This is a genomic window from Microbacterium sp. Leaf151, assembly GCF_001424225.1.
In the GTDB taxonomy this organism is placed as follows: domain Bacteria; phylum Actinomycetota; class Actinomycetes; order Actinomycetales; family Microbacteriaceae; genus Microbacterium.
This window is the reverse complement of sequence record NZ_LMOR01000004.1, coordinates 1-53956: the sequence shown is the minus strand read 5'-3', so window position 1 is coordinate 53956 and position 53956 is coordinate 1. Positions and strand designations below refer to the sequence as shown.

At 68.9% G+C, this 53956-nt stretch carries 63 protein-coding genes (1 of these 63 cut by a window edge); 35 read left to right on the top strand and 28 right to left on the bottom strand.

Translation table 11 applies throughout. The features are described 5' to 3' along the window. On the bottom strand, window positions 1–237 hold the beginning of the coding sequence (locus tag ASF76_RS11035) for a DUF3043 domain-containing protein (RefSeq protein ID WP_055957432.1). Its footprint begins 336 nt before the window's first position; only the first 237 of its 573 coding nucleotides appear in the window; its start codon is at window positions 235–237; its stop codon lies beyond the left edge, outside the window. Between the two features lie 46 nt (window positions 238–283). Between ASF76_RS11035 and ASF76_RS11030 the strand changes: the two genes are divergently transcribed. The 6 genes from ASF76_RS11030 to ASF76_RS11005 all read left to right on the top strand — a co-directional run bounded on the left by ASF76_RS11030 (window position 284) and on the right by ASF76_RS11005 (window position 6142). Next, on the top strand, window positions 284–1678 hold the full coding sequence (locus tag ASF76_RS11030; RefSeq protein WP_055957429.1) for a dipeptidase: 1395 nt from the start codon (window positions 284–286) through the stop codon (window positions 1676–1678). Between the two features lie 71 nt (window positions 1679–1749). Then, the gene (locus tag ASF76_RS11025) at window positions 1750–2112 is read left to right on the top strand and encodes a HesB/IscA family protein (RefSeq protein WP_055957426.1); all 363 of its coding nucleotides are present in this window, start codon (window positions 1750–1752) and stop codon (window positions 2110–2112) included. A 165-nt stretch (window positions 2113–2277) separates the two neighbouring features. Beyond that, complete coding sequence (gene ctaC, locus ASF76_RS11020; RefSeq protein ID WP_082485017.1) at window positions 2278–3159, top strand: aa3-type cytochrome oxidase subunit II; 882 nt, start codon at window positions 2278–2280, stop codon at window positions 3157–3159. A gap of 2 nt (window positions 3160–3161) precedes the next feature. Then, window positions 3162–4925 (top strand): aa3-type cytochrome oxidase subunit I, encoded by a 1764-nt coding sequence (ctaD, locus tag ASF76_RS11015; protein WP_055957419.1) that lies wholly within the window; start codon window positions 3162–3164, stop codon window positions 4923–4925. A gap of 4 nt (window positions 4926–4929) precedes the next feature. Further along, window positions 4930–5346 (top strand): cytochrome c oxidase subunit 4, encoded by a 417-nt coding sequence (locus tag ASF76_RS11010; protein ID WP_055957416.1) that lies wholly within the window; start codon window positions 4930–4932, stop codon window positions 5344–5346. Window positions 5347–5350: 4 nt separating this feature from the next. Further along, window positions 5351–6142, top strand: a complete 792-nt coding sequence (locus ASF76_RS11005; protein ID WP_055957413.1) for a PP2C family protein-serine/threonine phosphatase — start codon at window positions 5351–5353, stop codon at window positions 6140–6142. Window positions 6143–6164: 22 nt separating this feature from the next. On the opposite strand, the gene ASF76_RS11000 is transcribed toward ASF76_RS11005, so the two are convergent. The 6 genes from ASF76_RS11000 to ctaE form a co-directional block, all read right to left on the bottom strand. Further along, window positions 6165–7121 carry an alpha/beta fold hydrolase gene (locus ASF76_RS11000; protein WP_055957410.1) on the bottom strand — a complete coding sequence of 319 codons (957 nt, stop codon included), beginning with the start codon at window positions 7119–7121 and terminating at the stop codon, window positions 6165–6167. Window positions 7122–7153: 32 nt separating this feature from the next. Further along, on the bottom strand, window positions 7154–7561 hold the full coding sequence (locus ASF76_RS10995; protein ID WP_055957407.1) for a rhodanese-like domain-containing protein: 408 nt from the start codon (window positions 7559–7561) through the stop codon (window positions 7154–7156). 310 nt (window positions 7562–7871) lie between these two features. Further along, entirely contained in the window at window positions 7872–9716 is a 1845-nt protein-coding gene (gene qcrB, locus ASF76_RS10990) for a cytochrome bc1 complex cytochrome b subunit (protein ID WP_055957404.1), read from the bottom strand. Next, window positions 9713–10771, bottom strand: coding sequence for a cytochrome bc1 complex Rieske iron-sulfur subunit (gene qcrA / locus ASF76_RS10985; RefSeq protein ID WP_055957402.1), 1059 nt, complete (start codon window positions 10769–10771; stop codon window positions 9713–9715). Before qcrA ends, qcrB begins: the two co-directional genes overlap by 4 nt. Window positions 10772–10810: 39 nt before the next feature. Next, a complete protein-coding gene (gene qcrC, locus ASF76_RS10980) occupies window positions 10811–11623 on the bottom strand; it encodes a cytochrome bc1 complex diheme cytochrome c subunit (protein ID WP_055957397.1) in 813 nt (270 codons plus the stop codon). A gap of 16 nt (window positions 11624–11639) precedes the next feature. Next, complete coding sequence (gene ctaE, locus ASF76_RS10975) at window positions 11640–12272, bottom strand: aa3-type cytochrome oxidase subunit III (protein ID WP_183417929.1); 633 nt, start codon at window positions 12270–12272, stop codon at window positions 11640–11642. Window positions 12273–12457: 185 nt separating this feature from the next. On the opposite strand from ctaE, the gene trpD reads away from it, so the two are divergent. Together trpD and ASF76_RS10965 are read left to right on the top strand one after the other, a co-directional pair. Further along, entirely contained in the window at window positions 12458–13519 is a 1062-nt protein-coding gene (gene trpD, locus ASF76_RS10970) for an anthranilate phosphoribosyltransferase (protein WP_055957390.1), read from the top strand. Between the two features lie 3 nt (window positions 13520–13522). Continuing rightward, entirely contained in the window at window positions 13523–14515 is a 993-nt protein-coding gene (locus ASF76_RS10965; protein WP_055957387.1) for a PHP domain-containing protein, read from the top strand. On the opposite strand, the gene ASF76_RS10960 is transcribed toward ASF76_RS10965, so the two are convergent. Beyond that, window positions 14516–15427, bottom strand: coding sequence for a 5'-3' exonuclease (locus ASF76_RS10960; protein ID WP_055957384.1), 912 nt, complete (start codon window positions 15425–15427; stop codon window positions 14516–14518). Between the two features lie 283 nt (window positions 15428–15710). On the opposite strand from ASF76_RS10960, the gene ASF76_RS10955 reads away from it, so the two are divergent. The 3 genes from ASF76_RS10955 to ASF76_RS10945 all read left to right on the top strand — a co-directional run bounded on the left by ASF76_RS10955 (window position 15711) and on the right by ASF76_RS10945 (window position 17734). Next, window positions 15711–16109 (top strand): YchJ family protein, encoded by a 399-nt coding sequence (locus ASF76_RS10955; protein ID WP_055957381.1) that lies wholly within the window; start codon window positions 15711–15713, stop codon window positions 16107–16109. 177 nt (window positions 16110–16286) lie between these two features. After that, window positions 16287–16961 (top strand): SDR family oxidoreductase, encoded by a 675-nt coding sequence (locus tag ASF76_RS10950; RefSeq protein WP_055959967.1) that lies wholly within the window; start codon window positions 16287–16289, stop codon window positions 16959–16961. Next, window positions 16958–17734: an isocitrate lyase/PEP mutase family protein gene (locus ASF76_RS10945; RefSeq protein ID WP_055957376.1), complete on the top strand. Its 777-nt coding sequence runs from the start codon at window positions 16958–16960 to the stop codon at window positions 17732–17734. The genes ASF76_RS10950 and ASF76_RS10945 overlap by 4 nt, the downstream gene beginning before the upstream one ends. Window positions 17735–17889: 155 nt before the next feature. Here ASF76_RS10945 and ASF76_RS10940 read toward each other — a convergent pair whose 3' ends face one another. The 3 genes from ASF76_RS10940 to ASF76_RS10930 form a co-directional block, all read right to left on the bottom strand. After that, entirely contained in the window at window positions 17890–18540 is a 651-nt protein-coding gene (locus ASF76_RS10940; protein WP_055957373.1) for an LON peptidase substrate-binding domain-containing protein, read from the bottom strand. Window positions 18541–18614: 74 nt separating this feature from the next. After that, window positions 18615–19682, bottom strand: a complete 1068-nt coding sequence (locus ASF76_RS10935; protein ID WP_200936121.1) for an FUSC family protein — start codon at window positions 19680–19682, stop codon at window positions 18615–18617. Between the two features lie 3 nt (window positions 19683–19685). Further along, complete coding sequence (locus ASF76_RS10930) at window positions 19686–20054, bottom strand: winged helix-turn-helix transcriptional regulator (protein ID WP_055957370.1); 369 nt, start codon at window positions 20052–20054, stop codon at window positions 19686–19688. Between the two features lie 92 nt (window positions 20055–20146). Between ASF76_RS10930 and ASF76_RS10925 the strand changes: the two genes are divergently transcribed. Then, the gene (locus ASF76_RS10925; RefSeq protein WP_055957367.1) at window positions 20147–21007 is read left to right on the top strand and encodes an SDR family oxidoreductase; all 861 of its coding nucleotides are present in this window, start codon (window positions 20147–20149) and stop codon (window positions 21005–21007) included. Between the two features lie 157 nt (window positions 21008–21164). Here the strand turns inward: ASF76_RS10925 and ASF76_RS10920 are convergent, their stop codons facing one another. Beyond that, window positions 21165–21527 carry a DUF2834 domain-containing protein gene (locus tag ASF76_RS10920; protein ID WP_055957365.1) on the bottom strand — a complete coding sequence of 121 codons (363 nt, stop codon included), beginning with the start codon at window positions 21525–21527 and terminating at the stop codon, window positions 21165–21167. Between the two features lie 52 nt (window positions 21528–21579). Between ASF76_RS10920 and ASF76_RS10915 the strand changes: the two genes are divergently transcribed. The 3 genes from ASF76_RS10915 (at window position 21580) to ASF76_RS10905 (ending at window position 23680) form a co-directional block, all read left to right on the top strand. Further along, on the top strand, window positions 21580–21921 hold the full coding sequence (locus tag ASF76_RS10915; protein WP_055957362.1) for a TraR/DksA family transcriptional regulator: 342 nt from the start codon (window positions 21580–21582) through the stop codon (window positions 21919–21921). A 175-nt stretch (window positions 21922–22096) separates the two neighbouring features. After that, on the top strand, window positions 22097–22312 hold the full coding sequence (locus ASF76_RS10910) for an SCO4848 family membrane protein (RefSeq protein ID WP_055957360.1): 216 nt from the start codon (window positions 22097–22099) through the stop codon (window positions 22310–22312). A 120-nt stretch (window positions 22313–22432) separates the two neighbouring features. Next, window positions 22433–23680 (top strand): MFS transporter, encoded by a 1248-nt coding sequence (locus ASF76_RS10905; RefSeq protein WP_055957356.1) that lies wholly within the window; start codon window positions 22433–22435, stop codon window positions 23678–23680. A 40-nt stretch (window positions 23681–23720) separates the two neighbouring features. Here the strand turns inward: ASF76_RS10905 and ASF76_RS10900 are convergent, their stop codons facing one another. Beyond that, window positions 23721–24452 carry a YidC/Oxa1 family membrane protein insertase gene (locus tag ASF76_RS10900; protein WP_055957353.1) on the bottom strand — a complete coding sequence of 244 codons (732 nt, stop codon included), beginning with the start codon at window positions 24450–24452 and terminating at the stop codon, window positions 23721–23723. Between the two features lie 159 nt (window positions 24453–24611). Further along, window positions 24612–24890 carry a DUF6412 domain-containing protein gene (locus ASF76_RS10895; RefSeq protein WP_055957347.1) on the bottom strand — a complete coding sequence of 93 codons (279 nt, stop codon included), beginning with the start codon at window positions 24888–24890 and terminating at the stop codon, window positions 24612–24614. Window positions 24891–24951: 61 nt separating this feature from the next. Here ASF76_RS10895 and ASF76_RS10890 point away from each other — a divergent pair, with 61 nt between their 5' ends. Further along, window positions 24952–25464, top strand: a complete 513-nt coding sequence (locus ASF76_RS10890; protein WP_055957345.1) for a glycine cleavage system protein R — start codon at window positions 24952–24954, stop codon at window positions 25462–25464. A gap of 48 nt (window positions 25465–25512) precedes the next feature. Here ASF76_RS10890 and ASF76_RS10885 read toward each other — a convergent pair whose 3' ends face one another. After that, window positions 25513–25896 carry a DUF3054 domain-containing protein gene (locus ASF76_RS10885; RefSeq protein ID WP_055959959.1) on the bottom strand — a complete coding sequence of 128 codons (384 nt, stop codon included), beginning with the start codon at window positions 25894–25896 and terminating at the stop codon, window positions 25513–25515. 171 nt (window positions 25897–26067) lie between these two features. Here ASF76_RS10885 and ASF76_RS10880 point away from each other — a divergent pair, with 171 nt between their 5' ends. Then, complete coding sequence (locus tag ASF76_RS10880) at window positions 26068–26571, top strand: metallophosphoesterase family protein (RefSeq protein WP_055957342.1); 504 nt, start codon at window positions 26068–26070, stop codon at window positions 26569–26571. Window positions 26572–26770: 199 nt separating this feature from the next. Here the strand turns inward: ASF76_RS10880 and ASF76_RS10875 are convergent, their stop codons facing one another. From ASF76_RS10875 to ASF76_RS10865, 3 genes are all read right to left on the bottom strand, one after another. Next, window positions 26771–27955 (bottom strand): fatty acid desaturase family protein, encoded by a 1185-nt coding sequence (locus ASF76_RS10875; RefSeq protein WP_082485015.1) that lies wholly within the window; start codon window positions 27953–27955, stop codon window positions 26771–26773. 167 nt (window positions 27956–28122) lie between these two features. Next, window positions 28123–28326: a cold-shock protein gene (locus tag ASF76_RS10870; protein WP_013583139.1), complete on the bottom strand. Its 204-nt coding sequence runs from the start codon at window positions 28324–28326 to the stop codon at window positions 28123–28125. Between the two features lie 16 nt (window positions 28327–28342). Then, window positions 28343–28627, bottom strand: coding sequence for a hypothetical protein (locus ASF76_RS10865; RefSeq protein WP_055957339.1), 285 nt, complete (start codon window positions 28625–28627; stop codon window positions 28343–28345). Window positions 28628–28855: 228 nt separating this feature from the next. On the opposite strand from ASF76_RS10865, the gene ASF76_RS10860 reads away from it, so the two are divergent. Both ASF76_RS10860 and ASF76_RS10855 read left to right on the top strand, forming a co-directional pair. Continuing rightward, window positions 28856–29230 (top strand): hypothetical protein, encoded by a 375-nt coding sequence (locus tag ASF76_RS10860; RefSeq protein ID WP_055957335.1) that lies wholly within the window; start codon window positions 28856–28858, stop codon window positions 29228–29230. A 51-nt stretch (window positions 29231–29281) separates the two neighbouring features. Then, entirely contained in the window at window positions 29282–29773 is a 492-nt protein-coding gene (locus tag ASF76_RS10855) for a pyridoxamine 5'-phosphate oxidase family protein (protein WP_055957331.1), read from the top strand. Between the two features lie 41 nt (window positions 29774–29814). On the opposite strand, the gene ASF76_RS17610 is transcribed toward ASF76_RS10855, so the two are convergent. After that, on the bottom strand, window positions 29815–29943 hold the full coding sequence (locus ASF76_RS17610; protein WP_268774568.1) for a hypothetical protein: 129 nt from the start codon (window positions 29941–29943) through the stop codon (window positions 29815–29817). Here ASF76_RS17610 and ASF76_RS17685 point away from each other — a divergent pair. Both ASF76_RS17685 and ASF76_RS10850 read left to right on the top strand, forming a co-directional pair. Further along, window positions 29936–30211 (top strand): DUF2256 domain-containing protein, encoded by a 276-nt coding sequence (locus tag ASF76_RS17685; RefSeq protein WP_327037574.1) that lies wholly within the window; start codon window positions 29936–29938, stop codon window positions 30209–30211. The genes ASF76_RS17610 and ASF76_RS17685 overlap by 8 nt on opposite strands. Further along, window positions 30208–31647 (top strand): cryptochrome/photolyase family protein, encoded by a 1440-nt coding sequence (locus tag ASF76_RS10850; protein ID WP_162240819.1) that lies wholly within the window; start codon window positions 30208–30210, stop codon window positions 31645–31647. The genes ASF76_RS17685 and ASF76_RS10850 overlap by 4 nt, the downstream gene beginning before the upstream one ends. A 70-nt stretch (window positions 31648–31717) precedes the next feature. On the opposite strand, the gene ASF76_RS10845 is transcribed toward ASF76_RS10850, so the two are convergent. Continuing rightward, complete coding sequence (locus tag ASF76_RS10845) at window positions 31718–31933, bottom strand: DUF2945 domain-containing protein (RefSeq protein ID WP_055957324.1); 216 nt, start codon at window positions 31931–31933, stop codon at window positions 31718–31720. Window positions 31934–32115: 182 nt separating this feature from the next. Here ASF76_RS10845 and ASF76_RS10840 point away from each other — a divergent pair, with 182 nt between their 5' ends. Continuing rightward, the gene (locus ASF76_RS10840; RefSeq protein ID WP_055957320.1) at window positions 32116–33663 is read left to right on the top strand and encodes a catalase; all 1548 of its coding nucleotides are present in this window, start codon (window positions 32116–32118) and stop codon (window positions 33661–33663) included. A 136-nt stretch (window positions 33664–33799) separates the two neighbouring features. Here ASF76_RS10840 and ASF76_RS10835 read toward each other — a convergent pair whose 3' ends face one another. The 3 genes from ASF76_RS10835 to ASF76_RS10825 are packed head-to-tail and all read right to left on the bottom strand — an operon-like array spanning window position 33800 to window position 36052. Continuing rightward, on the bottom strand, window positions 33800–34375 hold the full coding sequence (locus ASF76_RS10835; RefSeq protein WP_055959950.1) for a hypothetical protein: 576 nt from the start codon (window positions 34373–34375) through the stop codon (window positions 33800–33802). A gap of 40 nt (window positions 34376–34415) precedes the next feature. Then, the gene (locus ASF76_RS10830; protein ID WP_055957317.1) at window positions 34416–35249 is read right to left on the bottom strand and encodes an endonuclease/exonuclease/phosphatase family protein; all 834 of its coding nucleotides are present in this window, start codon (window positions 35247–35249) and stop codon (window positions 34416–34418) included. After that, on the bottom strand, window positions 35246–36052 hold the full coding sequence (locus ASF76_RS10825) for a glycosyltransferase family 2 protein (protein WP_055957313.1): 807 nt from the start codon (window positions 36050–36052) through the stop codon (window positions 35246–35248). The genes ASF76_RS10830 and ASF76_RS10825 overlap by 4 nt, the downstream gene beginning before the upstream one ends. Window positions 36053–36169: 117 nt before the next feature. On the opposite strand from ASF76_RS10825, the gene ASF76_RS10820 reads away from it, so the two are divergent. From ASF76_RS10820 to ASF76_RS10810, 3 genes are read left to right on the top strand one after another with little or no spacing between them, the layout of a single operon-like run. Beyond that, entirely contained in the window at window positions 36170–36934 is a 765-nt protein-coding gene (locus tag ASF76_RS10820) for a sulfurtransferase (RefSeq protein ID WP_055957310.1), read from the top strand. 2 nt (window positions 36935–36936) lie between these two features. After that, entirely contained in the window at window positions 36937–37890 is a 954-nt protein-coding gene (locus ASF76_RS10815) for a dipeptidase (protein ID WP_200936120.1), read from the top strand. 43 nt (window positions 37891–37933) lie between these two features. Continuing rightward, window positions 37934–38434, top strand: a complete 501-nt coding sequence (locus tag ASF76_RS10810; RefSeq protein ID WP_055957307.1) for a GNAT family N-acetyltransferase — start codon at window positions 37934–37936, stop codon at window positions 38432–38434. Window positions 38435–38551: 117 nt separating this feature from the next. Here ASF76_RS10810 and ASF76_RS10805 read toward each other — a convergent pair whose 3' ends face one another. The 3 genes from ASF76_RS10805 to msrB all read right to left on the bottom strand — a co-directional run bounded on the left by ASF76_RS10805 (window position 38552) and on the right by msrB (window position 41176). After that, complete coding sequence (locus ASF76_RS10805) at window positions 38552–39787, bottom strand: NAD(P)/FAD-dependent oxidoreductase (protein WP_055957306.1); 1236 nt, start codon at window positions 39785–39787, stop codon at window positions 38552–38554. 337 nt (window positions 39788–40124) lie between these two features. Next, window positions 40125–40679 (bottom strand): peptide-methionine (S)-S-oxide reductase MsrA, encoded by a 555-nt coding sequence (gene msrA, locus ASF76_RS10800; RefSeq protein WP_055957303.1) that lies wholly within the window; start codon window positions 40677–40679, stop codon window positions 40125–40127. A gap of 38 nt (window positions 40680–40717) precedes the next feature. Continuing rightward, entirely contained in the window at window positions 40718–41176 is a 459-nt protein-coding gene (gene msrB, locus ASF76_RS10795; RefSeq protein WP_055957300.1) for a peptide-methionine (R)-S-oxide reductase MsrB, read from the bottom strand. 203 nt (window positions 41177–41379) lie between these two features. Here msrB and ASF76_RS10790 point away from each other — a divergent pair, with 203 nt between their 5' ends. Further along, a complete protein-coding gene (locus ASF76_RS10790; protein ID WP_055957297.1) occupies window positions 41380–42204 on the top strand; it encodes an SDR family NAD(P)-dependent oxidoreductase in 825 nt (274 codons plus the stop codon). Window positions 42205–42211: 7 nt separating this feature from the next. Here ASF76_RS10790 and ASF76_RS10785 read toward each other — a convergent pair whose 3' ends face one another. Next, window positions 42212–42523, bottom strand: a complete 312-nt coding sequence (locus ASF76_RS10785) for a hypothetical protein (RefSeq protein ID WP_055957294.1) — start codon at window positions 42521–42523, stop codon at window positions 42212–42214. 167 nt (window positions 42524–42690) lie between these two features. On the opposite strand from ASF76_RS10785, the gene ASF76_RS10780 reads away from it, so the two are divergent. The 7 genes from ASF76_RS10780 to ASF76_RS10750 all read left to right on the top strand — a co-directional run bounded on the left by ASF76_RS10780 (window position 42691) and on the right by ASF76_RS10750 (window position 50184). Then, window positions 42691–43674, top strand: a complete 984-nt coding sequence (locus ASF76_RS10780) for a dioxygenase family protein (protein ID WP_055957291.1) — start codon at window positions 42691–42693, stop codon at window positions 43672–43674. Window positions 43675–43687: 13 nt separating this feature from the next. Continuing rightward, window positions 43688–43963, top strand: coding sequence for a twin-arginine translocase TatA/TatE family subunit (locus tag ASF76_RS10775; protein WP_082485167.1), 276 nt, complete (start codon window positions 43688–43690; stop codon window positions 43961–43963). Window positions 43964–44010: 47 nt separating this feature from the next. Then, window positions 44011–44736 (top strand): NUDIX hydrolase, encoded by a 726-nt coding sequence (locus ASF76_RS10770; protein WP_055957285.1) that lies wholly within the window; start codon window positions 44011–44013, stop codon window positions 44734–44736. A gap of 63 nt (window positions 44737–44799) precedes the next feature. Next, window positions 44800–46479 carry a glucose-6-phosphate isomerase gene (gene pgi, locus ASF76_RS10765; protein ID WP_055959944.1) on the top strand — a complete coding sequence of 560 codons (1680 nt, stop codon included), beginning with the start codon at window positions 44800–44802 and terminating at the stop codon, window positions 46477–46479. Window positions 46480–46856: 377 nt separating this feature from the next. Continuing rightward, window positions 46857–47765: a hypothetical protein gene (locus ASF76_RS10760; RefSeq protein ID WP_055957280.1), complete on the top strand. Its 909-nt coding sequence runs from the start codon at window positions 46857–46859 to the stop codon at window positions 47763–47765. 90 nt (window positions 47766–47855) lie between these two features. Next, the gene (locus ASF76_RS10755; RefSeq protein ID WP_055957277.1) at window positions 47856–48434 is read left to right on the top strand and encodes a PadR family transcriptional regulator; all 579 of its coding nucleotides are present in this window, start codon (window positions 47856–47858) and stop codon (window positions 48432–48434) included. Window positions 48435–48486: 52 nt separating this feature from the next. Next, window positions 48487–50184 carry an ABC1 kinase family protein gene (locus ASF76_RS10750; RefSeq protein WP_055957274.1) on the top strand — a complete coding sequence of 566 codons (1698 nt, stop codon included), beginning with the start codon at window positions 48487–48489 and terminating at the stop codon, window positions 50182–50184. 281 nt (window positions 50185–50465) lie between these two features. On the opposite strand, the gene ASF76_RS10745 is transcribed toward ASF76_RS10750, so the two are convergent. After that, complete coding sequence (locus tag ASF76_RS10745; RefSeq protein ID WP_200936119.1) at window positions 50466–51467, bottom strand: lytic transglycosylase domain-containing protein; 1002 nt, start codon at window positions 51465–51467, stop codon at window positions 50466–50468. A 425-nt stretch (window positions 51468–51892) separates the two neighbouring features. On the opposite strand from ASF76_RS10745, the gene rpsA reads away from it, so the two are divergent. Further along, the gene (rpsA, locus tag ASF76_RS10740; RefSeq protein WP_055957267.1) at window positions 51893–53347 is read left to right on the top strand and encodes a 30S ribosomal protein S1; all 1455 of its coding nucleotides are present in this window, start codon (window positions 51893–51895) and stop codon (window positions 53345–53347) included. A gap of 103 nt (window positions 53348–53450) precedes the next feature. Beyond that, window positions 53451–53624: a hypothetical protein gene (locus ASF76_RS17085; RefSeq protein WP_156459231.1), complete on the top strand. Its 174-nt coding sequence runs from the start codon at window positions 53451–53453 to the stop codon at window positions 53622–53624. Window positions 53625–53956 lie beyond the last annotated feature (332 nt).

Sequence of the window (53956 nt, the reverse complement as noted above, 5' to 3'; positions counted from 1 at the left end):
GTCGCGCACCGGCAGGTAGCGCTCCTCGCCGGCGGCCATACCGATCCGGGCCTTCTCGCGCTGAGCGGCGAGGTCGGCCCGCGCGCGGGCCTTCGCCTCTTTGGTGTCGGGGACGAGGGGACGCTTGCGCGCGGCCTCCTGCTCGGCGCGCGACGGGGTCGCACGACCTTTGCCCGTGCCGATCTCCGTCGGGTCGACGGGGGTGTCGTTGGGTGCGGGGGCGGGGGACTTGGCCACGGGAAACCTCGGTGCTTCGCTGATCAGGAGATTTAAGATTACCCGCATGACCCTCGACCTGTCCCGGCAGGACGCTGTGCAAAATGCAGCGGACTCCGGCATCCCCGCAGCCCTCGCCGATCTCGGTTCCCTCGTGCGCATCCCCTCGATCGCGTGGCCGGCGTTCGACCAGTGCGCGCTCGTGCAGAGCGCCGACGCCGTCGCCGCCCTTCTCGAGGGCACGGGCGTCTTCGACACGGTGAAGGTTGCGCGCGCCGCCATCCCCGGCACCGATGAGATGGGACAGCCCGCCGTGCTCGCGTCGCGCGCCGCGCGCAACGGACGCCCCACCGTGCTGCTGTACGCGCATCACGACGTGCAGCCCCCGGGTGACGAGGCGCTGTGGGACTCCCCGCCGTTCCAGCCGACGGTGCGCGACGGGCGTCTCTATGGTCGCGGCGCCGCCGACGACAAGGCCGGCATCATGGCCCACGTCGGTGCCATCCGTGCCGTGGCCGAGGTGCTCGGAGACGACCTCGACCTGGGCCTCGCCGTCTTCGTCGAGGGCGAAGAGGAGTACGGCTCCCGGTCGTTCGCGCAGTTCCTGTCCGACAACGCCGACGTGCTCCGCTCCGACGTGATCGTCGTCGCCGACTCCGGCAACTGGGACGAACGCACCCCCGGGCTCACCGTGTCCCTGCGGGGCAACGCCCGTTTCACCCTGACGGTGAAGACGCTCGAGCACGCTTCGCACTCGGGCATGATGGGCGGCGCGGTCCCGGATGCCATGCTCGCCACGGTCAAACTGCTCGCGACTCTGTGGGACGACGACGGCGCCGTGGCCGTCGACGGCCTCGCGGTGCGCGAGGGCGCGACTCCCGATTACGACGAGTCGACGCTGCGTGCGGAGTCGGGCCTGCTTGAGGGAGTCACCCCCATCGGGCGCGACTCGATCCTCAGCCGCATCTGGAACAAGCCGTCGATCACCATCACCGGCTGGGATGCCACGCCCGTGTCTGCAGCATCCAACACCCTGGCTCCCGAGACGAGCGTCGTCATCAGCGCACGTGTCGCTCCCGGACAGGATGCCGACGAGGCGTTCGCCGCGATCCAGAAGCACCTGCGCGCCCACGCCCCGTTCGGCGCGCGCCTGGAGTTCAGCGACGTCGACTGCGGCGACTCGTTCCTCGTCGACACGAGCGGGTGGGCCGTCGAGGAAGCGCGTGCGGCCTTCGCGGAGGGGTACGGCGTCGAGTCCGTCGACGTCGGTATCGGCGGGTCCATCCCCTTCATCGCCGACCTCGTACGGGAGTTCCCGGCCGCCCAGATCCTCGTCACGGGAGTGGAGGATCCGCATGCGCGGGCGCACAGCCCCAACGAGTCGCTGCACCTCGAGACCTTCCGCAACGCCCTCGTATCTGAGGCGCTCCTGCTGACACGGCTGAACGACCGAACCGTCTGACGGGGCCGCGGGGGCGGGATCGGCGTAGACTCCATACGTCCCCGCGACCGATCAACCCGAAGGGCATCGCCATGACCGACACCACTCTGTCGCCCGCCGACACCCGTGAGCACGGCGTGGGCCTGACCGCCGCCGCCTCCGACAAGGTGAAGAGCCTGCTGTCGCAGGAGGGTCGTGACGACCTGCGTCTGCGCGTGGCCGTCCAGCCCGGCGGATGCTCCGGACTCATTTACCAGCTCTACTTCGACGAGCGCTACCTCGACGGTGACAAGGTCGTCGACTTCGACGGCGTCGAGGTCATCGTCGACGACATGAGCGTGCCGTACCTCGACGGTGCGAGCATCGACTTCAAAGACACGATCTCCGAGCAGGGCTTCACGATCGACAACCCCAACGCGCAGGGTTCCTGCGCCTGCGGTGACAGCTTCCACTGAGCTCTGCCGCCGTTTTACGGCGTCGTTTCGAGAACCCCCGGGACCACGGATCACACCGTGGAATCCGGGGGTTCTCGATGTCTCGGCACTGGACGAATGGCCTGAGAACGGTAAGAGGTTGCCGTAGACTGTCAAAGCTTCATCCACGACCCGGAAAGGTGCATTGTGCCCTCCAAACGTCGCCTTCGTTGGGCAGCGCTCCCTCTCGGGATCGCGTCCGTCGCACTCCTCTCGGGCTGCACCACGACCCAGCTGCACGGATTCCTGCCCGGCTTCGTCGATGACGGAACGCCCGCCACGAACCACACCGACATGGTCGCCGGTCTGTGGGTCAACTCGTGGATCGTGCTCCTCGCCGTGGGCGTCATCACCTGGGGTCTCATGCTGTGGTCGGTCATCGCGTACCGCCGTCGCCGGGGCCAGTCCGGTCTGCCGGTGCAGTTGCGCTACAACATGCCGGTCGAGATCTTCTACACGATCGTCCCGCTGATCCTGGTCGTCGGTTTCTTCGCCTTCACGGCGCGCGACCAGAACACGCTCGAGACGCAGTACGACGACCCCGACGTGTCGATCACCGCCTACGGCAAGCAGTGGGCTTGGGACTTCCAGTACAACGGCGAAGAGGAAGACAACTCCGACGCCGTCTACTCGATGGGTGTGCAGGCGATCGCCACCTCCGACGGGTACGACCTCAACGACGTGCCCACCCTTTACCTGCCGGTGAACAAGACGGTCAAGATCGACCTGCGCTCGCGCGACGTCATCCACTCGTTCTGGATCATCGACTTCCTCTACAAGAAAGACATGTACATCGGCCGCGACAACGAGTGGTCGTTCATGCCCACTCGTGAGGGCACGTACGAGGGCAAGTGCGCCGAGCTGTGCGGTGAGTACCACTCCGCCATGCTCTTCAACGTCAAGGTCGTCAGTGAGGCCGAGTACGAGGACTACCTCGACTCGTTGCGCCGCGCGGGCGACGTCGGTGACATCAGCGACCTGTCGCGTCTGCAGAACCTGACGACGACCGGTACCGAAGGGAACGAGTGATCATGGCCACGACGCTTCCGCTCCAGGGGACGGGCCCCTCGCGGCCGACGACTCTCCCGCCGCGTCAAGCCGCACTGCTGAGCACCACGCGTGTCGAGCAGAAGGGCAACCTGGTCGTCAAGTGGATCACCTCCACCGACCACAAGACCATCGGGTACATGTACTTGATCGCCTCCGTGCTGTTCTTCATGCTCGGTGGCGTGATGGCGCTGATCATCCGTGCTGAGCTCTTCGAGCCCGGCATGCAGATCATCCCGACCAAAGAGCAGTACAACCAGCTGTTCACCATGCACGGCACGATCATGCTGTTGATGTTCGCGACGCCGCTGTTCGCCGGCTTCGCCAACGCGCTGCTGCCGCTGCAGATCGGTGCGCCCGACGTGGCGTTCCCCCGTCTGAACGCGTTCGCGTTCTGGCTCTTCCTCTTCGGTTCGACGATCGCCGTCTCGGGCTTCCTCACCCCGCAGGGTGCGGCCGGCTTCGGGTGGTTCGCCTATCAGCCGCTCGCCAACGCCAGCTTCTCGCCGGGCGTCGGAGGAAACCTCTGGATGCTGGGCCTCGGCATCAGCGGTTTCGGCACGATCCTCGGTGCAGTGAACTTCATCACCACCGTGCTGACCATGCGCGCACCCGGTATGACCATGTGGCGCATGCCGATCTTCTCGTGGAACACGCTGATCACGAGCATCCTGATCCTGCTCGCGTTCCCCGTGCTGGCGGCCGCCATCTTCGCCGCCGCCGCCGACCGCGTGCTCGGCTCCCACATCTACAGCCCCGAGAACGGTGGTGTCCTGCTCTGGCAGCACCTCTTCTGGTTCTTCGGTCACCCCGAGGTGTACATCATCGCGCTGCCGTTCTTCGGCATCGTGTCCGAGATCTTCCCGGTCTTCAGCCGTAAGCCGATCTTCGGGTACAAGACCCTCGTCTACGCCACCATCGCGATCGCCGCTCTCTCGGTGGCCGTGTGGGCGCACCACATGTATGTCACCGGCGGCGTGCTGCTGCCCTTCTTCGCCCTGATGACGATGCTCATCGCGGTCCCGACGGGCGTGAAGATCTTCAACTGGATCGGCACGCTGTGGCGTGGATCCGTCACCTTCGAGACGCCGATGGTCTTCGCCCTGGGCTTCCTGGTGTCCTTCGTCTTCGGCGGTCTCACCGGCGTGATCCTGGCGTCGCCTCCGCTGGACTTCCACCTGTCCGACTCGTACTTCGTGGTCGCGCACTTCCACTACGTCGTGTTCGGCACGGTCGTGTTCGCGATGTTCGCCGGGTTCTACTTCTGGTGGCCCAAGTGGACCGGAAAGATGCTCAACGAGCGTCTCGGCATGGTGCACTTCTGGATGCTGTTCGTCGGCTTCCACATGACCTTCCTCATCCAGCACTGGCTCGGCGTCGACGGCATGGTCCGTCGATACGCCGACTACGCCGCCGCCGACGGATGGGCATGGGAGAACCAGCTGTCCACCGTCGGGTCGATGATCCTCGGCGCCTCGATGATCCCCTTCCTCCTGAACGTGTGGATCACCGCCCGCAAGGCCGCGCGCGTGACGGTCGACGACCCGTGGGGCTACGGAGCATCGCTCGAGTGGGCGACGTCGTGCCCGCCGCCGCGCCACAACTTCACCTCGATCCCGCGCATCCGCAGCGAGCGTCCCGCGTTCGACCTGAACCACCCCGAAGCCGGTATCCCGGTCGGCGTGGGTCCGGCCAAGGACGCCCCCGATGCACCTGTCGTCGACGCTGCTGCCGGAGAGGTCAAGTAAGTCCATGCGTACCAACGTCAATCTCTGGTGGATCCTCGCGGTCTTCTCGTTCCTCATCGCGGCGGTTTACACCGTGTGGAGCCTCATCCAGCACGGCGGTGTCGAGTGGGTCGGCACGGTGGCGCTCGGCTTCCTCGGGCTCATGTCGTCGATGATCGCGTTCTACATCGGTCGCGTCCTCAAGTCCCAGCGCGGCGAGCTGCCCGAGGACACCCTGACGGCCGACATCGATGACGGTGACCCCGAGATGGGCGAGTTCAGCCCGTGGTCGTGGTGGCCCATCGTGCTCGCGGCGTCCGCGGCGATCGCCGTGATCGGTCTGGCTGTGGGCAGCTGGCTCGTGCCCGTCGGTTTCGCGGTCTTCGTGATCGCCATCGTCGGCTGGGTGTACGAGTACTACCGCGGGTACTTCGCACGCTGATCCTGTGCCCGTTCGGCTGATAACGGCCGCCGTCTCGGATGCCGGCGCCCATCGTCCCACCAACCAGGACGCCGCTTTCGCGGCGTCCTGGGGTGCGGCGGTGGCTGACGGCGTCGGCGGTGGCCCGTCCGGTGATCTTGCGTCGGCGGCTCTGGTGCACCGCCTGGTCGCAACCCGCGGCGGAGGGCTCGATGCCGATGGCCTGCTCGTGCGCATCCGCGAGGCGAATTGGGATATCCGAGCGCATGTCGAGCGCAACCCCGCCCTCGAGGGCATGGCGACGACGTTCACGGGTATCTTCCTGAGCACGACGGGCGACCTGCTCCTCGCGCATACGGGTGACTCCCGTGCCTACCTTCTGCGCGATGGGGAATTCTCCCGTGAGACGCGCGACGACTCCTACGTTCAGGCCCTGGTCGACCACGGCATCATTCCGCCGGAGGCGGCCGCAGCGCACCCCCGTCGCAACATCATCACCGCTTCTCTCGGCGGAGCCGAAGGAGACGTGGTCTCCGTCGCTGAGCGTCCGCCGCGCATCGGAGACCGCTGGGTTCTCTGCAGCGACGGCCTCACCGACTACGTGCCCGAGGCCGACGTCGCACGGCTCATCGCCGAAGCCTCCGGCCCTCGTGAGGCCGCGGCATCCGCTGTCGCCCTGGCGCTCGAGGCAGGAACGCGAGACAACGTGACGGTCGTTGTCTGCGACGTCGTCGACGACGATGACACCACCACGGTGGACCCGGTGTTCTTCGGGTCGGCCGCGCGGTGGTTCGCAGAAGACGTCGAGACCGCCTGAGCGGACACCGCTCCAGGTCCCGTCATCGAGCCGCGGCTTTCGCAAAGGCGTCCATCGCCTCTATCGCCAGCCCCGCGCTCCGCGGGCCGCCGTGCCCGTCCTCCTCGACGACTTCCAGTCTGCTGCCCGGCCATGACCGGTGGAGGCGCCACGGCGTCAATACGGGCCCGCTGATGTCGCGTCGCCCGTGCACCAGAACCCCGGGAATCCCGGCGAGCTCGGAGGCTCGTGCGAGGACCGACTGATCGCCAGGCAGAAAGCAGTCATGCGCCCAGTAGTGCGTGACGAGGGTGGCGAAGTTCAGGCGGTGCCGGTCGTCCGGATGCAGAGGTCCTGGCGCTGCATGAGGCCCGAGCGAGATGTGAGCGGTCTCCCACGCGTCCCACTCGTCGGCGGCCCGTCGGCGCACCTCGGGCGAGGGATCTGTGAGCAGTCGTGCGTATCCCTCTATCGTGCGCTCGTCGTCGGACAGGGGCGCTCGTAAGCGTTCATGCGCCTCAGGAAAGACAGGAGCAACGCCGTCGGTGATCCAATCGATCTCCCACCGGTGGCCCGTGGTCACGGCGAGGTTGACGATCTCTGTCACGCGATCGCGGTGCGCGAGCGCGTATGCGAGTGCGAGGGTGGATCCCCAGGACACGCCGTGCAGCAGCCACCGTTCGATGCCGAGGTGAACGCGGACGGCCTCGAGGTCATCGATCAGCTGCACCATGGTCTGCGTCCGCAGGCTGGACACGTCGTCAGAGGCCCACGGCGTGCTGCGGCCGCACCCGCGTTGGTCGATGCCGACGATGAGGTGCAGCGCGGGATCGAACCGACGGCGGTAGCCGCCAGGGCCGAGGCCGCCGCCGGGCCCGCCGTGCAGATACAGCGCGGGACGTCCCCGCGGGTTGCCCGAGGTCTCCCAGTACAGTCGGGCACCGTCGGGCCGCTCCAGGAAACCGCTCGCGAAAGGGGTGATCGGAGGATGCGGAGGCATCCCGGCATCCTATGCGCCGGAGTACCCAGCCGTCAGCGTCGCACGACCATGACGGTGGCATCGAATACCCGATCGCACGGCCCGTCATCGTTCTCGAAGGGCTGTCCCTCGCGCACCCAGTACTCGTAGCCGCCGATCATCTCGCGCACCTCGTATCCCAGCTGCGCGAAAGCGAGAGCGCCCTTCTGGCCAGCATTGCAACCGGGGCTCCAGCAGTAGACCACGACCGGCATGTCGAGGGGGATCTCCCGTGGAGCTCGATCCGCGATCACGCGATAGGGCATGTGCAGAGCGCCCGTCACACGCCCCTGCAGCCAGGCGTCATCCCCTCGCACGTCGACGAGCACGAAGCGCTCCCCGGCCTTCTGCGCGGCGTAGACGTCGGACGGATCGGTCTCGACGGCGAGGCGGGTTCGGAAGTACTCGAGTGCATCGATCACCCCTCCACGGTAGACACCGGGCGCATGACGGGGGAGGTGCCCGGAGGCCACGATGCCGCGGCATCCTGCCAGAACCCACGGTGGTCAGTGGGTGGGAGACCGGACGGACATCCGGAGGCCACGGGGCGGCATCTGCCAGAACCCACGGTGGTCAGTGGGCGGGAGACCGGGAAGACGTCCGGATGCCACGGGGCGGCGGCATCCTGCCGGCCTCAGGTCGGGGAATCGCCCTGTCGATCGGGTGCGACGACCGGTCGCCGCATACGACTGAAGCCCCGGTGCCGTAGCACCGGGGCTTCACTCAAGAGTCTTACTCGCTCTTCTCACCGCGGGGGCGGTTGGCCTCTCCGAGTCCCTTGGGAGCCGGGATCTCGACCTCGACACGCTCGCCGACCGCGTTGCGGGGACGACCGTCTTCATCGGCGCGGGCATCGGCGCCGGCGATCTCGTCGGCCTCCTCGTGCGCGATGTGGTCGAGCTCGTGGTGCTGGTGCGCGACCGCAGCATCGATCTCGGCCTGCGTGAGAGGTGCCAGACGGTCTTCGAAGAACCACCGCGACACCGAGGCACGGATGTTCTCGTGCCAGGGGATCTGACCCTTCTCGTTCGGGCGGACGACGAGGGGCTCGTAGGTCTCGTTGTCGACGAGCTTCCAGCGCTCGAACTCGTCGACGGGCTGGTGAACCTCGATGTACTCGCCGCCGGGCAGGCGCACGATGCGACCCGACTCGTACCCGTGCAGAGCAATCTCGCGGTCCTTCTTCTGCAGCGCGATGCAAATGCGCTTGGTGACGAAGTAGGCGAGGATCGGGCCGAGGATCAGCAGGGCCTGGAGGGCGTGGATGACGCCCTCCATCGTGAGGTGGAAGTGCGTCGCGATGATGTCGGACGACGCCGCGGCCCACATGACGGCGTAGAACGTGACACCGGCGGCACCGATGGCGGTGCGGGTTGCGGCGTTACGCGGACGCTGGGCGATGTGGTGCTCGCGCTTGTCTCCGGTGACCCACGCCTCGATGAAGGGGTAGATCAGCACGAGGACGATGAACAGACCGAGCACGGCGACCGGCAAGATGATGTTCCACGACCAGGTGTGTCCCCACAGCACGAACTCGAGGTGCGGTGGCACGAGACGCAGCGCGCCATCGGCGAAGCCGATGTACCAGTCGGGCTGAGTACCGGCCGACACGGGCGACGGGTCGTAGGGACCGTAGTTCCAGATCGGGTTGATCGTCACCAGTGCGGCGACCAAGACGATCACGCCGAACGTGATGAAAAAGAAGCCACCCATCTTGGAGGCGTACACCGGCATGATCGGGTAGCCCACGACGTTGCTGTTCGTGCGGGCGGGACCGGCGAACTGCGTGTGCTTGTTGATGATCATCAACATGAGGTGCACAGCGAGCAGGGCGACGAGGATCGCCGGCAGCAGCAGGATGTGCAAGGTGTACAGACGACCGACGATGGTGGTGCCGGGGAACTCACCGCCGAAGAGGAGGAACGAGGTCCAGGTGCCGATGATCGGCAGACCCTTGATCATGCCGTCGATGATGCGCAGGCCGTTACCCGACAGCAGGTCGTCGGGGAGCGAGTAGCCGGTGAAGCCCTCTGCCATCGCCAGGATGAAGAGGATGAAACCGACGACCCAGTTGAGCTCACGCGGCTTGCGGAACGCACCCGTGAAGAACACGCGGAGCATGTGCACACCGATACCGGCGACGAACACGAGCGCCGCCCAGTGGTGGATCTGACGGACGAGCAGACCGCCGCGCAGGTCGAACGAGATGTGCAGCGCCGACTCCATTGCTGCCGACATCGCGATACCGCGCATGGGCTCGTACGCACCGTTGTAGTGCGTCTCGACCATCGACGCCTGGAAGAAGAACGTCAGGAACGTGCCGGAGAGCAGCACGACGACGAAGCTCCACAGGGCGATCTCGCCGAGCATGAACGACCAGTGGTCGGGGAAGACCTTGCGACCGAGCTCCTTGACGAGGCCCGACATGCTCGTGCGCTCGTCGAGGTAGTTCGCCGCGGCGCCGACGAAACGGCCCCCGAGCGGCTTGCCGTCTCGACCGGCGGGCGCCTGCGGCGGACCGGAGTAGACGGCAGGTTCGGTGGTGACGTTCTCGGTGGGGTGAGTACCGGTACTCATGAGCGCTCCCAGAAGCTGGGGCCGACGGGCTCGTGGAAGTCACTCTGCGCGACGAGGTAGCCCTCGGCGTCGACGGTGATGGGGAGCTGCGGCAGGGGACGGGCAGCCGGGCCGAAGATGACGGCCGCGCCGTTGGCGACGTCGAACTGCGACTGGTGGCAGGGGCACAGAAGGTGGTGGGTCTGCTGCTCGTACAGTGCCACGGGGCAACCGACGTGGGTGCAGACCTTGGAGTACGCGATGATGCCGTCGTACGACCAGTCGAGGTTGTTGGTCTCGGGGTTGAGCTGCTCGGGCTGCATGCGCATGAGCAGCACGATGGCTTTGGCCTTCTCTTCGAGGTAACCCTCGTCATGACCGAGGCCGGCGAGCTCTTCGGGGATCACGTGGAAGGCGGAGCCGAGGGTGACGTCGGCCGCGCGGATCGGACGACCGGAGGGGTCGTGCGACAGGCGCATGCCTTCTTTCCACATCGTGTGGCTCAGCATCGTCACGGGGTCCTGATCCTGCGGCGCGAGTCCGCGGAAGAGGGTGATGCCGGGAATGATGGATGCCGCCAGCGCAGCGAACATCGAGTTGCGGATGATCTCGCGACGACCGAAGCCGGAGTCCTTGTCGGCCTCGGCGAAGACGTTGATCGCACCCTCGCGAACCTCGTCGCGCCCACGGGTCGCGTGGCGGTCCTCCATGTACTCCTTGTCGGACATGACCGACTTGCCCCAGTGGATGGTGCCGATGCCGATCGCCAGCAGCGCGAAGGCGATGCCGAGCCCGATGAAGAGGTTGTTGTAGCGGATGTCAATCATCGCGCCCGACTCGATCGGGAAGATCATGTAGGCGATGCTCGCCCAGATGCTTGCCGCGACCGAGACGTAGAACAGGGTGTAGACCGTGCGGACCGCACGCTTCATCTCCTGCGGGTCCTTGTCGGTCATCCGCTGACGGTGACCGGGCAGGCCCGGGTTGTTTACGGCGTCGGGAACCGCGACGGCGAGGCCCGAGCCGGGCTTCCAAGAAGCCCTCTCGTGCTCGAGTGCGTCGTCCTCGTGTGCCATGGTGCTCCTCGTGCGTTTACGTAATGTCGAAGACGACGGTCAGTTGGACTTCGCCGTGATCCACACGGTCAGGGCGATCAGTGCCCCGATACCGAAGATCCAGATGAACAGACCCTCGGAGACCGGGCCCAGCGACCCGAGGGCGTAGCCGCCGGGGGAGTCGGTCTTCTGTACGTACATCAGGTACGAGATGACGTCGCGCTTGTCTTCGGGGGTGAGGTTGAGGTCGTTGAAGACCGGCATGTTCTGCGGGCCCGTGACCATCGCCGCGTACATGTTGACGGGGGTGACCGTGTGCAGGTCGGGTGCCCACTTGCCCTCGGTCAGAGCGCCGCCGGCGCCGGCGACGTTGTGGCACATCGCGCAGTTGATGCGGAAGAGCTCGGCTCCGTGGGAGAGGTCGCCCTCTCCGTCGACGAGCTCTTCGGTGGGGTAGGCGGGTCCGGGGGCCGAGGACTGCACGTACGCCGCGATGGCGTTGATCTGCTCTTCCGTGAACTGCACGGGCTTGACCGGAGCCTGCGGGCCCTGGGCCTGCAACGGCATGCGGCCCGTCGAGACCTGGAAGTGCACCGACAGCTCGCCGACGCCGAACAGTGCGGGTCCCTGTTGGCTGCCCTCGAGGTTGAGACCGTGGCAGGTCGCGCAGTTGGCCTGGAAGAGCTTCTCGCCCTCTTCGACCGCGGTCGCGGAATTGGCCTCGCTGACGGGCGTGGTGGTGGTCGCGGCCATCGCGGCCGAGGCGCCGGCGTACGCACCTCCGGTGAGGAGGAGTCCGATGCCGATCAGCGCGGCGGCGGCCAGGGGGCTACGGCGCCCGGACGACCGACGAGTCTTCTTCTCGCGTGCCATGTGGAGTACAGCTCTCTTACTTGAGGAAGTAGATGACGACGAACAGGGCGATCCAGACGACGTCGACGAAGTGCCAGTAGTACGACACGACGATCGAGGTGGTCATCTCTTTCCGGCCGAAGTTCTTCACGGCGTACGCACGGCCGATCACGAGCAGGAAGGCGATGAGGCCGCCCGTCACGTGCAGGGCGTGGAAGCCGGTGGTCAGGTAGAAGGCGGAGGCGTAGGGGTTGGCGCTGATGGGCATGCCCTCGGCCACCAACGTCGCGTACTCCCACACCTGTCCCGACACGAAGACCGCGCCGAGGATGAAGGTGAGGTAGAACCACTCCACCATTCCCCACTGCTTGAAGCCGGTGGCCTTGCCCGTGCGGTACGGCTGGTACCGCTCGGCGGCGAAGACGCCCATCTGGCACGTGACCGACGACAACACGAGGATGAACGTGTTGACCAGCGCGAAGGGGACATTGAGCAGCTGGGTCTCTTCGGCCCACAAGGACGCGGAGGTGCTGCGGAGGGTGAAGTAGATCGCGAAGAGGCCTGCGAAGAACATGACCTCGCTGCCCAGCCACACGATGGTGCCTACGGCGACCGGGTCGGGTCGCTTCACGGCACGCACGGCCTGGGAATACGTCGCTGAGGTCGTCACCGTTCCATTATGCGCGATCCGCGGGCCCGATCATCCCATCCCCAACATGAGTTATTCCATCGTCGAGACTTAGGGAAGCCTCAGAATCCGCAAGGAATCCCCGGTACGGAGCAGGTTCGCACTGCCCCCGCCGGAGGCCCGGATCGCGACACGGCGAGACGACACGCGTGTGAAAGGATCGTCCCATGGCGGAACGCTTCACCTGGCCCGATCTGCTCTCCTCGCTGCTCGCCGGCGACGACCTCAGCGTGTCGGAGTCCACGTGGGCGATGAGACAGGTGATGGCGGGCGAGGCCACACCCTCGCAGCTCGCCGGGTTCCTCATCGCGCTGCGCGCGAAGGGTGAGACCGTCGAAGAGATCGTCGGCTTCCGCGACGCCATCCTCGAGGCGGCGGTCCCGCTTCCCGTGCGCGCGGAGGTCCTCGACATCGTGGGAACGGGCGGCGACCGTTTCGGCACCGTCAACGTCTCCACGATGGCGGCCATCGTGGCCGCCGCATCCGGGGTTCCGGTCGTCAAACACGGCAATCGCGCCGCGAGCTCGTCGTCGGGGTCGTCCGACGTGCTGTCGTCGCTGGGGATCGCGCTGACCCTCGCGCCGGAGAAAGTGGCGGAGACGCTGGATCGCACCGGCATCACCTTCGCGTTCGCGTCGGCGTTCCACCCCGGGTTCCGCCACGCCGGTCCGACACGGGCCGAGCTCGGCGTTCCGACGGTTTTCAACTTCCTCGGGCCCCTGTGCAACCCGGCTCGCGCAGAGGCGAACGCCGTCGGGGTGGCCCACCTCGACCGTGTACCGCTGATCACGGGAGTCTTCCGCACGCGTGGCGCCACCGCTCTGGTGTTCCGCGGTGACGACGGACTGGACGAGCTCACCACGACCGGGCACAGCCGTCTGTGGGAGATCAGCCGGGGCGACGTGCACGAGCACGACCTGGACCCGCGCGATCTCGGCATCCCCGTCGCCGACATCGACGACCTGCTCGGCGGGTCACCCGACCACAACGCCGAGGTGGTGCGGCGCGTGCTCGCGGGCGACACGGGACCGGTCCGCGACATCGTCCTGCTGAACGCGGCGGCGGGTCTGGTGTCGTTCCGTCTTTTCCAGGATGCGGCCGAGGTGCAGCGTCCGATCCTCGAGCGTCTCGCGGAAGCACTCGCCGACGCGGCCGCGGCCATCGACGACGGACGGGCGGCGGCGAAGCTCGACGACTGGGTACGGACCTCGAAAGAATTGTCGGAGTAGCGCGTGGATCCGCTCGAGGCGCTCACCGAGATCGCGTACCTGCTCGAGCGGGAGAGGTCGTCGCGCTACAAGTCGAAGGCGTTCCGCACCGCGGCCGCCGCGATCGAGGGGCTCATTGACGCCGAGCTGCGCGACCCGGCGCTGCGGCGGCGACCCGGAATCGGCGACTCGACGTTCACCGTCATCCAGCAGGCGTTGGCGGGAGCCGTGCCCGAGCGTCTCGCGACGCTGCGCGCCGAGTCGGCACCGACGGGTGGCGCGGAGCTGCGGGCCAAGCTGCGCGGCGATCTGCACAGCCACAGCGAGTGGTCGGACGGGCTCACCCCGATCGAGGCGATGGTGGAGGCAGCGCGGGGACTCGGCCACGAGTACCTTGCTCTGACCGACCACTCGCCGCGCCTCACGGTCGCCAACGGACTGTCGCCGGAGCGCCTCCGCGCGCAGATGGAGGTCGTCCGCGGCCACCGCGGTGACGGGTTCACGCTCCTCACCGGCATCGAGGTCGACATCCTTGACGACGGGAGCCTCGACCAGCAGGACGAGTTGCTCCGCGAACTCGACGTGGTCGTGGCATCCGCTCATTCGAAGCTGCGCATGGAACGCGGGCCCATGACGAAGCGCCTGGTCGCCGCAGCGAAGGACGCGCGGGTCGACGTCCTGGGGCACGTGACGGGACGGCTTGTCGAGGGCGCGCGGGGGACGCGACCGCCGTCGGACTTCGACGCGGCGGCCGTGTTCTCGGCGTGCGCCGACTCGGGTGTCGCCGTCGAGATCAACTCGCGTCCGGAGCGGCAGGACCCGCCCGACGCGCTGTTGACGCTGGCCATCGAGGCGGGGTGCCTGTTCTCGATCGACTCCGATGCGCACGCGCCCGGACAGCTGTCGCTCCTCGACTACGGCGCGGCGAGAGCCGAGGCGCTCGGTGTGCCGGTCGACCGCATCGTCACGACGTGGCCGCTGGAGAAGCTGCGGGATTGGCTGGAACGCTCGCGCTGATCAGCGCCGCAGCGCGGTGAGGGCGCGCGTCATCGACGAGCCGAGGTTCCACGTGTCGGCGAGGGCCGTCGCTGCTGCCTCGTCGACGGGACGGATCCGGTCGTCGTAGGGGGCGAGTTCGAGTTCGCGGGCGACGCGCACGACCGCGGGCGCGACGTCGAGATAATCGCTCGCCGTGAGGATCTTGGCGCGCTGGGCGGGAGTGCCCGCGGAGCCGTCGGCGGCGGCGGCCCGGATGCCGTCGAGATCGCCGCAGGCGGCCAGAAGCGACGCCGCAGACTTCTCCCCGATCCCCGCCACCCCGGGCAGGCCGTCGGAGGGGTCGCCGCGCAGAGCGGCGAAGTCGGCGTACTGCGCGGCGTGCGCGCCGTACTTGCCGACGACGGCGGCGTCATCGACGATTTCGAGGTTGCTCATGCCGCGCGCGGTGTACACGATGCGGATGCCGCGGTCGTCATCGATGAGCTGGAAGAGGTCGCGATCGCCGGTGACGATGTCGACCGGTGCGTCCGCGCGAGTGGCGAGGGTGCCGATGACGTCGTCGGCCTCGTGCTCGGCCGCCCCGACGATCGGGATGCCGAGTACCTCCAGCGCCGCGCGGATCACGGGAATCTGAGCCTCGAGCGGGTCGGGGACCTCTTCGATGTCGGTGCCCGCGGGCACCGCCTCGACGACGCGGTGCGCCTTGTAGCTGGGCAGGAGCGCGACGCGCCAAGCGGGCCGCCAGTCGTCGTCCCAGCACGCGACGAGACGGGTGGGCTCGTACGTCGTCACGAGCTTGCCGATCATGTCGAGCAGTCCGCGCGCGGCGTTGACCGACGTGCCGTCTGCCGCCTTCACCTTGTCGGGTACGCCGTAGAACGCGCGGAAGTACAGCGACGCGGTGTCGAGGAGCATGATGCGGTCGGTCACGGGTTCGATCCTGGCACGCGGGCACGGCGCAGGACCATGGGGCTCGTCGCATGCGGCGACGTCACCCGCCGGGCGATCGGGTGCTGGTCGTCGAGGATCGGGTGACACCGGAGCGCAACGGGAGGCGTGCCGTCGGCTGGTCGACGTCAGCGGTGCCTCCTGGGGTGGGGGCGGCGGTCGTGGTGGATGCCCGGCAGCGACCGGATCTGCGCCGGAACCTACGGGTGCGCTCGCTGTTGCACGTTCGCGATCTGCCGTGACTCTCGCGGCCTAGAGTGGCGGAATGTCTTTCGGGTCGGCATCCACTCGTCCCTCGTCTGACGCGTCGTGCCCGTGCGGGGGCGGGGTGTTCGGGGGGTGCTGCGGACCGATCCTCGACGGTGCGCCCGCTCCGAGCGCCGAGCGTCTCATGCGTTCGCGGTACACCGCCTTCGCCGTCGGTGACCGGGCGCATCTCACCCGGTCATGGCATCCGCGCACCCGACCCGATCGCATCGACGTCGACGACGGCATGTCGTGGAACGGTCTCGTGATCGAGCACGCCGCGGAGGACGGGGATGCCGCGGTCGTGGCGTTCCGTGCGGCGTGGCGTCAGCACGGGGTCGAGGGGGAGTTGCGCGAACGCAGCCGCTTCCTGCGTCGCGGGGGCCGATGGGTGTACGTCGACGGCGACGTGGACTGAGGGCGTCAACCCCGCCGCCCGATGTCGGAGGTGCTGCGTAGGGTCATGCTCGGGTCCGTGAACGCGCCTGTCCCGGCGGCGCTCACAGCGCGAGGTGATTGCGCTGCATGAGGCACCGCCCGTCCGGGTGGACCACGTGGCCTTCGAGTTATCGATCGAAAAGTGGAGGACCGTGACATGCAACACATCGTGATCATCGGAGGGCACGGCAAGGTTGCGCTGCACCTGGCGCGGCTGCTCGCCGATCGGGGAGACGAGGCCACGTCCGTCATCCGCGACGCCGGTCAGTCCGGTGACATCGAGCAGGCGGGCGGTACGCCCCTCGTTCTCGATGTCGAGAAAGCCGACGTCGACGAGATGGCGGAGGCCTTCTCTGGTGCCGATGCGATCGTGTGGTCGGCGGGGGCCGGTGGGGGCAGCGCCGAGCGCACCTACGCCGTCGACCGGGATGCTGCGCAGCGCGCGATCGATGCTGCGGCCAAGGCGGGCGTACGGCGTTTTGTCCTGGTCTCGTGGATCGGGTCGACCCCCGATCACGGGATCGACCCCGACGACGCCTTCTTCGCCTATGCCGACGCCAAGCTCGCCGCCGACGACCACCTGCGTGCGAGTGAGTTGGACTGGACGATCCTCGGCCCGGGTACTCTGACGCTCGACCCCCCGACGGGGCGCATCACCACCGCGCCGCAGGGCGAAGGAGAAGTCTCGCGGGCCGATGTGGCGGCGGTCGCCGCCGCTGCGCTCGTGCAGCCGACCACGATCGGTCGGTTCATTCGATTCGGCGCCGGGGAGACCCTCATCGCCGAGGCCATCGCCGACACCGCCATCCGCACGACAGGAGAAAACGCATGAGCACCCTTCCCGAACGGGCCCAGACTTTCGCCCAACTTCATTCCGCCCCCGAGATCCTCCGTGTCGTCAACATCTGGGACGTCATCTCGGCGAAGGCCGTGGCGGCGCTGCCCGAGACGAAAGCCCTTGCCACCGCCGGCCACTCGATCGCTGCGACCTTCGGGTACGAAGACGGCGAGAACATCCCGCTCGACGTCATGCTCGACATGGTCGGCCGTATCGTGTCCGCTGTCGACGTGCCGGTGACGGCCGACCTCGATTCCGGCTTCGGCAACCCCGGCGAGACCACGCGCCGTGCAATCGGCGTCGGTGTGATCGGGGCGAACGTCGAAGACAAGGTGCAGCCGCTCGCCGATTCGGTGCGCGCCGTCGAGGCCGTGATCGCGGCGGGCGAGGCCGAGGGCGTCCCGTTCGTGCTGAACGCGCGCACCGACGTGTTCCTCAAGGGCGGGGACCGTCCGCTCGACGACAAGATCGCGGATGCCGTCGAGCGTGGTCGCGCGTTCCTCGCCGCCGGTGCCACCACGGTGTTCGTCCCGGGGAAGCTGGATGCCGAGACGACCCGCCGTCTGGTGGAGGGGCTGGGAGATCGCAAGCTCAGCGTCATCGGCGTGCCCGGTGCGCTCACGGCGGCCGAGTACGAGGCTCTCGGCGTGGCCCGCATCTCGTACGGCCCTCAGACGCAGCGCGTCGCGCTGACCGCGTTGCAGGACCTCGCCATCGACCTCTATCGCGACGGTGTCATCCCCTCGACGGTGCGTGAGCTGAACTGAGCGGGCGTTCGGGGCCCGGGGCGCCGCTGGAAGCGGTCTCCTCGGGCCCCGAACATGCGGGGTTGCGCTCCGCATCTGTGACGTGCCGCGAGTTGGCGCGTCAGGTGGGCGGTGCTGACGTACTCACCCGCGCGGCGAGCGCACGGTGCCCGCCGTCAGTCGTCGCCGGGGTTGTCGTCGTCGACCACGATGACGCCGTCGGGCACGGGATCGCCCAACAGCGGTTCGGCGGCCAGGGTCAGGTCGATCGTCGCGCGCAGCAGCCCGCCCAGAGTCGATGAGCGCAGCAGATCCATCTGGTCGAGTTCTCCCAGCGGTGCGATCGCGGCCAGTTGCCACGCGCGGGGAAGCGGCTCCTCCGACAGCTCGACCTCGGGGTCCCACCGCGTACCACCGAACTGCCTCGCACGGGCGAGCACGCGTCGGACGATCCGTTCGGCCTCCTCGAGCAGCGGCGCCAGCGCATCGTTCCACTCCAGATCGGGTAGCGCCCGGACGTCGGCGCGGGGGTAGGGGTCGTCGTCGAGCCACTCGACGATCTCGAACCGCTCGGTTCCGCGCGCGACGATCTGCATCTGCCCCGCCTGTGGGACCACGTGGCTCAGCTGCGCCATCGTGCCCAGCGCGAAGCGCTGGTCGCCTCCACCGGTCTCGGTGCCGCGCTCGATCAGCACGACCCCGAACGCCGGGTCGGTTTCGTCGAGGAGCCGGCCGAGCATGACGAGGTAACGCTCCTCGAAGATCCGCAGCGCCAGGGGCGTGTACGGGAAGAGGACGGCGCCGAGGGGGAACATCGCGGTACCCATGCGGCCCAGTCAACCAGCGCGCAGGGCGGTGAGGGCGCGCACGGGGAAGATTCGCAGCAGAGGATGAGAGCCGGTCAGAACGCGTCACCGCGAAGCGTCTCGTGCACGCGGTGCAGATCAGTGAGCATCGACCCGACGAGCACCCAATGCGCCGGCGACGGCGTCTGGATCTGCAGGGGGCGCGTGAGGGCGGGCTCCTCTGCGGCAGACGGCTCGGTGCCACGGCCGGGGCCGGTGTCGAGTCCGAATGCGAGGCGTACGTCATGGGCCGCGCGATGCAGTTGCTCGGCGATCGCGCGCACGGCGGGTTCGTCGACGATCGACGCGTCGTAGCCGTCGTAGACCGCACGGGTCATGCCCACTGTCTGGGTGACCACCGGAGTGAACCGGTCGAGCAGGTCGCCCATCGCGGCGAGATCGGTACGGTGGCGGCGGCTGCGGGGGTTCAGGGCCAGCGAGTCCTCGCCGTCGCCGAGGGCGTCGGCCGCGGCGTCTCGAACCGGCCGCAGCAGTCGCGCCTCGAGCAGAAGACCCTCGAGCGATGACGGGGTCTGCGGAGTCTCGAGCGCGTCGGCGAGTCGCTCTAGCGAGGCGGCGAGTTCTCGTCCGAGGGTGTCGACCTTCTCTCGCGCCGGAAGCACGAGCACCGGCGGCACCAGCACCGCGTTCACGACGATGCCGATGGCGGCACCGATGAGCGTCTCGAGCACACGATCGAGGGCGTAGTTCGGGGTGGCGGTGCCCAGGGCGAGCACCAGCAGCGCGCTGATCGCGATCTGGTTCGTCGCGCCGGGCGAAATGCGGGCGGCCCACGCCACGACCAGCGCGACGCCGGCCGAAAGCAGAGCGACCCACGGCTGAGAACCGAAGGCGAGCCCCAGCAGCGCCGCGATCACGACGCCGACGATGACGCCCACGCTGCGCTCCACGGCGCGGGTGAACGACTGATTGACGCTCGGCTGCACGACCAGGAGGGCTGCGATGGCCGCGAAGATCGGGGGCGGGCCCTGCACGAGCCAGCCCGCCAGCACCCAGGCGGCGACGATTGCGAGGGCGGATTTCGCCACCTGCAGGAGCGGGACGCGGCGCGGAGTGCGCACATTCAGGCTTCCGCGCACCTGGCGCATGTCGGGAAGACGCATGGCTCACCCCTTCCGCGCGACGATGTCGTCGGCGTTGTCGGCGACCCACTCCATGAGGGGGATGACCCGAGTCATGAGATCTCGACCGCGGTCGGTGAGGGCGTACTCCACGCGCGGCGGTACCTCGGGATAGGCAGTGCGGGCGACGAGGCCGTCTCCCTCCAGCGTCTTGAGCGTGCTGGCGAGCATCTTCTCGCTGATCCCTGCGACGTTGCGACGCAGGACCCCCCAGCGTTGGGTGCCGTCGGACAGGGCGAGCAGCACGAGCACACCCCACTTGCCCATGACGTGGTCGAGCACGGTGCGGGTGGGACACCCGTCGGTGAAGATCTGCGGATTGCGACCCCGGAGATCGGCAAGACTAACGGTCATGTGAGTACCTAACCAGAAAGTGGGTACCGTCATTCCGGAATGCGCGGGCGTGGCGCAGGTTGCACACGGCGTACCCATCGAAAGGACACCCCATGACTCTTCTCGTCACCGCCGCCTCCGGCCAGCTCGGTCGCCTCGTCGTCGATGCACTGCTGCAGCGCGGTGTGCCGGCATCCGACATCGTCGCGGGCGTACGCACCCCCTCGAAGGCCGACGATCTCTCCGCGCGCGGCGTCAGCGTCGTCGAGTTCGACTACGCCCGTCCCGAGACCCTCGCACCCGTACTCACGGGTGTCGACCGCGTGCTGCTCATCTCGGGCACCGACGCCGATCGCGTCAGCGGCCACCGCAACGTCATCGCCGCGGCAAGCGATGCCGGCGTCGGGCGACTCGTCTACACCAGCGCCCCCCGCGTCGACGAGATCGACTACGCCCTGGGTGCCGACCACAAGGCCACCGAAGAGGCCATCGCCGCTTCGGGCCTGTCGGCGACGGTGCTGCGCCACAACTGGTACACGGAGAACTACCTGGATGCCGTGGCCCGCGCCGCCGACACCGGTGAGATCGTCGCCGCGGTCGGCGATGCGCGCGTCGCGAGTGCGAGCCGTCGCGACTATGCGGAGGCCGCGGCCCTCGCCCTCATCACTGACGACCTGGCCGGTCAGACGCTCGAAGTGGGCGGAGACGTGGCCTGGACGTACGACGAGCTCGCTCAGGCGGCGACCGAGGTGCTGGGTCGCCCGGTGACCTACACCGCGGTCACGATCGAGCAGCTCACGGCCGGCCTCGAGGCGGCCGGACTGGATGCCGGGACGGCGGCGTTCGTCGCGGGTATCGACGACGCGATCGCACGCGGGGCGCTGTCGCAGACCGACGGGACGCTGTCTCGGCTGCTCGGGCGTCCGACGACGCCGCTCGTCGATGGTCTGCGCGAGGGCCTCGCGACGAGCTGACGGCCGGCGCGAGAACCCCGGTACGCCGATCTGCGGCGCGATGCCTTCGTCGTGCCGTAGATCTGCAGCGCTCCGGCGAACAGTGACGACAGGAGTCCGTCCCGTGGCCGCATCCACGGGACGGGGTCCGGCCCCTCACCCCGGCGGTCGCGGGACGTCACCGATGATCGGCGGGGGAGGCGGCTGCCCGGGCGGTGAGACGGCGCTGACGCATGGCAAGGAACAGCGGATACGTGAAGGCGAATGCCGTGATCCCCGACAGCACGATGTACAGCCACGCGAACCGCATGCCGAGGCGGCGGGCCTCGACGATGATGAAGATGCTCCCCGCGATGGCGACCACCAGCAGATCGACCGTGATGGACGACACCGCCGGGCCGCTCGAGACGAGGTCGCCGACGAAGTCGCGCATCTGCACGATGGCGAGCGCGTTGAAGATCCAGGTGCCCACGAGGCCGGCGACGGCCAGCACGAGGAAGACCACGGCGGTCGGTGTCCAGTGACGGCGGAGTTCGCTCATGCGCCGATACTGCCCGAGACCCGATGTCGCAGGTGGGGGCTAGCGTCGGAGCATGGATGCCGTCACCGCCACGCGCATGCTCGATGACCGCGAACGCGAGGTCGAGCATCGCCTCAGCCGCCTCCGCGAAGACGAGGACAGTCTGCGACACGACCGCGCGGACGCGACCGCCGACGACGAGCACGACCCGGAGGGATCCACCCTGTCGGGGGAGTGGGCGCAGGTCGACGCGCTGCGTCGCGGCGCGGAAGCCGAACGCGCCGAGATCCTCGCGGCGCGGGAGCGTGTGGCATCCGGTGTCTTCGGCGTCTGCGAGCGGTGTGGGGGGCCCATCGCCGACGCACGTCTAGAGGCGCGGCCGTTCGCCCGCTTCTGTATCGCGTGCGCGTCGTGACGGCGGGGCGCTGAGCGCGGGTCCCGTGCCGTCCGAGGGGCACCGCGCGCACTCGGGTTCGGCGAGGGCCGAGCCGCAGCGCGTGATGCGTGTCGACCACGATGAACGCGTCCGTGCGCCGGGGTCGACGCCCCGCCCTGTGCTGTGCGGACGAGCGGACGCTTAGGCTCGAGGCGTGGAACCTTTGTTGATCGTGCTGCTGTTCGCCAACGCCGTGTTCAACGTCGTCGTCTGGCCGCGGTTCTACCCGCGCATCGCGAAAGATCCTCGCGCGCGGGACGCGGCCGGCAAGCCCACGCCGTTCTTGATCGTCCACACGGTGCTCATCGCGATCGCCCTCGTGCTCGCTCTGGCATCGGTGATCGCCGCGATCGCGGCGCTGGTGGGCTGATTCCGAGCTTCGGTGAAGCGCCGCAGGTAGAATGAAGCCGCGGGACTCTCCCGCCCCAAGGTGTAACTACCTGCCCGGTCCGGCAAGGCGGCACGTTCCCCCGCCCCCGGAGACCGATCCATGACATCGCCCTCGTCGCCGAGCGCCGTCGCCCACCGCCCGCTGGTCCACCACACGGGTGCGTGGTACTTCCCCGTCGCCTTCATCGCGCGGCTACCGTTCGCCATGATGACGGTGGGCGTCCTCGCCCTCGTCGTCGCCGCGCGCGGGTCCGTCGCCCTCGGCGGGCTGACGTCAGCCGCGGTCGGACTGGGGGTCGTCTTCGCCGGTCCCGTGCTGGGCGATCTGGCCGACCGTTACGGACAGCGAAGAGTGCTGGTGCCGGCCGGGGTGCTCAATGGCATCCTGCTCGCGGTGTTCCCGTTGGTCGTGGCCACCGCGACGGTCGACGGCATGCTTCTCGCCGCCGCGGTAGCCATCGGCCTCACCGGTCCGCAGACCGCGGCGATGTCGCGCACGCGGATGATGGCCCTGATCGGGGAACGCGTGCACCCCGACCGTCGTCAGCGCACGTTCTCGCGCGCGATGGCGTACGAGTCGGCCGCCGATGAGACGGCATTCGTGATCGGGCCTTTCGTCGTGGGTGTCCTGGCCGCCCTCATCGCGCCGTGGGCACCGATCGCCGTTGCCGCGGTACTGAGCTTCGTCTTCGTCACCGCTTTCGCGCTTCACCCGACCGGACGCGCCGTCCCCGAGCGGTCCGAGCGGGCGGCGATGGCGCCGTTCAGAGAGCTTCTGCATCCCCGCATGCTCGTTCTGGTGGCGGCGGTCTTCGGTGTGGGCCTGTTCTTCGGCTCGACGCTGACCTCGCTGACCGCGTTCATGGAGGCTCAGGGCGCGCCCGAGGCGGGGGCCCTTCTGTACGGGGTGATGGGCGTGGGCTCGGCCGTGCTGGCACTCGCCGTGGCCGTGCTCCCCGCGCGTTTCACGCTGCGGTGGCGCTTGATCGTTTTCTCCGTCGTGCTCACCGCGTCGGCCGGTGCGTACACCGTCGGCGGCTCCGTCGTGGCGGTGACCGCGGTGCTGTGCCTCATGGGCATCGGGGTCGGCCCCTCGCTGGTCACCCTGTTCAGCCTGGCCGGTGCCCGCGCGCCGCGCGGCCGCACCGCATCGACGATGACCCTCCTCGCCTCGGCTTTGACGCTCGCGCAGGCCGCCGCGTCGGCGGTGACCGGCGCCGTCGCTGAAAGCGTGTCGGTGTCGACGGCCATGCTGTTCCCGGACGCGGCGGCACTGCTGGTGCTCGCGATGGCCGCGGTCAACGCGTCCGCGTCACCGCGGTGGGACGCGGACGCGCGCACGGTGTGATCGGTCGGGCATCGCTGCCGCTCGGTGGTGATGCCGCCCGTCACGACGGCAGCGGGTATCGCCGTCTGAGCAGCAGTCGTTGCGCGAGCGTCCACACGGTCGTCACGGCGAGATAAAGGGCCGCCGCTACCGGAACGAACGCGGCCACCACCGCGGTGGTGAAATGCAGGGTGCCCACCATCCCCGTCATCCAGGCCGGTGCCGTCGGATCCGAGGCTGGACGCAGCAGGCGCCGCGTCGCCTCGGCGACGAGCGCGACCACGGCGACGAGTGTGCCGATGACGGCGAGGGTGGCGGCATCCGTCGTCCCCGTCGAGAGCGCGCCGATGAGGCTCCGTCCCAGCGGCACACCCAGCAGTTCATGCGCGAGCAGTGGGTTCGCCTGCCCGCCGACGGTGGGGTGCAGGAAAACGGCGTAGAGCAGACCGACCACGGGCGCCTGGGCGAGCACCGGGAGGCAACCGGCGAGCGGCGAGGTCCCCTCGTCGCGGTAGAGCCGCATCGTCTCGCGCTGCAGGCGTTCGGGGGTACGACCCCAACGTTCCCGCAGCGCACGTAGGCGGGGCGCGAGGCGGGCGCGCGTCTGTTCGGCGCGCGCTTGCGACACCCCCACCGGGATGAGCGCAAGACGCGCCGCGAGAGTGACGACGACGACGGCCAGTGCGGCAGCCGCCGTACCGGCGAGGGGGTCGAGCAGGGTGGTCAGGGCGAGAAGTGCTCGCGTAGCGAGGTCGAGCAGGAGAGCGAGAGGGGGCAGGGTGAAGAGGTCCACGGGGCGTCCGTTCGAGTGAGGCGATCACAGGGTGGATCGGTCACGGGGCGCAGGTGTCCTCCGATCTCGGGACCGAGCGTCGGGGCTGCTGCGCGCGGGCGACCGGCACCGCGCATCCCGGACGACACGACGCCCGTCGAGGGCGAGGACGCGTGCGGACTACGCGGTGCGGACCTCGTACCCAGGGGCGCGCGGGCGCGGATGCCCGGCCGCATCGGGGTCGCTCTGCGCGAGAGGGGCCGACGGGTCGATGGGCCGCGCGCACGGCGGGGGAGCATTTCCCACCAGGGCCGGCAGTACCACGAGGACGATCGCCGCGGTCACGACGACGGCGGCGGCCAGGACGAGCGCGAACAGCGGAGTGCCGCCGCCCGGCGTGAGCGCCAGCTCGGCCGAGACGAGCAGCAGGTTGAGCAGTGCGATCAGCGACGCGATCACGAACTCACCCCCTCCGGCGGAAACCCCACGGTATCAGCCAAATGCTCGCTACGCTGTCGGAATGGTCACCCTCGTGCTCACCGTCGTCGGCGACGATCGCGCCGGTCTCGTCTCCGCCGTCGCCGACATCGTCGATGCCCACGGCGGCAACTGGGAGAACAGCGAGCTCGCCGAACTCGCGGGTGCCTTCGCCGGGATCGTCGAGGTCTCCGTGTCAGCCGACCGCGCCGACGCGCTGCGCCAGGCGCTCGAGAGTCTGGCCGGAACCCTCGCGGTGACCGTGCACACCGGCTCGGCCGCCGCGTCGGCATCCGTCCCGCGCAGCGTGACCCTCGACGTGGTCGGCAACGATCGTCCGGGCATCGTGCGCGAGGTCTCCGCCGCGCTCAGCGCGCGGGGTGCGAGCATCGAGCGGATGTCGACGCAGACGACGGATGCCGCGATGGCCGGCGGACGCCTCTTCGAAGCCGCGATCACCGTGACGCTCGCCGAGGGGGTGGAGGTCGACGACCTCGTCACCGAGCTCGAGCGCCTCGCGGCCGAGATCCAGGTCGACGTCTCGCTCAGCGACTGAGATCGACGCGGCCCGTTCCCCGACGCCCCGACGTCTGCGCCGGGGCGGTCAGGCGCGTCGGGAGTAGGCCACCACAAGAGCGACACCGCGCCAGCCGAGCAGGAACAGCGCGAGCGTGATCGTTGCCACGCTGACGAACGCGATGGCGATGCCCTGGCCGCTGAGCGCTCGCAAGGTCACCCCGAGTACGACCGTCACGGCCCACACCGGCAGGCCGGTTCGCAGGACGGCGACGGGGCGACGCCAGGCACGGGTGATCAACCAGCCCGCCAGCAGGGCGACCAGGAACGGCCAGGCCGTCGTCGCCAGCCCTGTGCCGAACGGACCGAAGGCATCGCCCTCGTGCGTCGCTCGACCGATTGCCGCGAAAAGGATGACGAGAGCCGCATCCACGATCAGGGCGACGACGGGGAAGCGGCGGGGGGTGGGCACCTCTTCATTCTCGTCGCTCCTCGGGTGGTGCACGCGCATCGTCGATCCTTCGCCCGCGCGCCGCGCCCGTCGCCGAGGCGCGCGGCATCGCTCGTCGACGCGATGACGCGGGCGCCTCCGGAGGGGCGGAGTGTCGGACACGGAGGAGCCGCCGATGGGTAGCGTGGGGGAATGGCGACCCGACTGCTCCTCGTGGCCGACACGCACGTACCCAAGCGGGCACGCGTTCTCCCGGATGCCGTGCGCCGGGCGGCATCCGAGGTCGACCTGATCGTGCACGCCGGCGACTGGGTGAGCGTCGCGGTGTTCGACGAGCTGAGCGCCCTCGGGCCCGTGCGGGGCGTCTGGGGCAACAACGACGGTGACGACCTGCGCGCATGCCTGCCGGAGATCGCGCACGCCGAGATCGATGGAGTGCGGGTCGCGGTCGTGCACGAGACGGGAGCTGCGACCGGGCGGGAGAAGCGCATGGATGCTGCATTCCCCGAGACCGACCTGCTCGTATTCGGCCACAGCCACATCCCGTGGGACACGGTGACCCCGAACGGTCTGCGCCTGCTGAATCCCGGTTCGCCCACCGACCGCCGGCGCCAGCCCGCCTGCACCTTCATGACGCTCGTTCTCGCCGACGGCGACGTTCGCGACGTCGTGCTGCACGAGATCCCTCGCGCCTGACGGCGGGCACCGCCCGCGCGCACCTTCGCCGCCGCTCACCGCACGACCGGGGGAAGGGCGCCGCCGTGTCCTTCGATCGACCTTGCTGACGGACGGGTCGCTCCCCGCGTGAGCCGCGCGCCGATCGAGGCGGCGAACAGGGGCGAGAACGACGAAGGCGCCGCCCCCGAGGGGGACGGCGCCTTCGTGTGCGCGGTGATTACTTGACTGACAGGTGACGCGTCGATCCTGTCAACGGGCAGTCGAAGGGATCGCGAGCGGCGAGCCCCACCTCGTTGAGGTACCGGATGACGATGCCGTAGGACTGCAGCAGAGTGGTCTCGACGTACGGGATGTCGAGGGTCTTGCAGTGCTCGCGCACGATCGAACGGGCGCGGCTGAGGTGCGGGCGCGCCATGTTCGGGAACAGGTGGTGCTCGATCTGGTAGTTCAGACCGCCCATGAGCCACGTCGCCCACCAGCCACCGGAGATGTTGCGCGAGGTGTACACCTGCTTGCTGAAGAAGTCGAGCTTCGCGCCGGGGGCGATGACTGCCATGCCCTTGTGGTTGGGTGCGAATGACGCGCCCATGTAGACACCGAAGACGGCCAGCTGAACGCCGAGGAACGCGAAAGCCATGCCGAGCGGCAGGAAGACGAAGACCGGGGTGATCACGAGCGCGTGGCGCAGCGCGAGCAGGCCGAGCTCCTGCCAGCGGCCCTTGATCTCTTCGCGCGAGGACAGGTGGCGAAGCGCGAGGAAGTGCAGGTTGAGACCCTCGAGCGTGAGCAGGGGGAAGAACAGCCAGCCCTGACGTCGGGTGATCCAGCGCTGGATGCCGCGCGCCTTGGCGGCGTCTTCGTCGAGGAACGAGATCGTGTCGATCTCGATGTCGGGGTCTTTGCCGACGCGGTTCGGGTTGGCGTGGTGGCGGGTGTGCTTGGACGCCCACCAGGACTGGCTCATGCCGACGATGCCGTTGCCGATGATCAGGGCGAGGCGGTCGTTGGCGGGCCCGGAGGAGAGGATCTGGCGGTGATTCGCCTCGTGGGCAAGGAAGGCGACCTGGGTGAACAGGATGCCGAGGGCCGCGGCGATCAACAACTGGTACCAGCTGTCACCGAGAAGGACGAATCCGGTGATGGCTCCGGCGAAGCCGAGGCCGACCGCGATCGCGACGAGGACATAGAAGCGGGGGGTCCGAGCCAAGAGCCCGCTCTCGCGGACGACCTGAGACAACTCTGTGTAGGCCTTGGCGATGGGGGGAAACTCCGTGGTGCCGGAGTACGTCTGACGAACGGGGCCGAGGCGGGACTCGACGATGGTGGAGGCGATGGAACTTCTCCTCGGATCGGGGGTGACCCTGGTGGGGAGCCGGGCGGTTACCCGGGCTGAGGCCCACATTACGTGCCCTCGTATGAGGCCCCCGGAATACATCCGCATGTGCAGGATGCTCACGGCAAACGGTAACTCCCGTGACGTGTTTCGACCGATGTCACGGCGGTCCGGAAACACCGGAAGCCGGGCTCATCGCGTCTGCGACGAGCCCGGCTTCCGGGTCTCAGCGGAGCTTAGAGGGGGCGGATGTTCGCCGCCTGCATGCCCTTGGGGCCCTGCTCGGCGTCGAATTCGACCTTCTGCGCTTCCGTCAGCTCCTTGAAGCCGTTGCCCTGGATCGCGCTGAAGTGCGCGAACAGGTCGGCGGAGCCGTCATCGGGAGCGATGAAGCCGTAGCCCTTTTCGGAGTTGAACCATTTCACGGTGCCAGTGGCCATCGTGTTTCCTCTTTATTCATGTTGGGCCGCAGACGCGACCGTGGGCGCCGCTCCGACGCGTGCGGAGCGGACGGGGACGCCGCGGTACCGAGTCGGTACCGCGGACGCGGTGGCCGTCGACCGCAGCCTGAGCTGCGTCGACGGAGATATGGAAGCCGAGATTCTCGCCGAGGGGACCCTGGGCTTCGAAGCCCGAGGTGCCCGCGCCGACGAAACCGGCGTAGTCGGATCCGGCCATCGCGACGTAGACGTCGAGATCGGCCTGGCGCCACGATAGTGGCGAAGGGTGAAGCAGAGACACAAGAACTTTCCGCGAGTGCGACGCGAGGACCGAAGCCGTCGAGCGGGGCACGCGATGATTGAGGGCAGGATTGCTGTCGTAAACGGCTCGGCGCCGTGCGCCCGGCATCTCAGCGATGAGGCGGGCGTCGATGAAGCAAGTCCCAGAACGAATGAGACCAAGCTAGCACGGAAGTCTGGACGGTGCCGGGGAGTTTCCCCCGTCGACGTCGTCGACTGCACTGGAGTGATGGCATCCGGGAATGCGGGAGAACCCTCCGACGACGAGAGATGGCTCGTCATCGACGGTCGCCGCTGGCGCCGAACGGACCCGGCCCTGCCCACCGACATCGCCGACCGCCTGCGCTCGCACCTGGGGCGGGCACGCGCGGCCGTCCGCACGGCGAAGCGCTCGGAGGATCCCGCCGTGCTGGCCGCCGTGCGTCACCGCGTGGGGGTGGCGAAGGCGGGCCTGGGCGAACGCGGCCCTCGCTGGTGGGATGGCGCGGTGCCGGCTCGCGTGGAACGCGCCCGGGCGGCTCTCGACGAGCTCGACCGCCTCGCCCCGCCGGTCGAGGGCGGTCGCGCGGCGAGAGCAGACGCCGACGCCGACGTCAACACGTAGCGAGTGTGCGCGCCCACGCGGTGGGCTGGAGCCTTCGACGAGAGGAATGACATGTCATCCACCGGATCCGAGCTGGACACGCTCAACGAGCTTCTGAAGAAGTTCCGCTTCGCGATGGTCACCACGCGCGCGGAGGACGGCGCTTTGCACGCGCACCCGCTCACCGTGCAGGAGACCGAGAGCGACGGCGACCTGTGGTTCATCGTGGGCAGCGACGCGTCGGCCGTCTCGCATGTGCGGCGCGACCCGAAGATCGGTCTGTCGTTCAGCTCCGACAGCACGTGGCTCTCGCTCGCGGGTAAGGCCGAGGTCGTCGACGACCTGGCGAAGCTCAAGGAGCTGTGGTCGACGAGCGTCGAGGCGTGGTTCCCTGACGGTCCCGAGTCGCCCGGCGTGACGCTGCTGCGGGTGAACACCCTGAGCGGTGAGTACTGGGGTAGCGCAGGCGGACGCATCGCCACCGCCATCGCGCTGGTGACGTCGAAAGTCACCGGCGAACGCCCCCAGGGCGGAGAGAACGAGAAGTTCGACCTGCCGGACTGACGGAGCGGGCCGGAGTCCCGCGGGGCCCCGGCCCGTCTCCCTCAGCCGGACGGGTTCTCGACCGGTGTGCCGTCGTCGTCCGTGGAAGCGGGCATGCGCGCGCCGTCGGCGGTCTCGAGCTCGTCGGGGCTGTCGGCGTCGTCGCGGGGTCGTTCAGATGTGATGTCCATGGTGAGACTCGACCATGAAGGCGGCGGATCGCGCCCGGGCCTTGCGCGCACCCGATCTTCGTGTCAGCGCAAGCCCCCACGGCACGGAGGGCCCTCTTGCGACGATGACGCCATGTCACGACCTGAGGTGCGCTCCAAGCCCTGCGCATTCTGTGGGCGCTCGTTCACCGACCGCAAACGCTGGAACGGCCGCGATCAGTGGGACCAGGTGCTTTATTGCTCGCGCGGATGCCGGGCGAACGCAGCGAAGCAGAGGCGGCACGCGTGAGGGCGGCCCTGATCCTCGCCACGCAGCAGTTCGCCGAGCACCCCGCGTACGCCGACGGCGGCATCGATGAGTTCTTCTTCATCGAGTCGGCGCCGCGGTTCCGCAAGATCCCGTATCACCGGCACAAGATCGTGCTGCTGATCTCCGCCATGCGGCACACCGCGGCCCGGCTGGAGGCTGACGGTAAGACGGTCCGCCGGATCGCCCTCGGCGACGACCTCGCGTTCAAGGCTGGACTCGAGAGCCTGCTCAGGGAGCACCGCGTCACGGAGTTGACCTGGATGAGCGACCCGAACCGTCCGGTCGACGAGCGCATCGCCGCGATCTGCGCCGCCCACGACGTGGACACCGACGTGCAGTCCGACGGACTGTTCATCACTCCCGAAGAAGAGGTGGACGGCTGGTTCGCCGAGCATCCGACGCCGCTGATGGAGGACTTCTACCACTGGCAGCGCCGACGAACCGGCATCCTGATGGACGGGGGCAAGCCCGCGGGGCGCCGGTGGAACTTCGATGCCGACAATCGCAAACCGCTTCCGAAGAAGGGCGTCGACATCCCGTCGCTCCCGCAGCCGGAGCACGACGAGATCACCCGGACGGTCATCTCCGAGGTCGACGAGATGTTCCCCGAGCACCCGGGCACAGCGGGCGAGTTCTGGCTTCCGGTGACCCCCGAGGACGCCCGCGCGTGGCTCGATGTGTTCGTCGCCGAACGGTTGCACGACTTCGGCCGGTACGAGGACGCGATGAAGGCCGACGAGCCGTTCCTCTTCCATGCGGTCATCTCGCCGATGCTGAACATCGGACTGCTCACGGTCGAGGAGGTCGTCGCCGCAGCCACGCGCACCGATGCACCCCTGGCATCCGTCGAGGGGTTCATCCGCCAGGTGATCGGGTGGCGCGAATACATGCGCGGCATGTACAGGGCGCACCCGGAGCTCGAGCGCGTCAACGCCCTTCACCTCGACGGGCGCATCCAGAAGTACTGGTACTCGGGTGAACGGATGCCGAGTGACCTGCCGGTTCCGGTGCGCACGGTCCTCGAGCGCGTGCACCGGTGGGGCTATGCGCACCACATCGAGCGGCTGATGGTGCTGGGCAACTGGTTCCTGCTGCAGGGCTACGCGCCGCGCGAGGTGAACGCGTGGTTCCTCGCGCTGTTCGTCGACGCGTACGACTGGGTCATGGTGCCGAACGTCATGGGGATGAGCCAGTTCGCCGACGGCGGGTTCGTCGCGACCAAGCCCTACGTGTCGGGCGGGGCGTACCTGCAGAAGATGGGATCGTGGTGGCCGTCGGCGGCGGATGCCAAGGACTCGGTCTTCACCGACGCGTACTGGTCGTTCCTCGAGCGCCACGAGGATGTGCTGGCCGGCAACCATCGTCTGAGCCTCGCCCTGGCTCAGATGCGCAAGCGGCGCGACGCGAGGGGGTAGGTCCGCAGGCTCCGACAGGCTCACCGGCCGGGGTGAGTGGCCGCTGAGCCCGTCGGAGCCTGCGCGGGTGTCAGCTCTTCAGCTTGTTCAGGGCAGAGGCCTTGTGCGCGGCCTTGGCGCCGGATTTTTCCGACTTCACGATGAAGGCCGGGTCATCGTCGGATGCCGTGAACTTCTGCCCGTCGTGCTCGAAGTCCTTCGTCTTCTTCTCCACGACCTCGCCCTGCGTGCGCCCCTGCGGGGTGTCCCAGCTGACCCGGTCGCCTTTCGAGAGATCCTTCGCCATGACGCGTCCTTTCCGTTGATGTGGGCTCATGCTCGCCGTCGCCGGGCACCCGGATCCGGGGATTGACACCGTCCCGGCCCTACGTGTTCACCGGTGGATCCGCAATGCCTCAGCGATGTCGGACCTCCTGCGTACCGTCGGATGGGGCCCCGTTCATCGCGGCCCACGACGTGAGGAGAGCAATGACCGAGTCGACCACCGCCAACGACCCGACCACCGCCAACAACGGCGCACCCATCGCCAGCGACGAGCATTCCCAGAGCGTCGGAGCCGACGGCTCGATCGCGCTCACCGATCACTACCTGATCGAGAAGCTCGCGCAGTTCAACCGCGAGCGCGTGCCCGAGCGCGTCGTGCATGCGAAAGGCGGCGGTGCCTTCGGCACGTTCCGTACCACCGGCGACGTGTCGGCCTACACGCGGGCGGCGCTGTTCCAGCCGGGTGTGGAGACCGAGATGCTCGCGCGTTTCTCCTCCGTCGCCGGCGAGCAGGGCAGCCCCGACACGTGGCGCGACCCGCGCGGATTCTCGCTGAAGTTCTACACGACCGAGGGCAACTACGACCTCGTCGGCAACAACACCCCCGTCTTCTTCGTGAAGGACGGCATCAAGTTCCCCGACTTCATCCGGTCGCAGAAGCGCCTGCCCGGCAGCCACCTGCGCGACAACACGATGCAGTGGGACTTCTGGACGCTGTCTCCCGAGAGCGCGCACCAGGTGACGTGGCTGATGGGGGACCGGGGCATCCCGGCATCATGGCGACACATGAACGGGTACGGATCGCACACGTACCAGTGGATCAATGCCGAGGGCGAGCGGTTCTGGGTCAAGTACCACTTCCACACCGACCTCGGACACAAGACGCTCACGCAGGACGAGGCCGACCAGATCGCAGGGCAAGACGCCGACTTCCACATCCGCGACCTCTACGCCGCGATCGAGCGCGCCGAGTTCCCCACGTGGACGCTGAAGGTGCAGATCATGCCCTACGAGGATGCCAAGACGTATCGCTTCAACCCCTTCGACCTGACCAAGGTGTGGCCGCACGACGACTACCCCGAGATCGAGGTCGGCACGATGGAGCTCAATCGCAATCCGGGCAACTACTTCGCCGAGATCGAGCAGGCGGCGTTCGAGCCGTCGAACTTCGTGCCTGGCATCGACGGCAGCCCCGACAAGATGCTGCAGGCGCGCATCTTCAGCTACGCCGACGCCCACCGCTACCGCGTCGGCACGAACTACCAGCAGCTGCCGGTGAACCGTCCGCACACGGAGGTGCACTCGTACTCGAAGGAAGGCGCGATGCGCTACGAGTACAACCCGCCCGAGGTGCCCGTCTATGCGCCCAACTCGGTCGGAGGCCCCGCGGCCGATCCGCGACGCGCGGGCGACGGCGGCTGGCAGAGCGACGGCGACCTCGTCCGCTCGGCGGCCACCCTGCACCCCGAAGACGATGACTGGGGCCAGGCCGGCACGCTTGTGCGCGAAGTCATGTCCGCCGAGGAGCGCGACCGTCTCGTGGAGACCATCACGGGTCACGTCGGGGGAGTCACACGCGCTGATGTGCGCGACCGGGCCGTGCAGTACTGGAAGAACGTCGACGCCGGGATCGGCTCCCGCGTCGAGGCGGCCCTGCCGCCGCTGGAGGGCTCGACCGCACCCGGTGAGCAGTTGAGCGAGCCGAACCCCGACGGCGACCTCGTCGGAACGGATGTCGCTGGAAAGATCTGAGCCACGGTCTCACACCGTGAGACTGCATTCCGCCGACCCGACGGTTGCCCGCGGCAACGGGTTCGTCAGCGAGGTGCAGTCTCACGGAGAGCCCGTCGGGCTTCGCCGCGCGGCGCGTCCGGTGTGCCGACCTGGCTCAGAGAGGTGCCCGATCTGCCCGCGTCAGCCGCAAGCGGGATGCGAAGACACCCACGAGAAGCGCCCCCGCGCCACCCGCCATCATGTCGCCGATGGTGTCGTCGTAGGTCACGAAGATGGCATCCGTGATGAACCGGTAGCCGAACCACTCGACCATCTCCCACACGGCCGACAATGCCAAGCCGGCGATGGTCGCGACCACGATCGGCGTGCGTCGACGTCCCGTCGGGGCGACGACGCCCCCGTCGTCGAGCAAGACCAGCGCGACGGCCGCCAGCACCCCGGTGCAGACGAGGTGCACGATGAGGTCCCACCCCGTCCACGCCCGGTAGAGCTCCAGCACGTTGCTGCCGGCGGCGACGAACACCGTCACGCACGTGATCAGGTCCAGCCCCGAACGCAGCCCGATCATGCGCGAGAGCATCACGGCCGGCAGCGACATCGACAGCACGGCGAAGTCGGTGAACGGCAGCGTGAACAGCGACACCAGCACGAGCACGATCGCCGTGGCGCGCACCGCATCGGCCAGCCAGTCGGTGACGGTGCGCGGCGGGCGCTTCAGGTTCGCGTACATGGCCCGGATCATCGGCATCCCTCCCGCGTCGCACGGGTGATCAAGAGGTGGCTCCGCCCGGAATCCGCACGACGGCCTGCACGGGCAGATGATCGCTCGGCCACTGCGTTCCGGTCGGTCGCGGGTCGATCCCAACGGCTCGCACACCCACATCGGGCGTCGTCAGTACCGCGTCGATCCGCCGAGCACCCTGCTGGGGGCGACGGTAATTGTTGAACGTGCCCCATTCGGCCGTGCGGCGAGCCGGCGCATAAGACCACGTGTCCACGAGCAGCCCGTCCGCGAACATCTCCGCGAGCTCGCGCGAGCGCACGGGGGCGTTCACGTCGGCGGTGAACAGCAGCGGACCCCGGTGAGCGGCGACGAGGTCGTGTAGCCAGGTGGCTGAGCGTCGGCGCGCGCGGTGCGAGAAGGCATCGAAGTGCGTGTTGACGAAGGTGAAGCGGGCGCCGGTGGCGTGATCGCGCAGGTGGGCGATGACCGCGACGCGGGGGATCGTGTTCCCCCACCCCGTCGAGCCCGGGACGTCGGGGGTGTCCGAGAGCATGACCTGCTCCCAGCTCTCGACCTCGATACGGTCGCGGTCGTAGAAGAGGGGCGTGCCCTCACCCCCGCGGTCTTTGCCGCGCCCGAGACCCACACGCCCGTACTGCGAGCCCAGCGACTCCTGCACCCACCGCGCCTGGTCGGGCATCGCCTCCTGAGAACCGAGCAGATGCGGACGGTTCGCGCCGAGGAAGGTGCGCAGACGCTGCTTGCGCATCGGCCAGCGGTCGGCCGACGGCCACGTGATGCGCTCGAACCGCCGCCGGATGTTGAAGCTCATCACGTGCAGGTCGGGTGCCTCCACGTTCGGGAACAGGATGCCGGTCATGCGCGGGCCGCCTCGTCGCGGTCGACGGCGCGGACCTCGAGAGGACGGGAGTCCTGCAGCCGACGCCCGCGCCACACCCGCATCCACCGCGCCGGGGGGATATCGGTCGGCCAGTGCGCGAACACGGTGCCCGCCCCGCGGCGGAAGCACCGCGCGAACCGACGGGGCTCGACCGTGCGCGAGGACACGCGCATGTGCTGACCCGAGACCCGGCGGATGCGGTGGCCGACGCCCAAGTGGTACGCCAGGTCGAGGTCGTCGTGCAGTTCGGGGTCGAGGTGCACCTCGTCGCGCACGGCGAGCCACGCCCGACGACGGAACGCCATGTTCGACCCCCACAGCGGTGTGTGCCCGAGCGCGGGGAACGCGAATGCGTGGTAGGTGCCGAGGAAGACCCGGGCCATCGTCACGCGTCGGGAGACGGGTCCGTCATGGAAAACGGCTCCGCCTGTGACGGCATCCACTCTCTCTTCGCTCAGCGCGTCCACCATGCTCGCGACCCAGGTGGCGGCGGGGAGGCTGTCGGCGTCGAGGCGCAGGATGAGATCGAAACGCGCGGCGTCGTAGCCGGTGGCGGCCGCTGCGGGGATGCCGCGTTCACCGCAGGACACGACGCGCGCCCCCGCGGCGCGGGCGATATCGGCGCTGTCGTCGGTGGAGCCGTTGTCGACGACGACGATCTCGTCGGCGGCGACCGTCTGCGCGGCCAGCGCCTGCAGGCAGCGCCTGAGGTGCGGACCGTCGTCGCGGACGGGGATGACGACCGACACGGTCGCGATCGACGACGCGGAGCCTTCTGGCACGCTTCCTCCCGGGGACGAGTCCTCTCACGCTAGGCGATGCGCACCCCGCGTTTCCCGGCTTGACGCCCGCTGGTCCGGATGACACGCGCACGTGCGGGGTTTCATAGGGTGGATGCCATGGCATCCGTCCTCAACGTCTCGGCGTACCTGTTCACGCGCATCGCCGATCCCGCCGCCGTTCGGGTGTCGCTGCACGAACGGGCCGTCGCCGCCGACCTCCGGGGCACGATCCTGCTCGCCGAGGAGGGGATCAACCTGTTCCTCGCCGGTAAGGCCGACGCGGTGCGCGGCTTCATCGACGACCTGCGCGCCGACGGCCGTTTCGCGGCACTCGAGACGAAGGAAAGCCGGTCGGACGGCGTGCCCTTCGACAAGCTCCTGGTGAAGGTGAAGCGCGAGATCATCCGGATGGACCGACCCGAGGTACGCCCGCAGGACGGCCGAGCCCCCGCCGTCAGTCCCGACACCCTGCGTCGCTGGCTCGACCGAGGCGCCGACGACGACGGCCGGGAGGTCGTGCTCGTCGACACCCGCAACGCGTTCGAGGTCGACTACGGCACCTTCGCCGGCGCCCTGGACTGGCGCATCGAGCGCTTTACCCAGTTCCCGGATGCCGTGAGCGCCCACCGCGACAACCTCACCGGCAAGACCGTGGTGAGCTTCTGCACGGGCGGGATCCGCTGCGAGAAAGCAGCGCTGTACTTGCGCTCCGAGGGGGTCGAGGCGTACCAGCTCGACGGCGGGATCCTGGGATGGTTCGACGCGCAGGGCGGCGCGCACTTCACCGGCGACTGCTTCGTCTTCGACGGGCGCGAGGCGCTGGACTCCGGGCTGACTCCCGCCCGCGCGGCCGCGCCCGTCGCCTCACCCCTCGGCGTCTGACCGTGCTCTGGGATCAGCATGCCTGCGTCGAGCTCGTCGAGACCGCCGACCTCACCGACCTGCACCGCTACCGCCCCGCGGGAGGCGGCTTGGTCTCACTGAATGTCGGTTACGCACCTCACGGCCCGGCGGTCGTGACCTCGCTGCTCGCCGCGTTCCGTGCGCAGACCGAGCGCATCGACGGCCTCGCGCTCGCCACGTCGATCGACGACGTCGACCGGATCGCCGCCGCGGGCGATACCGCGGTGGTCTTCGACCTCGAGGACTGCGCTCCGCTCGGCGGACGTCTCGATGCCGTCGGCCCGCTCGTCGCGCAGGGGGTCCGCACGATCGCCCCGACCTACAACGTCGCGAACCGCGCGGGCGGCGGCTGCCTCGACGCCGTCGACGACGGGCTGACAGCCTGGGGACGCGACCTGGTGAGTGAGCTCAACAGACACGGTGCGGTGCCCGACGGTTCGCACGTCGGGGCGCGAACCACGCTCGAGATGTGCGCGGTGTCGACCAGACCGGTGGTCTTCAGCCACTCGAACCTGCGCGCGGTGTGGGATCACCCCCGTAACATCACCGACGATCAGGCCCGGGCCGCGGCGGACACCGGGGGAGTGATCGGCATCACCGGGGTCGGCATCTTCCTCGGGCCCAACACCCCGACGCTGTCGGCCATGACGCGGCACCTCGAGCACGCTGTCGAGGTCGTCGGCATCGACCACGTCGGCGTCAGCACCGATTTCTCCTTCGACTGGCAGACGTTCCGCGACGTGCTCGCGACGAGCCCCGACCTCTACGACGCCAGCTACACCGCGTGGGGACCGGTGGAATGGATGCCGCCCGAGACCTTCGTCGGCCTCGGCGCGCACCTGCGCGATCACGGGTGGGGCGACGACGACATCGCCGCGGTGCTCGGCGGCAACTTCCGGCGCGTGGCGCGCGAGAGCTGGCATCCACTGTCCTGACCACCCGTGTGGCGGTGGCGGTCGGCCTCGGTAGCCTCGGTTCATGACCACTCTCACCGACGGTGCCGTCCTGCGTCCCGCCCGGAGCGGGGATGAGACCGGAATCCTCGCCTGCATCCAGGCCCTCGCCGATTATGAGCGCGAACCGGATGCCGTCGACAACACCGCCGAGATGATCGCCGCCACCCTCTTCGGCGGCGATCCTCGCGCGTTCGCCTTCGTCGTGGAGGACCCCGACGGCGGCATCCGGGCGATCGCGATCTGGTTCCTCACCTACTCCACGTGGACCGGGCGACACGGTGTCTGGCTCGAAGACCTCTACGTGCACGAGCAGTACCGCGCGAAGGGATACGGCGTGGCGCTGTTGTCCGCGCTCGCCGCGGAGTGCGTGGAGAAGGGGTACTCGCGCCTCGAGTGGACGGTGCTCGATTGGAACGAGCCCGCGATCGGTTTCTACCGTGCCCTCGGTGCCGAGGCGATGGAGGAGTGGACCACGCGACGGGTGACCGGGGATGCGCTGGCGGCGCTGGCGGCGCGGCTCTAGCGCGCGAGTCGGGGTCGGGGCGGAATTTACCGGTCGGGGTGGAAAGGGCACGCCCCGAGTTGCGGAATCCGCCCCGAACCGGCCGGAGTCGGGGCATAGCGCGGCCGGACGTCCGGCTCACCGCGCGAGGTCGGTGAGGACCGCCTCCGCCGCCCGCTGACCTGACACCAGGGCGCCCTGGATGGACGCGGTGTCGCGGTGGTCGCCGGCGAGGTACCGGCCGTCACCCAGGCGTACCGAGCGCCGCAGGCGTAGGGGCGGATCCTGTGCGGGGAGGGCGCGGGTGACGTCGTCCCGGCGCAAGAGGCTCCACGCCCGGGTGTCGGCATCCCAGATCTCGGCGAGCTGCCGGCGGATGGCGTCCTCCGACGCCGCGGAGGGCAGCACGCAGGTCGCCTGGATGAGGTGCCGCCCGCGCGGTGCGTAGGTGGGCGCGGTGTTGGTCATCACGGCGGTGTTCACGATCGGCCCCTGGCGGCGTCCGTCCACGCGGAGCGCGGCATCGCCGCTCGGTGCCTGGTCGGCGGCGAACCACCACGTCTGCAGGCCCCGAGGACGGGGGAGCGGAACGTCGAGAGAGGGATCGAGTCCCGTCGCGATGACCACGGACCGGGCGGTCATGGCATCGTGTCCCTCCACCCCGACGTGCCAGCCGCGGGCCCGGTGCCGGGTGGAGACCACCCGATGGGCGAGGCGGATGCCGGCGCCGGCCCGGCGCGCAGTGTCGGCGAGCTGCGCGGGGAGGGCGCCGATTCCCGCGGCGGGCACTCCCGGCCGCCCGAGGGCGAAGCTGCGGATGAGCAGCCGGACGAACGCGTCCGACGTCCCTTGCCGGTCATCGGCCAGCACCCCGGCGAGGAACGGTTCGAGCACGCTGTCGCGGAGCGCGCCTCGCAGTCCCGCGCGGTCCCACGCCTCGTCGAGTGTTCGGTCGGTCCCGGACTTGGCCGCCCGCGCCGAAGCGAGCGTGGGCCCCGCCCACCGCGCCAGAGCCGCGAGATCGGCGGGCCCGACGAGCCCGCTCCGCAGTGTCTCGGGGACGGACAGCGGATGCCGGAGGGGATGGGCCAGCCGCGCGAGCCGGTCGTCGAGGCGCACACCGACGGCCACGGGGAAGCGCCGCAACGCGAGCGCGTCGACGTCCACCCAGCGCCGGATGGCCGGATAGGCCGGGTTGAGCACGTGGAAACCGAGGTCGAGGCGGAAGCCGTCGACGATGTCGGTGCGTTCGCGGCCGCCGACGGCGTCGCCCTGTTCGAGCACGACGACGTCGCGGCCGGCCTCGGCCAGCCACGTCGCACAGCGCAGGCCGGCCAGGCCCGCGCCCACCACGATCACGTCGTATCCGCTCATCCCGTGAGCCTAGGCAGTGTCGCCCCAGCGCCCGCGGGGCTTGCGCGCACCGACCGCCCGTCGATCGCCCACGACTCGCCGCCTCACGCACCGGGCGCACGGCGTGTCCTGGACACTCGACGGGTCCCGAACCCGCCGTTCACCGAGGCGGGGGAGGCCCGATCCTCCCCGGCAAGCGCTACGAAGGCGGGAGGTCACCGACCCGGCGGGCCGAGGCCTCGACGAGGTACGGCCGATCCGCGACGACATCACGTCACGGGTGCAGCGCTTGCTCGACGACCTGCTGGCATGACCAAGGGCCCGGATGCCATGGCATCCGGGCCCTTCATCATGCGACTTACGCGGAGGCTTCCTCGCGCTTGGGCAGCACCCAACCGGGACGCACGAAGTGGCACGTGTAGCCGTGGGGGATGCGCACGAGGTAGTCCTGGTGCTCGGGCTCGGCCTCCCAGAACGCGGCCTCGGGCTCGATCGTCGTGACGGCCTTCGCGGGCCAGATGCCCGAGGCGTCGACGTCGGCGATCGTGTCGCGCGCGACCTTCTCCTGCTCGGGGGAGAGCGGGAAGATCGCCGAGCGGTAGCTCGTGCCGACGTCGTTGCCCTGGCGGTTCAGGGTCGAGGGGTCGTGAATCTGGAAGAAGAACGCCAGGATGTCGCGGTACGACGTCTGCGAGGGATCGAAGACGATCTCGACGGCCTCCGCATGACCGGGGTGGTTGCGGTAGGTCGCGTGCTCGTTCTGGCCGCCGGTGTAGCCGACACGGGTGTCGAGCACGCCGGGCTGGCGGCGGATGAGGTCTTCGACGCCCCAGAAGCAGCCGCCCGCGAGGACGGCGGTCTCGGTGCCGGGGCGACGGGTGATCTCGCCGGAGTCGGAAGGTCCGCTGGTCATGGTGGTGCTCCTTTTACGCGTGCGGAAGGGGAAGAGGTTCATGAGGCACGACTCTCACGGAACAGGGGGAGGTAGGCGCCGTACCCCTGGGCCTCGAGTTCGCTGACGGGCACGAAGCGCATTGCGGCCGAGTTCATGCAGTATCTCAGTCCGCCGGAATCGCGCGGGCCGTCGTCGAACAGGTGGCCGAGGTGGCTGTCCGCTCCGGCGGAGCGCACCTCGGTGCGGGTCATCCACAGCGTCCGGTCGGTCTTCTGTACGACCGCGGCGTCGTCGATCGGCTTGGTGAAACTCGGCCAGCCGGAGCCGCTCTCGAACTTGTCGGCTGAGGAGAACAGCGGTTGTCCCGACACGACATCGACGTAGATGCCGTCCTCATGGTTGTCCCAGTACTCGTTGCGGAACGGCGGTTCGGTGGCGTCGTCCTGCGTGACGGCGAACTGGCGGTCGGTGAGGCGACCCAGCGCCTCCGACGTCTTCCGGTACTCCGTGCTCACGGTTCGTATCCTCTCGTCGTGACGTCCTGTGGTGGGCGTCCTTCAATCGAACGCCTCGCCCGCTGGTTTTGGTCCCGTGGGGCTGTGAGCGGGCTGTGAGTTGCGCGGTGACGACGTAGGTGCGACGGATCCTTGCGGCAACCCCCGACCGTCTCGTCTCCGCCGCGGTTACCGTGGCCTCTCCGAACCAGGAAGAGGATGCCATGACCCGCACCATCGTCATCACCGGCGCGAGCGACGGAATCGGCGCGGCATCGGCGAAACAGCTCGCCCAGTTGGGTGAAGAGGTGGTCGTGGTCGGTCGCAACCCCGAGAAGACCGCACGCGTCGCCCGCTCGCTGGGTGTCGAGTCGTTCGTCGCCGACTTCAGCGATCTGGCGCAGGTTCGCGAGCTCGCCACATCCCTCCTCGAGGCGTACCCGCGTATCGATGTGCTCGCCAACAACGCCGGCGGTGTCTTCGGCGAGCGCACGCTGACCAAGGACGGCTATGAGACGACCTTCCAGGTCAATCACCTCGCACCGTTCCTGCTCACGAACCTGCTGCGGGAGCGACTCGTCGAGTCGGAGGCTACGGTGATCCAGACCTCGAGCGCCGCCGCGAAGCTGTTCCCGCGGTTCGACATCGACGACCTGCAGGGCGAGCACCGCTACTCCTCGACCGCCGCCTACGGCAACGCCAAGCTCGCGAACGTGCTGTTCACGAAGGAGTTGAACCGCCGTTTCGGCGACGCGGGGCTGTCGGCCGTAGCCTTCCACCCGGGCGTGATCGCCTCGAACTTCGGCTCAACCAGCAACGGGCCGTGGAAGTTCCTCTACGGCGGTCCGATCGCCCAGCGACTGATGACGTCGACCTCGGTCGGCGGGGCGCGCCTCACCTGGCTCGCGCTCGGCAAGCCCGGGGTGGACTGGACCCCGGGCGGCTTCTACTCCAATAACAAGGCGTCCAAGACCAATCGACTCGCCGACGACCCGGTGACCGCGCGGCAGCTCTGGGAGCGCAGCGAGGTGCTGGTCGGGCTCGACTGACGCCGGGTCAGCGCACGCCCGCGCGCGGGGGACTCACGGTCCAGCCGAATCGACCGAGGGCGTCATGCAGCCGCCGCGCCTGGGCCCAGGCGACCGCGCCCGAGATGTCCGAGTAGACGTCGATCGCGAAGGGAGGGGGATCGGCGAACTTCGGAATCTCGACCTCCGCCCACGCGTGGGGAGCGAGCCAGACGCGGGGGCGTGCGGTTCCGGCATCCTCCACGCCTGTGTCGGCGGCGAAGGCGATGGCGTCGAGGGCGTCGATCTTGGTGATCGGCATGTTCACGACGAGGGTCACCGCGTGCAGCACTCCGGTCATCGCGCACCTCCTTCCCTCATCCTGACACGGGCGTGCGGGGTCGGGGCGGCCCCGCGGATCCCGCCATCGCGTCTCATAGGCGCACCACAGGTTCGGTGAAGGCCCGGGCAGGGCGCGCGGACCACAGTCGGGGCAACACAGGAACCTCGATCCCCGGAGAAGAGACCATGAGCCGCATCCCCGACACCCAGATGACCCCCGAGGGTCCCGCCTACGAGGGGCGCCCGCTCGATCGAGCCGACGAGCCCGTGGTCGATCAGGGCGCCTCGTTCGACGTGCGAACCCTCGTCAGCCGTCGCGGCCTCCTGAGCCTCGTCACCCTCGGCGCGGGGGCCGTCGCACTGGCGGCCTGCGCCCCGGCCGAGAGCGGGGCGACCGCGACCGCCACGACCACCCCCCGCGCGACAGCGTCGGCGACCCCCGCGACCCCGACGGCCTCGGCCACCGCGTCGGCCTCGAGCGCGCCGGTGGCGCTGCCCGCGGGGGAGATCCCCCAGGAGACCGCCGGTCCCTACCCCGGCGACGGCTCGAACGGCGTCGACATCCTCGAGCAGTCCGGGGTGGTCCGCAGCGACCTGCGTTCGAGCCTCGACGGTGGCGCCACGGCGGCGGGAGTGCCCATGACGCTGAACCTCACGATCCTCGACACCGCCAACGGCGACGTGCCCTTCGCAGGAGCCGCCGTCTACGTCTGGCACTGCGACGCCGAGGGGCGGTACTCGATGTACTCCTCCGGCATCGAGAACGAGACCTACCTGCGTGGGGTGCAGGTCGTCGGCACCGACGGAGTGGTCTCGTTCACCTCGATCTTCCCCGCCTGCTACGACGGGCGCTGGCCCCATATCCACTTCGAGGTGTACCCGAACGTGGATGCCATCACCGACTCCTCGAACGCGGTCGCGACCTCGCAGGTGGCCCTGCCCGAGGCGACCTGCGCAATCGTCTACGCCGATACGGCCTACTCGTCGTCGGCATCCAATATGTCCCGCGTCTCGCTCGCGACCGACAACGTCTTCGGCGACGACGGGGGAGTGCTCGAGCTCGCCACGACCACCGGCGACAACGCCACCGGCTGGACGGTCGCCCTGACCGCTCGTGTCGACACCACCACCACGGCGACCGCGGGCTCGATGCCCGGTGGCCGCGGCTGACACGGAGGGCCCCATGCTGCAGAACCTCACCGGCTGGCACGCCCTCGTCGTGCTCGCGATCGTCGTCCTCGTCTTCGGCGCCGCCAAGCTCCCGGCCCTCGCCCGCAGCGTCGGCCAGTCCGTCCGCATCCTGAGAACGGAGGCGGCCGAACCGTCCACGGATGAGGCCACGGCACCCACGGCCGACGACACCCTCCCGCACGCGGACTCCGCGGCGGCGTCGCCAGGCTCCGACATCTACGAACTCGACGGCGACGGCGACGGCCTGGCCTGCAACGGTTCCCGCTAGGGGACTCGCCCGCCCGGACGGTCGAGGGTGGGAGCTAGCCTCGAGCCATGTCGTCTCCCCGCGCACAGCTCGAAAACCTCCTCGCCCGGGGGCTCGGAGACGTCTCCCCGGCCCTGCGCGCGGTGCCGGTCGAGGGTGAGGCGAGGGCCGCGGCGGTGCTCATCCTGTTCGGCGTGCTCGACGGCATCCCGAGCGAACGTGCCGCGCGACACGTCCCGAGCGATCTCGACGTCCTCCTCCTGGCGCGCGCGAGCACGCTGCGCGCCCACCCCGGACAGGTCGCCTTCCCCGGAGGGCGCGTCGATCCGGAAGATCGGGATGCCGTGACCGCCGCGCTCCGCGAGGCGCAGGAGGAGACCGGTCTCGACCCCGACGGCGTCGAAGTGCTCGGGACGCTCGAGCCGGTACCGCTGGCGTTCTCCCGCCACGAGGTGACTCCCGTCGTCGGGTGGTGGACACGTCCCACGCCGGTCCGCGCCGTCGATGCGGCGGAATCGGCCGAAGTGTTCCGTGCGCCGGTCGCCGACCTCCTCGACCCCGCCCGGCGCGGCGTCACGGTCATCCGGCGCGATGGGCGCGAGTGGCGCGGACCCGCCTTCGGGCTCGACACGGCGCGCGGACCGCAGACGGTGTGGGGCTTCACGGCCATGCTGCTCGACGGCCTGTTCGACCGGCTCGGCTGGACCGAGGCGTGGGATGCGACGCGCGAGATCCCTCTCCCGGAGCCGATGGTCGCCGACCCCGGGGTTCCTCCCGGGCCGCCCCGTCCCTAGCGCGCACCACCGTCTTCGTCATCCATCGCGTGTTGCACCCCGGGGGTCGCTAGCGTGGGTCTCGTGACTGCGCCTATCGATCCCACCACCACCCCCGCCTGGTCCCGCCTCACCGCGCTTCGCGACGCGTTCGAGCCGGACCTGCGCGGCTGGTTCGCCGCCGACGCCGACCGCACGCCCGCGCTCACGCGCACCGTCGGCGACCTCCACGTCGACCTGTCGAAGAACCTCGTGACAGCCGACGTGCTCGACGCCCTGGTCGCGCTCGCCGAAGAGACCGGCGTCGCCGAGCGCTACGCCGACATGCTGCGGGGCGCGCACCTCAACACCAGTGAAGACCGCGCGGTGCTGCACACGGCCCTCCGTCGCCCCGCGGACGCCGAGCCCGCCCTCGTGGTCGACGGCCAGCAGGTCGATCACGACGTGCACGAGGTGCTCGACCGCCTCAGCGCCTTCGCCGAGCGCGTGCGGTCGGGAGAGTGGCGCGGAGTCACCGGTAAGAAGGTCACCACGGTCGTCAACATCGGCATCGGCGGCAGCGACCTCGGCCCGGTCATGGTCTACGAGGCGCTCCTTCCCTACGCCGACGCCGGAATCCGCGCGCGGTTCGTCTCCAACATCGACCCCGCCGACATCGCGCAGAAGACCGCCGACCTCGACCCCGAGACCACGCTCTTCATCGTCGCCTCGAAGACGTTCACCACGCTCGAGACCCTCACCAACGCCCGCCTCGCTCGCGACTGGTTGTGGAAGAAGCTGGCGGCCGCGGGCGTCATCGACGACTCGGATGCCGCCCGCACCGACGCGGTGGCCCATCACTTCGTCGCGGTCTCGACGGCGCTCGACAAGGTCGAGGCGTTCGGCATCGACCCCGCCAACGCCTTCGGGTTCTGGGACTGGGTGGGCGGTCGGTACTCGGTCGACTCCGCGATCGGCCTGTCGCTGGCGATCACCCTGGGGCCCGAGGTGTTCCGGCAGCTGCTCGCCGGCTTCCACACGGTCGACGAACACGTGGCATCCACACCGCTCGCTCAGAACGTGCCCGTCCTGATGGGTCTGCTCAACGTCTGGTACACCAACTTCCTCGGCGCGCAGTCGCACGCGGTCCTTCCCTACGCGCAGCAGCTGCACCGCTTCGCGGCCTACCTGCAGCAGCTCACGATGGAGTCCAACGGCAAGTCCGTCCGGTGGGACGGCACCCCCGTCACCACCGACACGGGCGAGGTGTTCTGGGGCGAGCCGGGGACCAACGGTCAGCACGCCTTCTACCAGCTCATCCACCAGGGCACGCGGCTGATCCCGGCCGACTTCATCGCCTTCGTCAACCCGGCCTACCCGCTCGCCGATGATGGACGCGACGTCCACGGGCTGTTCCTGGCGAACTTCCTCGCCCAGACCAAGGCGCTGGCGTTCGGCAAGACCGCCGAAGAGGTCGAAGCAGAGGGCACGACCGGTGCGCTCGTGGCCGCGCGCACGTTCCCCGGCAACCGACCGACGACGTCGATCTTCGCGCCGTCGCTCACGCCGTCGGTGCTCGGCCAGCTCATCGCCCTGTACGAGCACATCACCTTCACGCAGGGCACCATCTGGGGCATCAACTCCTTCGACCAGTGGGGCGTGGAGCTCGGCAAGCAGTTGGCCCTGCAGATCGCGCCGGCCATCGAGGGTGACGATGACGCGCTCGCAGCTCAGGATGCATCGACCAGATCGCTGCTCGACTACTACCGCGCGCACCGCTCCTGACTCCGGAGCGCGGCTGAGGCCGTGGTGACGGGCTGATCCGAGAGTTTCTCCGCGAATCTCGGGTTGGCCCGTCATGCGCGCTGACAGTGGTCTCGACCCCCCGGGCATCTTCACCGACGAGTCGCGTATCGCGCGACAGGAAATACCAGGTCAGTGGGCTATTCGGGGACTCCATGCGGGGGCGCCCGAGATGTGCTGATCCAACCGACATCGGATCACTCGCGCCCGCCCGGCGGTCCGACACGCTCACACGCCGCATCCAGGTAACGAAGAGATAACGCTCAGAACCGGCCCGCACACTCGGGGACTTGTGTCGACCCGAACGACACGAGACCGCGCTCGATCCCGACGAGCGCGCCCCGACGAAAGATTGCTCCTTGCTCCGTTCTGATGTGAAACTTCTGCACGTCCACCGCGCCCGCCGCACGCTCGTCACCGCCGCCACGTGCGCCGGCCTCGCATTCGGCCTGGTCGCCACCGCCGGTCTGGCGGTCGCCGCCCCGCTCTCGATCCCCGACGCGTCGGCATCCTCGTTCTCCGCGCCCGGCACGGCCGTGCCCGTCACGAACGCCCCCACGCTGGACGCCGTCATCACCGGTGCGAGCTCGGCGCGGAACGACGCGGAGTCGACGCTCTCGAACGCCGACACCGTGCGCGCGGACGTCGCCTCCACCGGCCTGCCGCTCTCGATCGGCGACGCCTCGATCGACACGGCGGCCCTCGAAGACGCCGTCGCCCGCCTCGGTTCGACCGACCTGCTGCCGGTGCTCCTCGTGCCGGCTCTCAGTCAGAACGCGCAGACCGAGGTCGCCCGCGTGTCCGCCCGCGTCGCCGAGGTGCAGTCGAGTCTCGACCAGGCGAAAGCGGAGAAGGCCGCGGCGGATGCCGCCGCGGAGGCGCAGCGACAGGCGGAGGCCGCCGCCGCCGCCGAGGCGCAGCGTCAGGCGGAGGCCGCCGAGGCGCTCGCTCGGGTGAACACCCCCGACGGGGCGCGGGCGTACGCCGCTCAGCTGGCATCCGAGAAGTACGGGTGGGGGAGCGATCAGTTCTCCTGTCTGTCGTCGCTGTGGAACAAGGAGTCGGGCTGGAACTATCAGGCCTACAACGACGACGGCGGCGCCACCGGCATCCCGCAGGCCCTCCCCGGCAGCAAGATGGCGACCTTCGGCGCCGATTGGCAGACCAACGCCGCGACGCAGATCGCGTGGGGGCTGGACTACATCGACCGCGGATACGGCACGCCGTGTAGCGCGTGGGGCCACTCGCAGTCCGTCAACTGGTACTGAGAATCCGCCCCGCGACCGCCCCGCGACCCCGTCAGCGATATATCGTTATGTATCGCTGACTCAGATCGGGTTCGCGCGAAGGAGGTCGTCATGAGTGGTTCATTCCTAGGAGACGCGTTCGGCGGACGCGGTGGCAACAACACCCCCGGCTGGCCGATGTCCAACATCCTCGAGGGTCTCGAGCAGCTGCGCACCCAGTTCGAGCAGAAGACCAGCTCGACGCCCCGCATGAACAAGGGTGATGTGCGCTCGGCGGTGCTCTCGCTTCTGCTTGAGCAGCCGATGCACGGTTACCAGATCATCCGCGAGATCGAAGAACGCAGCGGCGGCTCGTGGAAACCGAGCCCCGGCTCGGTCTACCCCACGCTTCAGCTGCTCACCGATGAGGGCCTCGTGCAGTCCGAGGAGTCCAACGGTCGCAAGACCTACTCGCTCACCGCCGAGGGTCGCGCCGCGGCCGGCGACGAGACCACCGAGCGCACCGCACCCTGGGAGTCGGCGGGCTCGCGCGACAGCGGCCGCATGACGGCGCTCCCCAAGGCCGGGGTCGAACTCGCGCAGGCCGCCGCCCAGGTCGCACGCACGGGCGACAAGGAGCAGGTCCAGCAGGCGGTCGAGATCCTCGACGAGGCTCGCCGTAAGCTCTACTCCATCCTCGCCCAGGGGTGAGGTCGCCCCACAGCGACGGGGGCTCTGCGCCCGTCGGCATCCAGGAGCTCCGATGACCGACGACGCCCTCATGAAGGCCCGCTACCGGCGCATCACGCGCTTCGCGGCGCGCTACCTCGTGCAGGCATGGTGGTACGAGCTCTTCCTACCGCGGTTCGGCCTCGGGTGGATCTCCGCCCGGGGCCGAACGCGGCGACTGCAGCGCATCGCCCGTCGCTTCCACGTGCTCGCCGTCGACCTCGGTGGTCTCATGATCAAGGTCGGGCAGTTCATGTCGTCGCGCCTCGACGTGCTCCCCCCGATCATCACCAAAGAGCTCGAGGGGCTGCAGGACGAGGTGCCCGCGGTCCCCTTCGCTCAGATGCGCGCTCGCGCCGAGCAAGAACTCGGGATGCCGTTGGAGCGCGCCTTCGCGAGCGTCGACGACCGTCCCCTCGCCGCGGCCTCGCTGGGTCAGGCGCACCGAGCCGTGCTCACCGATGAGCTGGCCGAGGAGACCGGGCTGCGCGCGGTCGTGTTGAAGATCCAGCGTCCCGACATCGATCGCATCGTCGACGTGGACCTGCGTGCCCTCCGCAAGGTCGGTGTCTGGCTGAGCAAGGTCGCCCTCGTGCGCGATCGCGTCGACATGCCCTCCCTCGTGGAGGAGTTCGCCGTGACCAGCCTCGAAGAGATCGATTACCTCCACGAGGCCGCCAACTCCGAGCGGTTCTCCGCGGACTTCGGGGGAGAGGACGGGGTCGCCGTCCCCGACGTCGTGTGGGAGCGCACGACCCGTCGCGTACTGACCCTCGAAGACGTCAGTGCGATCAAGATCAACGACGTCGACGCGCTTCGAGCCGCCGGCATCGACCCGTCCGAGGTCGCCGCGCGTTTCGCCGCGGTGATGTTCGACCAGCTGTTCGATGACGGGTTCTTCCACGCCGACCCCCACCCCGGCAACGTCTTCGTCACTCCATTGTCTCCGACGACGGATGCCGGCCCTCCGGCCTGGCGCTTCACCTTCATCGACTTCGGCATGATGGGCGACGTCCCGCCGGGCCTCCGACGGGGTCTTCGCCGCGTCCTCATCGCCGCGGCCTCGCGAGATGGCAAGGGCCTGGTCGACGGTATCCGCGACGTCGGAGTCCTGCTTCCCTCGGCCGACACGATCCAGCTCGAACGGGCGATGACGCAGCTCTTCTCGCGCTTCGGTGGCATGGGGTTCGCCGAACTGCAAGAGGTCGACCCCCGAGAGTTCCGTGCCTTCGCGATCGAGTTCGGCGACGTCGTGCGCGCTCTGCCGTTCCAGCTGCCCGAGAATTTCCTCCTGATCGTGCGCGCCATGTCGTTGACGAGCGGAATGTGCAGTTCGCTCGACCCCGCCTTCAACATCTGGGATGCCGTCGAGCCCTATGCCCAGCGCCTGATCCGCGAAGAGAGCGGCAACACCGCCCAGGCTCTCGTGCGGGAGGTCGGGGCTGTGGCGGCGGTGACCGCTCGCCTGCCGCGCCGTGCCGACAACCTCATCTCCCGACTCGAGGAGGGGTCTCTCGCCGTCGAGACGCCTCGCATCGAACGCCGCATGCGCGATCTCGAGCGCATGGTCCGTCGGGTGGTCTCGTCGGTGCTGTTCACGGGGCTGCTCATCGGGGGAGTGCTGCTGCAGGCCGAGCAGGCGGTGATCGGCACGCTCCTCATGGTGGTGTCGCTCGCGCCCCTGTCCCACGCCCTGCTCGCGGGCGTCATCGCCCGTCGTAACGGCGCCTGACCGATCGGTCGCTCGTCGTCGGCGATGGATGAGGTGATCTGGCCGTGTGGCGAGAACTGGTCCTCCTGAAGACGAAGTCAGCCGAACCGACCGGACGACAACGACCCAGCGACACCGACCCAGCGACAACGACCCAGCGACAACGACCGAGCGACAACGACCGAGCGACAACGACCCAGCGACAACGACCCAGCGACGACGACGAAAGCGCCGCCCGAATAGTGTTCGGGGCGGCGCTTTCGTCGTTCTGTTTCAACCGGTCGCTTCAACCGTTCCGCGGATCAGTACCAGCCGGTGGCCTGCGAGTGGCTCCACGCGCCGCACGGGTCGCCGTAGCGGCCGGAGATGTAACCGAGGCCCCACGAGATCTGGGTGGTCGCGTTGCTCTGCCAGTCAGCGCCGGCCGATGACATCTTGCTCCCCGGGAGCGCCTGGGGGATGCCGAAGGCGCCACTGCTGGCGTTGTAGGCCTGGTAGTTCCAGCCCGATTCCTTGTTCCACAGCGAGACGAGGCAGCTGAACTGGTCGTCTCCCCAGCCGCGGCTGGACAGCATGCCGCGGGCGGTCGCCTGCGCGCCGGCCGGGCTGTTGTCGCCCGACCCGCCGCCCGTGGCGAACGGTGCCGACGATCCGCCGCCGCTCGACGACGACGTCGAGGTGCTCGGCTCCGTGGCGGCTTGCTCGGCGGCCTCTGCTTCGGCGGCGGCTACGGCTGCGGCTGCGGCCTCCGCTTCCTGGCGTGCTTTCTCGGCTGCTTCCTCTTCGGCCTTCTTCGCCACGGCCGCGTCGAGGCTGCCGCGCAATTCGGCGACGCGCTGGTCGATGGTCGCGGTCGCGGCCTCGACATCGTCGGCGAAGTCGGGCAGGAACGTCGCCGGCAGCACGGCGGCCGCCTCCAGGCGCTCCGTGGCCTGCTCGAGCGCGCGGGTGTCGACGGTCGCGGGCTGACCGATGTCGAGCCCGGATGCCACGATGTCGGCCTGCACGCTCGACGCGGCCTGCAGGGAGCCGGCGGCGGTGGTCTGAGCAGCGCGCGCCTCCGCGACTTCGGGGCCACGGGCGGCCGTGAGGGCGGTCGGTGTGGTCGTCGAGGCGAGCGAGAACGTCGCGGTCGTCAGGTCGGTGGGCGAGGCGGTGGCCGCCGGCACGGTGCCGGTGAGGGCCGCGGTCGCGACCGCGCCGACCACGAGCACACCGACGGTCGTCACCGGGCGACGACGGGTGCGGCGGGCGGCAAGGCGGCGATCACGACGGTTGGACGTGGGCGTCGAAGAAGAGCGCATAGAACCGATTTCACGTGGGGGGAACGACGCGGGTGTCGTCGTCTGACCCGCGATAGCGGGCACAAAACGGGGAGCCTGGCACGGCATTCTGGATGCCACCTGGGCACGCGGGCTGAGAAGGACGTAGCAAAACGGCCGATCCGGGGCGAATCGGCGCCCGGCGCCGCCGCTTCACCGACGTTGTGTGACGCCCTTGTCGCCGCACGATCCGTGGGGAGGAGCCGGTGAGCTAGACTGAGGTGTCACACGTGGGCTCTGCTCGCTATCCGGGCGGCCCGTGACATCGCACGAATCAATCCGCTTCGCTTCGACGCGCGGCATGCGTTCGCCCTCGGGTGTGCGGATGCCCGCTGTCCTCGGTCTACGGGACCGACGGGCGCTGAAGTCGAGGCCCGACACCACACCCAACTAGGACAACCCACTACATGACTACCGCAACGACCGCCCCGGCTATCAAGCAGGTCGCGATCAACGACATCGGCTCGGCCGAAGACTTCCTGGCCGCGGTCGAGAAGACGCTCAAGTTCTTCAACGACGGCGACCTCATCGAAGGCACCGTGGTCAAGATCGACCGCGACGAGGTCCTCCTCGACGTCGGTTACAAGACCGAGGGTGTCATCCCCTCCCGCGAGCTCTCGATCAAGCACGACGTCGACCCCAATGAGGTCGTCAACGTCGGCGATCACGTCGAGGCCCTCGTTCTCCAGAAGGAGGACAAGGAAGGCCGCCTCATCCTGTCCAAGAAGCGCGCTCAGTACGAGCGTGCGTGGGGCGACGTCGAGAAGATCAAGGAGAACGACGGTGTCGTCACCGGTTCCGTGATCGAGGTCGTCAAGGGTGGTCTCATCGTCGACATCGGCCTCCGCGGCTTCCTCCCGGCTTCGCTCATCGAGCTGCGCCGTGTCCGCGACCTGACGCCGTACCTCGGCCAGGAGATCGAGGCCAAGATCCTCGAGCTCGACAAGAACCGCAACAACGTCGTGCTCTCGCGCCGCGCTCTGCTCGAGCAGACGCAGTCCGAGTCGCGCACCACGTTCCTCAACAACCTCCACAAGGGTCAGGTCCGCAAGGGCACGGTCTCGTCGATCGTCAACTTCGGTGCGTTCGTCGACCTGGGCGGCGTTGACGGTCTCGTCCACGTCTCCGAGCTCTCCTGGAAGCACATCGAGCACGCCTCCGAGGTCGTCGAGGTGGGCCAGGAGGTCACCGTCGAGATCCTCGAGGTCGACCTCGATCGCGAGCGCGTGTCGCTCTCGCTCAAGGCGACGCAGGAAGACCCGTGGCAGGTGTTCGCCCGTACCCACGCGATCGGTCAGATCGCTCCGGGCAAGGTCACCAAGCTGGTTCCCTTCGGTGCGTTCGTCCGCGTGGCCGACGGCATCGAGGGCCTCGTGCACATCTCCGAGCTTTCGGGCAAGCACGTCGAGCTCGCTGAGCAGGTTGTTTCGGTCGGCGAAGAGGTCTTCGTCAAGATCATCGACATCGACCTCGAGCGTCGTCGCATCTCGCTGTCGCTCAAGCAGGCCAACGAGTCCGTCGACCCCAACGGCACCGAGTTCGACCCGGCGCTGTACGGCATGGCCACCGAGTACGACGAGCGCGGCGAGTACAAGTACCCCGAGGGCTTCGACCCCGAGTCGGGTGCCTGGCTCGAGGGCTTCGACGCTCAGCGCGAGCAGTGGGAGCAGGAGTACGCCGCGGCCCAGGGTCGCTGGGAGGCTCACAAGTCCGCCGTCGCCAAGGCCCTCGAGGCCGAAGCGGCGAACCCGACGGACGCCGGTTCGTTCGGTGGTTCGTTCTCGTCGGAGTCGCCCGCCCAGGGCACCCTCGCCGACGACGAGTCGCTGGCGGCGCTTCGCGAGAAGCTCTCCGGACGCTGATCCGTCTCGCACCGAAGGCCGGTACCTCCTCGGAGGTGCCGGCCTTCGGTCGTCTCGACGCAAGCCCTGTCGTTCTCGGGGGAGTGCCGGGCAAGATCGATGTATGGCAAACCGACTCCCACTTCTGATCACCCTCGCCGGCGTGGCCGTGCTCTTCCTGTCGATCGTGTTCGTCTTCGCTCTCGTGCTGGGTGCGATGTTCTTCGACGGGATCGAGTTCACCGGCGGGCACACGGATGCCATGGCCTCCGGCCTCGCATGGGTACTCGTCGCCTGACGGCTTCCGTGCGTATCGCACCTCGGCCCGGCCGAGCTCCACGGCCGCGTCGGGTTCCCGTTGTTTCCCGCATGTTTCCGCGGATTTCGTTCGGCGACACGCCCGGGATGTGGAGTGATTGGCCGAGCAGGTAAACCGGACGTAAAGTATTACTTGTTCGCCCCACAGGGGAGAGCGGAGCGGCCGAAGGGCCCCTGTTTCCTCTAACGTGGTGAACCGCCCAAGACCTCACGGAATGGTGTATGGTTTTGGTTCTGGTCGTTCGGCCGGTTCCCGAGGTCGATCTCTTCGTGAGGTCCCACTGAGGAACTGTGTGCTGAGTGGCTGGTCAA

Excerpts from the sequence above, each read along its gene's own strand:
- ASF76_RS11030 (WP_055957429.1), top strand. The coding sequence starts at position 284 with ATGACCCTCGACCTGTCCCGGCAGGACGCTGTGCAAAATGCAGCGGAC.
- ASF76_RS11025 (WP_055957426.1), top strand. The coding sequence starts at position 1,750 with ATGACCGACACCACTCTGTCGCCCGCCGACACCCGTGAGCACGGCGTG.
- ctaD (WP_055957419.1), top strand. The coding sequence starts at position 3,162 with ATGGCCACGACGCTTCCGCTCCAGGGGACGGGCCCCTCGCGGCCGACG.
- ASF76_RS11010 (WP_055957416.1), top strand. The coding sequence starts at position 4,930 with ATGCGTACCAACGTCAATCTCTGGTGGATCCTCGCGGTCTTCTCGTTC.
- ASF76_RS11000 (WP_055957410.1), bottom strand. The coding sequence starts at position 7,121 with ATGCCTCCGCATCCTCCGATCACCCCTTTCGCGAGCGGTTTCCTGGAG.
- qcrB (WP_055957404.1), bottom strand. The coding sequence starts at position 9,716 with ATGAGTACCGGTACTCACCCCACCGAGAACGTCACCACCGAACCTGCC.
- qcrA (WP_055957402.1), bottom strand. The coding sequence starts at position 10,771 with ATGGCACACGAGGACGACGCACTCGAGCACGAGAGGGCTTCTTGGAAG.
- qcrC (WP_055957397.1), bottom strand. The coding sequence starts at position 11,623 with ATGGCACGCGAGAAGAAGACTCGTCGGTCGTCCGGGCGCCGTAGCCCC.
- trpD (WP_055957390.1), top strand. The coding sequence starts at position 12,458 with ATGGCGGAACGCTTCACCTGGCCCGATCTGCTCTCCTCGCTGCTCGCC.
- ASF76_RS10955 (WP_055957381.1), top strand. The coding sequence starts at position 15,711 with ATGTCTTTCGGGTCGGCATCCACTCGTCCCTCGTCTGACGCGTCGTGC.
- ASF76_RS10950 (WP_055959967.1), top strand. The coding sequence starts at position 16,287 with ATGCAACACATCGTGATCATCGGAGGGCACGGCAAGGTTGCGCTGCAC.
- ASF76_RS10945 (WP_055957376.1), top strand. The coding sequence starts at position 16,958 with ATGAGCACCCTTCCCGAACGGGCCCAGACTTTCGCCCAACTTCATTCC.
- ASF76_RS10940 (WP_055957373.1), bottom strand. The coding sequence starts at position 18,540 with ATGGGTACCGCGATGTTCCCCCTCGGCGCCGTCCTCTTCCCGTACACG.
- ASF76_RS10935 (WP_200936121.1), bottom strand. The coding sequence starts at position 19,682 with ATGCGTCTTCCCGACATGCGCCAGGTGCGCGGAAGCCTGAATGTGCGC.
- ASF76_RS10930 (WP_055957370.1), bottom strand. The coding sequence starts at position 20,054 with ATGACCGTTAGTCTTGCCGATCTCCGGGGTCGCAATCCGCAGATCTTC.
- ASF76_RS10925 (WP_055957367.1), top strand. The coding sequence starts at position 20,147 with ATGACTCTTCTCGTCACCGCCGCCTCCGGCCAGCTCGGTCGCCTCGTC.
- ASF76_RS10920 (WP_055957365.1), bottom strand. The coding sequence starts at position 21,527 with ATGAGCGAACTCCGCCGTCACTGGACACCGACCGCCGTGGTCTTCCTC.
- ASF76_RS10915 (WP_055957362.1), top strand. The coding sequence starts at position 21,580 with ATGGATGCCGTCACCGCCACGCGCATGCTCGATGACCGCGAACGCGAG.
- ASF76_RS10905 (WP_055957356.1), top strand. The coding sequence starts at position 22,433 with ATGACATCGCCCTCGTCGCCGAGCGCCGTCGCCCACCGCCCGCTGGTC.
- ASF76_RS10890 (WP_055957345.1), top strand. The coding sequence starts at position 24,952 with ATGGTCACCCTCGTGCTCACCGTCGTCGGCGACGATCGCGCCGGTCTC.
- ASF76_RS10880 (WP_055957342.1), top strand. The coding sequence starts at position 26,068 with ATGGCGACCCGACTGCTCCTCGTGGCCGACACGCACGTACCCAAGCGG.
- ASF76_RS10875 (WP_082485015.1), bottom strand. The coding sequence starts at position 27,955 with ATGTGGGCCTCAGCCCGGGTAACCGCCCGGCTCCCCACCAGGGTCACC.
- ASF76_RS10870 (WP_013583139.1), bottom strand. The coding sequence starts at position 28,326 with ATGGCCACTGGCACCGTGAAATGGTTCAACTCCGAAAAGGGCTACGGC.
- ASF76_RS10860 (WP_055957335.1), top strand. The coding sequence starts at position 28,856 with ATGGCATCCGGGAATGCGGGAGAACCCTCCGACGACGAGAGATGGCTC.
- ASF76_RS10855 (WP_055957331.1), top strand. The coding sequence starts at position 29,282 with ATGTCATCCACCGGATCCGAGCTGGACACGCTCAACGAGCTTCTGAAG.
- ASF76_RS17685 (WP_327037574.1), top strand. The coding sequence starts at position 29,936 with ATGTCCATGGTGAGACTCGACCATGAAGGCGGCGGATCGCGCCCGGGC.
- ASF76_RS17610 (WP_268774568.1), bottom strand. The coding sequence starts at position 29,943 with ATGGACATCACATCTGAACGACCCCGCGACGACGCCGACAGCCCCGAC.
- ASF76_RS10845 (WP_055957324.1), bottom strand. The coding sequence starts at position 31,933 with ATGGCGAAGGATCTCTCGAAAGGCGACCGGGTCAGCTGGGACACCCCG.
- ASF76_RS10840 (WP_055957320.1), top strand. The coding sequence starts at position 32,116 with ATGACCGAGTCGACCACCGCCAACGACCCGACCACCGCCAACAACGGC.
- ASF76_RS10835 (WP_055959950.1), bottom strand. The coding sequence starts at position 34,375 with ATGTACGCGAACCTGAAGCGCCCGCCGCGCACCGTCACCGACTGGCTG.
- ASF76_RS10830 (WP_055957317.1), bottom strand. The coding sequence starts at position 35,249 with ATGACCGGCATCCTGTTCCCGAACGTGGAGGCACCCGACCTGCACGTG.
- ASF76_RS10820 (WP_055957310.1), top strand. The coding sequence starts at position 36,170 with ATGGCATCCGTCCTCAACGTCTCGGCGTACCTGTTCACGCGCATCGCC.
- ASF76_RS10810 (WP_055957307.1), top strand. The coding sequence starts at position 37,934 with ATGACCACTCTCACCGACGGTGCCGTCCTGCGTCCCGCCCGGAGCGGG.
- ASF76_RS10805 (WP_055957306.1), bottom strand. The coding sequence starts at position 39,787 with ATGAGCGGATACGACGTGATCGTGGTGGGCGCGGGCCTGGCCGGCCTG.
- msrA (WP_055957303.1), bottom strand. The coding sequence starts at position 40,679 with ATGACCAGCGGACCTTCCGACTCCGGCGAGATCACCCGTCGCCCCGGC.
- ASF76_RS10790 (WP_055957297.1), top strand. The coding sequence starts at position 41,380 with ATGACCCGCACCATCGTCATCACCGGCGCGAGCGACGGAATCGGCGCG.
- ASF76_RS10785 (WP_055957294.1), bottom strand. The coding sequence starts at position 42,523 with ATGACCGGAGTGCTGCACGCGGTGACCCTCGTCGTGAACATGCCGATC.
- ASF76_RS10780 (WP_055957291.1), top strand. The coding sequence starts at position 42,691 with ATGAGCCGCATCCCCGACACCCAGATGACCCCCGAGGGTCCCGCCTAC.
- ASF76_RS10775 (WP_082485167.1), top strand. The coding sequence starts at position 43,688 with ATGCTGCAGAACCTCACCGGCTGGCACGCCCTCGTCGTGCTCGCGATC.
- ASF76_RS10770 (WP_055957285.1), top strand. The coding sequence starts at position 44,011 with ATGTCGTCTCCCCGCGCACAGCTCGAAAACCTCCTCGCCCGGGGGCTC.
- ASF76_RS10755 (WP_055957277.1), top strand. The coding sequence starts at position 47,856 with ATGAGTGGTTCATTCCTAGGAGACGCGTTCGGCGGACGCGGTGGCAAC.
- ASF76_RS10750 (WP_055957274.1), top strand. The coding sequence starts at position 48,487 with ATGACCGACGACGCCCTCATGAAGGCCCGCTACCGGCGCATCACGCGC.
- ASF76_RS10745 (WP_200936119.1), bottom strand. The coding sequence starts at position 51,467 with ATGCGCTCTTCTTCGACGCCCACGTCCAACCGTCGTGATCGCCGCCTT.
- rpsA (WP_055957267.1), top strand. The coding sequence starts at position 51,893 with ATGACTACCGCAACGACCGCCCCGGCTATCAAGCAGGTCGCGATCAAC.
- ASF76_RS17085 (WP_156459231.1), top strand. The coding sequence starts at position 53,451 with ATGGCAAACCGACTCCCACTTCTGATCACCCTCGCCGGCGTGGCCGTG.